Annotated in this window: 35 protein-coding genes and 2 pseudogenes; 17 read left to right on the top strand and 20 right to left on the bottom strand. The window is 62.9% G+C overall.

Annotated features, from left to right (window positions below; all coding sequences use genetic code 11):
* Window positions 1–386: 386 nt before the first annotated feature.
* From VGE08_RS15040 to VGE08_RS15005, 8 genes are all read right to left on the bottom strand, one after another.
* Complete coding sequence (locus VGE08_RS15040; RefSeq protein ID WP_331068725.1) at window positions 387–920, bottom strand: pilin; 534 nt, start codon at window positions 918–920, stop codon at window positions 387–389.
* A gap of 97 nt (window positions 921–1,017) precedes the next feature.
* On the bottom strand, window positions 1,018–1,551 hold the full coding sequence (locus VGE08_RS15035) for a pilin (RefSeq protein ID WP_331068724.1): 534 nt from the start codon (window positions 1,549–1,551) through the stop codon (window positions 1,018–1,020).
* Window positions 1,552–1,748: 197 nt separating this feature from the next.
* Window positions 1,749–3,590, bottom strand: a complete 1,842-nt coding sequence (locus VGE08_RS15030; RefSeq protein WP_331068723.1) for a hypothetical protein — start codon at window positions 3,588–3,590, stop codon at window positions 1,749–1,751.
* 334 nt (window positions 3,591–3,924) lie between these two features.
* Window positions 3,925–4,623 (bottom strand): class I SAM-dependent methyltransferase, encoded by a 699-nt coding sequence (locus tag VGE08_RS15025; RefSeq protein WP_331068722.1) that lies wholly within the window; start codon window positions 4,621–4,623, stop codon window positions 3,925–3,927.
* A complete protein-coding gene (locus tag VGE08_RS15020) occupies window positions 4,620–5,084 on the bottom strand; it encodes a GtrA family protein (protein WP_331068721.1) in 465 nt (154 codons plus the stop codon). Before VGE08_RS15020 ends, VGE08_RS15025 begins: the two co-directional genes overlap by 4 nt.
* Window positions 5,081–6,094, bottom strand: coding sequence for a glycosyltransferase (locus VGE08_RS15015; protein WP_331068720.1), 1,014 nt, complete (start codon window positions 6,092–6,094; stop codon window positions 5,081–5,083). Before VGE08_RS15015 ends, VGE08_RS15020 begins: the two co-directional genes overlap by 4 nt.
* An 18-nt stretch (window positions 6,095–6,112) precedes the next feature.
* Window positions 6,113–7,456, bottom strand: coding sequence for a sigma-54 dependent transcriptional regulator (locus tag VGE08_RS15010; protein ID WP_331068719.1), 1,344 nt, complete (start codon window positions 7,454–7,456; stop codon window positions 6,113–6,115).
* Window positions 7,453–9,177 (bottom strand): HAMP domain-containing sensor histidine kinase, encoded by a 1,725-nt coding sequence (locus VGE08_RS15005; protein ID WP_331068718.1) that lies wholly within the window; start codon window positions 9,175–9,177, stop codon window positions 7,453–7,455. Before VGE08_RS15005 ends, VGE08_RS15010 begins: the two co-directional genes overlap by 4 nt.
* A 118-nt stretch (window positions 9,178–9,295) precedes the next feature.
* On the opposite strand from VGE08_RS15005, the gene sucC reads away from it, so the two are divergent.
* The 3 genes and pseudogenes from sucC (at window position 9,296) to VGE08_RS14990 (ending at window position 13,375) form a co-directional block, all read left to right on the top strand.
* Window positions 9,296–10,459: an ADP-forming succinate--CoA ligase subunit beta gene (gene sucC / locus VGE08_RS15000; RefSeq protein ID WP_331068717.1), complete on the top strand. Its 1,164-nt coding sequence runs from the start codon at window positions 9,296–9,298 to the stop codon at window positions 10,457–10,459.
* A 45-nt stretch (window positions 10,460–10,504) separates the two neighbouring features.
* A pseudogene (gene sucD / locus VGE08_RS14995) lies at window positions 10,505–11,368 on the top strand (succinate--CoA ligase subunit alpha); the annotation flags it as partial.
* 369 nt (window positions 11,369–11,737) lie between these two features.
* A complete protein-coding gene (locus tag VGE08_RS14990) occupies window positions 11,738–13,375 on the top strand; it encodes an NAD+ synthase (protein ID WP_331068716.1) in 1,638 nt (545 codons plus the stop codon).
* A gap of 48 nt (window positions 13,376–13,423) precedes the next feature.
* On the opposite strand, the gene VGE08_RS14985 is transcribed toward VGE08_RS14990, so the two are convergent.
* Window positions 13,424–14,209 carry an outer membrane protein assembly factor BamD gene (locus VGE08_RS14985; protein WP_331068715.1) on the bottom strand — a complete coding sequence of 262 codons (786 nt, stop codon included), beginning with the start codon at window positions 14,207–14,209 and terminating at the stop codon, window positions 13,424–13,426.
* 172 nt (window positions 14,210–14,381) lie between these two features.
* Between VGE08_RS14985 and rluD the strand changes: the two genes are divergently transcribed.
* The 6 genes from rluD (at window position 14,382) to aspS (ending at window position 22,466) form a co-directional block, all read left to right on the top strand.
* Window positions 14,382–15,347 (top strand): 23S rRNA pseudouridine(1911/1915/1917) synthase RluD, encoded by a 966-nt coding sequence (rluD, locus tag VGE08_RS14980; RefSeq protein WP_331068714.1) that lies wholly within the window; start codon window positions 14,382–14,384, stop codon window positions 15,345–15,347.
* Window position 15,348: 1 nt separating this feature from the next.
* Window positions 15,349–16,092 carry a peptidoglycan editing factor PgeF gene (gene pgeF / locus VGE08_RS14975; RefSeq protein ID WP_331068713.1) on the top strand — a complete coding sequence of 248 codons (744 nt, stop codon included), beginning with the start codon at window positions 15,349–15,351 and terminating at the stop codon, window positions 16,090–16,092.
* Between the two features lie 152 nt (window positions 16,093–16,244).
* Window positions 16,245–17,111: a ZIP family metal transporter gene (locus tag VGE08_RS14970; RefSeq protein WP_331068712.1), complete on the top strand. Its 867-nt coding sequence runs from the start codon at window positions 16,245–16,247 to the stop codon at window positions 17,109–17,111.
* Window positions 17,112–17,277: 166 nt separating this feature from the next.
* Entirely contained in the window at window positions 17,278–19,854 is a 2,577-nt protein-coding gene (clpB, locus tag VGE08_RS14965) for an ATP-dependent chaperone ClpB (RefSeq protein WP_349258712.1), read from the top strand.
* A 149-nt stretch (window positions 19,855–20,003) separates the two neighbouring features.
* Window positions 20,004–20,468, top strand: coding sequence for a zinc ribbon domain-containing protein (locus tag VGE08_RS14960; protein ID WP_331068710.1), 465 nt, complete (start codon window positions 20,004–20,006; stop codon window positions 20,466–20,468).
* Between the two features lie 216 nt (window positions 20,469–20,684).
* Window positions 20,685–22,466, top strand: coding sequence for an aspartate--tRNA ligase (aspS, locus tag VGE08_RS14955; RefSeq protein ID WP_331068709.1), 1,782 nt, complete (start codon window positions 20,685–20,687; stop codon window positions 22,464–22,466).
* A gap of 138 nt (window positions 22,467–22,604) precedes the next feature.
* Here aspS and VGE08_RS14950 read toward each other — a convergent pair whose 3' ends face one another.
* Together VGE08_RS14950 and VGE08_RS14945 are read right to left on the bottom strand one after the other, a co-directional pair.
* Complete coding sequence (locus VGE08_RS14950) at window positions 22,605–22,793, bottom strand: hypothetical protein (RefSeq protein ID WP_331068708.1); 189 nt, start codon at window positions 22,791–22,793, stop codon at window positions 22,605–22,607.
* 24 nt (window positions 22,794–22,817) lie between these two features.
* On the bottom strand, window positions 22,818–23,171 hold the full coding sequence (locus tag VGE08_RS14945) for a hypothetical protein (protein WP_331068707.1): 354 nt from the start codon (window positions 23,169–23,171) through the stop codon (window positions 22,818–22,820).
* A gap of 404 nt (window positions 23,172–23,575) precedes the next feature.
* Here VGE08_RS14945 and VGE08_RS14940 point away from each other — a divergent pair, with 404 nt between their 5' ends.
* Both VGE08_RS14940 and VGE08_RS14935 read left to right on the top strand, forming a co-directional pair.
* Window positions 23,576–26,344, top strand: a complete 2,769-nt coding sequence (locus VGE08_RS14940; protein WP_331068706.1) for a serine/threonine-protein kinase — start codon at window positions 23,576–23,578, stop codon at window positions 26,342–26,344.
* Between the two features lie 79 nt (window positions 26,345–26,423).
* Window positions 26,424–27,194 (top strand): hypothetical protein, encoded by a 771-nt coding sequence (locus VGE08_RS14935; RefSeq protein ID WP_331068705.1) that lies wholly within the window; start codon window positions 26,424–26,426, stop codon window positions 27,192–27,194.
* Here VGE08_RS14935 and VGE08_RS14930 read toward each other — a convergent pair.
* From VGE08_RS14930 to VGE08_RS14895, 8 genes are all read right to left on the bottom strand, one after another.
* Window positions 27,142–27,726: a gluconate 2-dehydrogenase subunit 3 family protein gene (locus tag VGE08_RS14930; protein WP_331068704.1), complete on the bottom strand. Its 585-nt coding sequence runs from the start codon at window positions 27,724–27,726 to the stop codon at window positions 27,142–27,144. The genes VGE08_RS14935 and VGE08_RS14930 overlap by 53 nt on opposite strands.
* A gap of 61 nt (window positions 27,727–27,787) precedes the next feature.
* Window positions 27,788–29,569 carry a GMC family oxidoreductase gene (locus VGE08_RS14925; RefSeq protein ID WP_331068703.1) on the bottom strand — a complete coding sequence of 594 codons (1,782 nt, stop codon included), beginning with the start codon at window positions 29,567–29,569 and terminating at the stop codon, window positions 27,788–27,790.
* 45 nt (window positions 29,570–29,614) lie between these two features.
* Window positions 29,615–30,655 carry a LacI family DNA-binding transcriptional regulator gene (locus tag VGE08_RS14920; protein ID WP_331068702.1) on the bottom strand — a complete coding sequence of 347 codons (1,041 nt, stop codon included), beginning with the start codon at window positions 30,653–30,655 and terminating at the stop codon, window positions 29,615–29,617.
* Window positions 30,656–30,750: 95 nt separating this feature from the next.
* Entirely contained in the window at window positions 30,751–31,971 is a 1,221-nt protein-coding gene (locus VGE08_RS14915; protein ID WP_331068701.1) for a nucleoside permease, read from the bottom strand.
* Window positions 31,972–32,204: 233 nt separating this feature from the next.
* On the bottom strand, window positions 32,205–32,906 hold the full coding sequence (locus tag VGE08_RS14910) for a DUF1080 domain-containing protein (protein ID WP_331068700.1): 702 nt from the start codon (window positions 32,904–32,906) through the stop codon (window positions 32,205–32,207).
* A gap of 96 nt (window positions 32,907–33,002) precedes the next feature.
* Window positions 33,003–33,908 (bottom strand): sugar phosphate isomerase/epimerase, encoded by a 906-nt coding sequence (locus tag VGE08_RS14905; protein ID WP_331068699.1) that lies wholly within the window; start codon window positions 33,906–33,908, stop codon window positions 33,003–33,005.
* Between the two features lie 36 nt (window positions 33,909–33,944).
* Entirely contained in the window at window positions 33,945–35,075 is a 1,131-nt protein-coding gene (locus VGE08_RS14900; RefSeq protein ID WP_331068698.1) for a Gfo/Idh/MocA family oxidoreductase, read from the bottom strand.
* A 36-nt stretch (window positions 35,076–35,111) separates the two neighbouring features.
* Window positions 35,112–36,044, bottom strand: a complete 933-nt coding sequence (locus VGE08_RS14895; RefSeq protein ID WP_331068697.1) for a DUF1080 domain-containing protein — start codon at window positions 36,042–36,044, stop codon at window positions 35,112–35,114.
* 95 nt (window positions 36,045–36,139) lie between these two features.
* Between VGE08_RS14895 and VGE08_RS14890 the strand changes: the two genes are divergently transcribed.
* Complete coding sequence (locus VGE08_RS14890) at window positions 36,140–36,814, top strand: alpha/beta hydrolase (RefSeq protein WP_331068696.1); 675 nt, start codon at window positions 36,140–36,142, stop codon at window positions 36,812–36,814.
* Here VGE08_RS14890 and mutS read toward each other — a convergent pair.
* Window positions 36,804–39,335, bottom strand: coding sequence for a DNA mismatch repair protein MutS (gene mutS / locus VGE08_RS14885; RefSeq protein WP_331068695.1), 2,532 nt, complete (start codon window positions 39,333–39,335; stop codon window positions 36,804–36,806). The two genes, VGE08_RS14890 and mutS, sit on opposite strands and share 11 nt — an antisense overlap.
* A gap of 296 nt (window positions 39,336–39,631) precedes the next feature.
* Here mutS and VGE08_RS14880 point away from each other — a divergent pair, with 296 nt between their 5' ends.
* The 5 genes and pseudogenes from VGE08_RS14880 to VGE08_RS14860 form a co-directional block, all read left to right on the top strand.
* On the top strand, window positions 39,632–40,108 hold the full coding sequence (locus VGE08_RS14880; RefSeq protein ID WP_331068694.1) for a hypothetical protein: 477 nt from the start codon (window positions 39,632–39,634) through the stop codon (window positions 40,106–40,108).
* 421 nt (window positions 40,109–40,529) lie between these two features.
* Window positions 40,530–41,036 (top strand): CinA family protein, encoded by a 507-nt coding sequence (locus VGE08_RS14875; protein ID WP_349258711.1) that lies wholly within the window; start codon window positions 40,530–40,532, stop codon window positions 41,034–41,036.
* Window positions 41,036–41,560, top strand: a complete 525-nt coding sequence (gene thpR / locus VGE08_RS14870) for an RNA 2',3'-cyclic phosphodiesterase (RefSeq protein ID WP_331068692.1) — start codon at window positions 41,036–41,038, stop codon at window positions 41,558–41,560. The genes VGE08_RS14875 and thpR overlap by 1 nt, the downstream gene beginning before the upstream one ends.
* A gap of 175 nt (window positions 41,561–41,735) precedes the next feature.
* Complete coding sequence (gene recA, locus VGE08_RS14865; RefSeq protein ID WP_331068691.1) at window positions 41,736–42,812, top strand: recombinase RecA; 1,077 nt, start codon at window positions 41,736–41,738, stop codon at window positions 42,810–42,812.
* A gap of 68 nt (window positions 42,813–42,880) precedes the next feature.
* Window positions 42,881–43,135: pseudogene (locus VGE08_RS14860) on the top strand (hypothetical protein); the annotation flags it as partial.

Below are 43,135 nucleotides of genomic sequence, written 5' to 3'. Positions count from 1 at the left end.
GTTGGTGACCAGGTGCGAAACCAGGTTGCCATCGCCCTCCTTGGCGGCGGTCATCGCCTGCGTCATGGTCTGCTCGTCGACCAGGCCGTCCTGGATCAACCGCTGGGGCAGTCCCTGCAGCACCAGGCGCTGTTGGATTATCGAGACGTTCTCAGCCATTGAATGCGTGCCGATGGTTAACGCGTTCCGCCACGAGGCGGGCATGGAGCCGTCCGCCCGGAGGGGCGGTATTTGTCAAATTGCCCGGATGGTCTCATATCCGGCGTCCGGGACTGCGTGACATATCTCACAGCCGGTGCCTGAACGGACGGGGCCGGTGTTGGCGAAGATACCGGACTCACCTCGGGCAGGGCAGCAGCGCTGCCCTGCTACAGATATAGGCGAACTCAGCGGCACTCCGAGGGCGCCCACTTGGGAGGCAGGGTGCCGACCACGTCGGTGCTGAAGTACAGGCCACGGCCCGAGGCAGTGGCGGTGGTCTGCGAAGTGCACGCCCACTCCAGCGTTCCGTTCATCGCGCTGGTGAGCGGCTGGCCATTCACCGATGGCGTCAGCACCAGGGTCTTGCCCTCCGCTTCGAGCGGCAGGCCATTGGTGCCATCCGCAGCAAACGTCGTGACCACGACACCGCCCTCCTGGATATCAACGCTCTGCACGTACTTGGTCCGCGTGCTGTCGAGGTTCCACGAGGCGATGGCGCTGGTGATGCCGGATTCGAAATTGGCCTGGTACGACTCGCTCACGTGCATTTTCGCCGCAGTGGCGCCGAGCACACCTTCGGAAATCTTGGCGCGGATGGTGTAGTCCTGATACGCCGGCACGGCCAGCGCGGCGAGGATGCCGATGATGGCCACCACGATCATCAGCTCGATCAGGGTAAACCCTTTGGTTTGACGCATGAACCCCTTGTCTTGGCGCATGTGAAATCACCTGTTGTGGGAATTTTACGCCAAAAAAAGGGGGCGACCAGCGCCCCCCTTTTTCCTTGTCAGCGCGAGGCCAACTTTCCTCGAAGGATCAACGGCACTCGGAGGGGGCCCACTTGGCCTTCACGCCCGCGGTCGACAACGCAGTGCCCACCAGGTTGCGGTTGCTGGCGGTCGTGTTGGTCTCCGACACGCAGGCCCAGTCGATCGCACCGACGGAATCGGTGCCCAGCGCCGCGCCATTCACGTTCGGGATGAACTGCAACTGCTTGCCGTCCATGTCGTTGATCGGCAGACCATTGTTGGCGTTGGCTTCGAACGTGACGGTGATGACGCCGTTGGAGTTGTCGATCACGACGTTCTCGACGTACTTGCTGGCGGTCACGCCGTTGGCAACTTCATTGTTCCAGGCATCGGCAGCCGCCGCGACGCCCGCCAGGCTGTCCGTCTGGAAGGCTTCGCTCACCGAGGCTTTGGCCGACGACGCGGCGATGATGCCTTCGGACACCTTCGAGCGGATGGTGTAGTCCTGATAGGCGGGCAGCGCGATCGCCGCCAGGATGCCGATGATCGCCACAACGATCATCAATTCAATCAGGGTGAAACCCTTTTGCGACTTCGACATTTTTGATCTCTCCTCGGTAGAACAAATTCAAGCTGCGACAAAGGCGTCGGCATTGCCGGAACAGCAAGTGGCGTGCCAAGACTTCGGGCACGTGTAAGTTACTGTTTAATCGAGATCTAATCTGAGAATCGGGTCTCGTTATGACAAGCGGCCGAAAGTGGCCATGAGCAGGCGGTGGCAGTAACTGACAATTCGCGTCATTCGCTGACGTCGTTCGCAGACGTAGCTTCCGGGCGAATGACCTTGTAGAGCTTGGCGTACGTTGCCATCCGGACCTGGTCGCTGCCGGGCATGCGCATCGGAAGTTTCACTGTGAAGAGCAGCTGGTACTGCGGCGGTACGGAGCCGGGGGCGGTGAGCAGCAGCGTCTTCGCCAGATCTCCGCCGTAGACACCATAGCGGAAATTGCCGGCCTCCGTGACAGTCAGCTTGACTGGTCGCACCAGCACGTACTTCACGTACGGGGCTTCAGCGGGCAACTGTTCGGCCGGCAGCGATAGCAGGCGCAGCGCTTCATCCGCCTTGTCGAACTGTTGCGCGGTCAGCAGGAAGTTGTTGGCTATCACGGAGCAGTCGCTGAAGTAGCGGATGTAGTGGCCGGCATTCGTGTCGGCCAGTACCACGCCCGGATCCTTCGAGCAGTGTTCCCGCAATGGCTTGAACATTGGATGCAGTGCTGCGAACCACGGATCGCCGCTCTTTGGCGCGGGCGCGACCAGCTGCAGGCGAATGGTCGGCGCGTAAGCCAGTACCAGCGCCAGCGAGGCGAGCAGCAATGTGCGCTTGGCGTGTTCAGGCCAACGCTCGGCCCACTCCTGCACGAGGACCAGCCAGGGCAGGTACAGCGCAAACGTGCCGAAGTAATGCATGCGTATCTGGGTGGCCATGAGTGCCAGTCCGAATACGCACCAGGCCCAGAAGAGCAGCCGTGGGCTGGTGCGCTCCCGCCAGGCCCGCAACACGCAAAAAGCGAACGCCAGTGGTGCAGCGAGGACCAGCACGGTGTAGAACATGCTGAGCATGCGAATGCCGTCCTGGCTCAGCACCTGCAGCGGCGAGCGCATTTCCTGGATCTGGTCAAGCATGCCGAGCGTGCCATTGACGAACGATCGAGCATGGATGATCTGGCCGATCAGCGGAGCCAGCAGCGCCGTGGCGATCAGGATCATCAATCCCATGTTGCGGCGAGTCGGCGCCAGGCGCGACAGCAGCACTGTGACCAGCCCTGCGCAGCTGACGATGTAGAGGTGGAACCAGGAAAGCAGGTAGAACTCGAAGCGCCCTTGCCGGAACGGCTCGGACGGCAACAGCACGGCCAATGTCGTGAGGACCAGCGCGGCGGCGAAAGCGACGCTCGGACGAAGAGGCGATTGCTTGCCCTGCAGCCACAGCAGCAGCGCGGTTCCCAGAAATGGCAGCAACAGAACGAACAGCGCGTTATGCACTGCCAGGGCGACGCCAAAAATGCTGCCAAGTACGGCTCCGGATGCGCTGCTCGGAGATCGGAACCACCTGAGACCTGCGGCAAGCGACGCGAGTACGAAGATGTGCTCCACGTAGTGGTGATCGATCTTGCCGAAGCCATAGGTCAGCTGAGTGCTGGGCCCGAGCGCCATGCACAGCCCGGCGAGCACCGTCGCCCAGGTGCCCAAGCCCGCTGCGCGAGCCACCAGCATCGTCAGGCCGGCGCCGATCAAAGTCGCGGCGACCGGAATCCATAGCAGGATCATCAACGGATCGTCGCCGATGCCGAGATTCGAAGCCGCGCGCACGATCCTGGCCATCGCGTAGTCGTAACCCCAAGGCCAGACCAGCAGGCTGCCTTCGGGCGCGTGGATCTTGGGATCGAACTCGTAGAACGCGGATGGATCCTTCACCGCATCGAGGATGCGGACAGCGTGATAGAAACCATCGTTGCCGAATGGGAAGTACTCCTCGCCGATGTGGGCCGCAGGGCGCGTCAGCGCGCCGGACAGCGCGGCAACACCACCGACCACCAGCCAAAGCAACAACGTAGTCAGGCGAGCTTTTGCGATCATGCGAGTCCTTGAAGCGCGGGTGTCGGCAGACGCGTCTTTGGTGTGATCACCACCCGCGGGCCGCGCGCAGAATAGCCTCACGAGAGCTGTGCAGACAGTGCGTTCTCTCTCACTCGCCCTATGCAGATCGAGCCGAGGAGCTCACGTAGTGGGTTCGCGTTCGATCTTGTTCAGCTTCGCGTATGCAACCCCCGAAACCATGGGCAGAGCAATCTTGCTCAGCACCGAGGCGGGCTGCGCTGAGCGTCAGAGTGCAGACGCAGACCGCGACCAGGCCGACAGCCATCCAGATCGCGATCGGGATCCAGCGAGTAGTTGATTGCATCGCTCGGCGTCAGGGCTTGCGAGCCACCAGCAGCAGGTTCTTGCCGAACCAGTGTCCGGTCAGCAGATCGAGCGCGAGACTCAGCGGCAATACCGCGCGATCGTATAGCTTCAACGCCGTGCGGTTCACGTTGCCGGAGTCGTTGCCCAACAGCTTGAAAGCAAGCGTGGCGGGAAAACCGAGCGAATCGACATACCAGACGCGGTCGACTGCAAAGCCGGCAGCTTCAGCCGCCTTGCGCAGCGCTTGCTTGCGATAGCGTCGAACGTGGCCAACCTTCGCATCCATGCTGGTGTAGAGCACCGGAAAGGCTGGCACGTAGATCAACAGCCTGCCGCCGGATGTGAGCTTCGAGTGCAGCGCGCGCAGTGCGCCTGCGTCGTCCTCGATGTGCTCCAGCACGTTGAGCGAATAAATGTAGTCGAACCCTGCATCGGGCAGATCGTGCGGCGTGCCGGTGACGCGCAGACCTCGGGCCCGCAATGTTTGTTGCAATGACAGGTCGGGTTCGAGAGCGACGATGTCCAAGCCGTGATCGCGCAGCGGGATCGCGAACTGGCCGCTGCCGGCGCCGAAATCCAGCACCCTTGCCTTGGATGGCGCGTATTTGCGCACGGTGTCGAGCAGGAAGCGGTTGTAGTTCACCGCCTCCTGCATCACTTCCAGGTTGTCGACGCCCGTGTACGCCTGCTGTTGCATGTCGATCATCCGGCGCTGCCTGGGCGAAGCCGCGAATACAGCCACTTGCTGCTGAGCAGATAGTTGAACGCGAAACCACCCACCGCACCGATCGCCAGAGGAACCACCGGCACTTGCGAGATCCCTGGCAGGAGCATCAGGCAGACGCCGAAGATGCCGAGGTTGATCAACGCGCCGCCGCCCTGGATGGCGGTATAAAGAAACGCTTCGGTCGATCGGCTGGGCAGGCCACGACTGGCGAACGTGTGCCGGCGATTCAACGCCCAGGTCACGAGCACCGCGGTAAGAAATGACGGAACTCGTGCCTGCCAGGGTGACCACTGAGCGTACAGCGTAAGCCCGGTAAGGATGACGGCCTCGACGACGAAGCCAGCACCGCCTACCACAAGAAAGCTCAACACCTCGTGCAACGTGGGTTGCCGGCGCGCGCTCGGCACCATCGACGATGCAGTGTCGGCTTTGGCGTTCATGAGGATCGACGCCGCTCTCGAAATGTCGGTCCCTGCAGCCCGAGGTAGTGCAGCCGCTTGATCTCGCGGCGGCTGAGCGTCACCGTGTCCAGGATCAGTCCTGCGACGAAACTCACCGCAGCCAGGATCATTGTGCCCACGGCCAGCACCGCCGTCGGCAGGCGCGGCACCAGGCCGGTCTCGATAAAGGTTGCGACCACCGGCCAGCCAAGCAACAAAGACGTGGCGAACAGTACGAACGCCACCAGCGAGAAGAACTGCATCGGCCGCTCTTCCCTCACCAGATAGACGATGGTGCGCAGGATCCGAAAGCCGTCGCGGAAGGTATTGAGCTTGCTCTTGGACCCTGGCGGACGATCCCGATAGAGCGTCTGAATCTCCGCCAACGGCAAACGCAGTTCCAGCGCGTGCACGGTCAACTCCGTTTCCGTTTCGAAGCCGCTGGCAAGCGCAGGGAACGATTTCACGAAGCGGCGCGAGAACACGCGGTAGCCGGACAGCATGTCTCGCAGGCGATTGCCGAAAATCGCCGCGACAGTGCCGGTCAGCAGCTTGTTGCCGAACACGTGACCCGGGCGGAATGCGGCGGACGAGACCGGCACGCGAGCGCCGTTGACCATGTCGAGCGAATTGGAAAGCAGCGTGTCGACCATGACTGCCGCGCTCGCGGCATCGTAAGTGCCATCGCCGTCGACGAGCACGTACGCTTCGGCTTCGATGTCGGCGAACATGCGGCGAACGACATTGCCCTTGCCTTGAAACGTCTCGGTGCGAACGATGGCGCCGGCGCTGGCGGCGCGGGCCTTGGTCTCATCGGTCGAGTTGTTATCGTAGACGTAGATCGTTGCGGTGGGCAATGCCGCCGCGAAATCCTTGACCACGCCTTCGATCGCTTCGGCCTCGTTGTAACAAGGAATCAGCACTGCGATTCGCGGCGCCAACGCGGCGATATTCGCGGCGGCGGTCCGCTGCGTTACATCGGGCGACACTGTTGCGGGCGTGGATGTCATGGCCGCGGAGCGCGCTGTTCACTCGATGCCGAGCTTCTTGATCCGATACCGCAACGACCGGAACGTCATCCCGAGCAGTTGCGCCGCCTTGGTCTTGTTGTAACGCGTCTGTTCCAGAGCGCGCACGATGGCGTCGCGTTCGATGTCTTCCAGCGCATCGCCCAGCCGCTCGCCGGGTGCGACGCTGTTCGGAATCGGGACATCGGTGGCTGCCACTTTGGGCCGCAACTGCAGATCGCCCAGGTCGATCACACCGTTCACGCATAGCGTGGCGGCGCGCTCGAGCACGTTTTCCAGTTCGCGCACATTGCCGGGAAAGTGATATTCGCGCAGCGCCTTCGATGCCGCTTCAGTGATGCGCAACGAGCGGTTGCCGATCTGCCGGCCGAGGCGGCTGATGATGGCATCGACCAGCTCATCGATGTCTTCCAGGCGCTCGCGCAGCGGCGGCACGCGAATCTCGATGACGTTCACGCGATAGAACAAGTCCTCGCGGAATTTGCCTTCAGCGACCAGCGCGGCAAGGTTCTTGTGCGTCGCCGACAGAATGCGCACATCGATCGGCTGCTCACGCGAATCGCCCACGGGCCGCACGCTTTTCTCCTGGATGACGCGCAACAACTTCACCTGCATGTGCAACGGCAGGTCGGCGATTTCGTCCAGGAACAGCGTACCGCCCTCGGCGGATTGAATGAGGCCCTGCTTGTCGGACACCGCGCCGGTGAAACTGCCCTTGCGATGGCCGAACAGCTCGCTTTCCATCAACTCATTGGGAATGGCGCCGCAGTTCACGGGCACGAACGGCCCCTCGCGACGCGGTCCCGCTTCGTGAATCAAGTGCGCGACCAGTTCCTTGCCCGTGCCCGATTCGCCGTAGATGTGCACTGGCGCCTGGCTGCGAGCGACGCGCTCGATCATTTCGCGCAACTGCTCCATGGTTCGCGAGCGGCCGAGCAGTTTTACCTGCGGCAACTGCATCGTGCTCTCGATGGATTCGCCCAGCTTGAGAGTGGCGCCAATCAGCTTGCGCAACGCAGCCACGTCCAGCGGCTTGGAAATGAAATCGAACGCGCCGAGTTTGAGCGCGCGCACCGCCGTCTCGACATTGCCGTGCGCGGTGATGACAGCGACCGGTGTTTGCGGCTTGTGGGTCTGGATCCACTCGACCAGGCCGAGGCCATCGCCATCCGGCAGGCGCATGTCGGTGAGACAAAGATCGAAAGGATTGGCGCGCAGCTCGCGCGTGGCTGCGGCAATCGTGTCGGCCGTGGTCACTTCGAGGTTCATTCTCTCGAGCGTGATACCCAGCAGCTCGCGGATGTCGGGCTCGTCGTCCACGACGAGCGCGCGGGGCTTCTTCACTGTGTTTCCCAACGTTGTGGATCGGCGAACACGAGACGAAAAATACTACCACCCCCCTGACGGGGCTCATAAATCAACACAGCGCGGTTGCACTGGGCCAATTCCCTGGCGATGAACAGTCCGAGTCCGGTGCCGCCTTTGCCGGCCGTGAAAAACGGCTCGAAAATGCGCTCGGCATCGGGCTGCGGAATGCCGGGGCCGCGATCCAGCACCTCCAGCATGGGCCGGTCCGAGGTGGCGATGCGGCCGGTGCGGATCTCGATCGCGTCATTGGAATCGAAGTTGCGGCCGTACTTCAGTGCGTTCTCGCACAAATTCCACATAAGCTGATGCAGGTGGGACGGATCGACCCGCACATCCAGCTCCGGGGCCGAGGTGGTGATGTACAGCTTGGTGGCGTCGATCTGCGCGGTCTGCCGGAATTCGCCCACGAAGTCTTCCAGCCAGCCGTTGAGCTCGATGCGCTCCTGGCGCGTCGAGTCGCGCCGCGACAGCTGTAGGATGTTGTTGATGATGGAGCTGACCCGCTCGCCGTTCTTGGTGACGATGTCGGTCAGGCGCCGCTCCTGCGGCGTGAGGTGCGGAGCCTCGGCCAGGAGCTGCGCGGCATGGCTCATCGCGCCCACCGGATTGCGAATCTCGTGAGCGATGCTGGCGCTCAGGCGCCCGAGTGCGGCGAGCTTCGACTGCTGCACGCGCTCGGCGATGAGCGTGGTGTCTTCGAGGAAGATCAGTGTCGGTCCGCCACCGCCGCCGCTGCGCAAGGACACGAAGTGCGGCTGCACGAGGCTGCTGCCATCCCAAGTCATCAGCGACAGCGAGCTCAGCTGCCAGTCATAAGAGTGACGACGCCAGGTATCCAGCAGATAGAGCAGCCGCGGCGACACATCGCCGAGCGGCGTCCCCGCCGCCACCGGATTCCCATGCAGCATCGATGCGGCCGACTCGTTGATCAGCCGAATCACGTCCTGGTCATCCACGACCAGAATACTCTCACGCAGGTGCTGCACGATGAATTGATTGAGCTCGGCCAGGTTGGCCACATCGACTTCGCGCTGGCGCACGCGCTCTTCGCTTTCACGCAAGTTGCGAGCCAGCGGCGCCACGCCCAAGGTGACGATGAACATCAACGCGCCAACGATGCCGGCGGAGGCGAAATCCCCCGAGCTGGTGCCGGAGGCCAGCGTCGCGAAGGCTTGCTGTAACAAAAGCGCGATGGCCGCGACGGCAGCGAACATCAGCGCGAGTCGTTGCCCCACGACAAAGCTCGCCGCACCGATAGGCAGCACCAGCAGCGCGCCGAGGCCACTGTTCATGCCACCGCTCGAATAGGTGAGCAGCGAGATCGCGAGCACGTCGACGCCGACATTGAACGCCGTCTGCACCAGGCGATCCGGCCAGCGCCGCTTCAAGCTTTGTATCGAGAGCGCCGCGAACAGGAAGTACGCGACGCTGGTGATGATGAACAGTTCCGGCTGCGTCCGCCCGACCAGCCGCGGACTGAGCGTCCAGAACAGCACCATCAACAGCAACGGGACCAGCAAGCGAAACAGATTGACCAGCGCCAGCACGCGCCAGGCGAGCTCGGTCGAGGAACCCCAGGGCGGCGCATGCGCGGATTGCGGCTCCGAGCCCGGCGAGGACGGCTCCGCGGACTGCGTCTGAGACGCAGCATCGCGCGATGATTCCAACGCCGGTTCAGCTGCTTTCAACGAGGGCACTTCGATATTTCCTGCGTTCGCCTTTGCATCGAGGCCGAATTCCTCCAGAATACGCGGCCTTTGACCGTCGTTATTTTAGACTGTCGCTTTTTACCCAGAGCCGGATTCAGCCAGCCCCATGAACCTGCACGAATACCAGTCCAAAGAATTGTTTGCCAGTTACGGTATCCCGGTCCCGAAAGGTCTTGTCGCTGCCACGGGCAGCGAGGCGGCCGAGGCTGCTCGCCAGCTCGGCGGATCGAAATGGGTCGTCAAGGCACAGGTCCACGCCGGTGGCCGCGGCAAGGCCGGCGGCGTCAAGCTGGTTGATTCCCCGGAAGCGGCGGATAAGGCGGCCGAGGCCATGATCGGCCAGCGCCTGGTCACGCACCAGACCGGCCCCGAGGGCCTGCCGATTCGCCAAGTGTACGTCGAACAGGGCTCGAAGATCGCGCGCGAGCTGTACTTGAGCCTGGTGCTCAACCGTGACAAGGGCCACATCGCCTTCATCGCGTCCGCCGCCGGCGGCATGGACATCGAGGAAGTCGCGGAGCACACGCCGGAGAAGATCATTCGCGTGGACATCCATCCGGCGACCGGCCTGCAGCCCTCGCATGCCCGCGCGCTCGCCTATGGCCTGGAGCTCGAAGGCGATCAGATCGCCGAGTTCGGCAAGCTGGCGCAAGCGCTGTACAAGCTGTACCTGGAAAAGGACTGCAGCCTGCTCGAGGTCAATCCGCTGATCGTCACCGGCGAAGGCAAGCTCGTGGCGCTCGATGCCAAGATCAACATCGAGGACAACGCGCTGTTCCGTCAGAAGGAGCTCGCCAGGTGGCGCGATACCAGCCAGGAAGACGCGATGGAGCGTGCCGCCGCCGAGCACGAGCTGAACTACGTGTCGCTCGACGGCGATATCGCGTGCATGGTGAACGGCGCCGGCCTCGCCATGGCGACCATGGACTTGATCCAGTTGCACGGCGGCTCGCCGGCCAACTTCCTCGACGTGGGCGGCGGCGCGACGCGCGAGCGCGTCACCGAAGCGTTCAACCTGATTCTTTCGAACAAGAACGTGCGCGCCATTCTGGTGAACATCTTCGGCGGCATCGTCCGCTGCGACATGATCGCCGAAGGCATCATTCATGCGGTGAAGGACGTGGGCGTGAGCGTGCCGGTAGTGGTGCGCATCGAAGGCACGAACGCGGAGCTGGGCCGTAAGATCCTGGCCGACAGCGGGTTGGCGATCACGCCGGCCAGCGACCTGACGGACGCGGCCAAGAAAGTGGTCGCCGCCGCCAAAGGCTGACCGCCGAGCGCTTACGTACAACCGCCAACAGATATCAGCACTACCATGTCAATCCTCGTCAACAAGAACACGCGCGTGATCTGCCAGGGCTTTACCGGCAAGCAGGGCACGTTTCATTCCGAGCAATGCATTGCTTACGGCACCAAGCTGGTCGGCGGTGTCACGCCGGGCCGCGGCGGCGAAAAACATCTGAACCTGCCGGTGTTCAACACTACGCGCGAAGCGGTGCGTGAAACCGGTGCGACCGTCAGCATGATCTACGTGCCGGCGCCGTTTGCGGCCGATGCGATCATCGAAGCGGCCGACGCCGGCATCGAGCTCATCGTGTGCATCACCGAAGGCATTCCGGTGAACGACATGGTGAAGGTGAAGGCCTCGCTGGCCTCTTACGGCAGCCTGCTGATCGGCCCGAATTGCCCCGGCATCATCACGCCGGGCGAGTGCAAGATCGGCATCATGCCGGGCTTCATCCACAAGCCGGGCAAGGTCGGCATCGTGTCGCGCTCCGGCACGCTGACCTACGAAGCGGTGTTCCAGACCACCAACGCCAAGCTCGGCCAGAGCACCTGCGTCGGCATCGGCGGCGACCCGGTGCGCGGCATGAACTTCATCGACGTGCTGGCGCGCTTCGAGGAAGACCCGAAGACCGAAGGCATCATCATGGTGGGCGAGATCGGCGGTGCCGATGAAGAGGCGGCTGCCGAGTTCATTCGCGAGAATGTTTCCAAGCCGGTGGTCGCATACATCGCCGGCGTGACCGCGCCTCCGGGCAAGCGCATGGGCCACGCTGGCGCCATCGTTTCCGGCGGCAAGGGCACGGCCGCGGACAAGTTCGCGGCGCTGGAACGCGCCGGTGTGCGCACCGTGAAGAGCCCGGCCGATCTCGGCAAGGCGATCACGGAGCAGCTGAGCAAGGCCGGCCGCAAGAGCAAGGTCGTGTCGTTGCCTGCCAAGAAGCCGGCCGCCAAGGCGGCTCCGGCCGCGAAGAAGCCCGTTGGCAAGAAGCCCGTTGGCAAGAAGCCGGTGAAGGCCGCCGCTGCCGCGAAGAAGGGGCCGGCCACCAAGAAGGCCGCGGCCAAGAAGGCGCCCGCAAAGAAGGCACCCGTAAAGAAGGCTGCCGGCAAGCAGGCTCCGGCGAAAAAGGCGCCGGCCAAGAAGGCCCCGGCTCGCAAGAAGTAACCCAAGTCATGCTCACGGCGGCTGCCTGGCCGCCGTGAGCGCCCAATCGTCGATTCCTCCCCGCCGATTGATCTTTTCCGCAAGCGCTATCATCCGGCCATGTCCGCCTCTCTCCGCATCGCGCTCGCCCAGCTCAACCTGTTCGTCGGCGATGTCGCTGGCAACGCGCAGCGAGTGATCGATGTCGCCGCGCAGGCGCGGGACGATATTCGTGCCGACCTGGTCTTGTTTCCCGAGCTGGGCCTGAGCGGGTATCCGCCGGAAGACCTGTTGTTTCACAACGGCCTGCGGCGGCAGGTGAAGACCGCGCTCGACCGGGTCCGCACTGAAACCAGCGGTATTACAGTTGTCGCGGGCTATCCCGAGTATGCCGAGGAAGGCATCTACAACGCTGCGGCAGTGCTGCGAGACGGTGCGATGGTGGCCAACTATCGCAAGCAGGAGCTGCCGAACTACAGCGTCTTCGACGAGAAGCGCTATTTCGAACACGGCCGCGATACCTGCATCTTCGAGCTGAAAGGTATCCGCATCGCGTTGCTGATCTGCGAAGACATCTGGGAGCCGAATCCCGCTCGCGCCGCCAAGGCCAATGGCGCGCAGCTCATCGTCGTCATCAACGGCTCGCCTTATTCGATGCTCTATCAGGAACGGCGCGAAGCTGTGGTGCGTGCGCGCGTGAAAGATACGGGCTTGCCGGTTGTTTATGTGAATCTGCTCGGCGGCCAGGACGAGTTGGTGTTCGACGGCGGATCGTTCGTGATGAACGCCAGCGGCGAAGTGACTCAGCGTGTCACGGCGTTCGTCGAGGGCTTGTTTGCTGTCGACGTGGACCTGGTCGATGGCCGCGCAGTCCCGCGCCCGGGACATATCGAGCCGCCTTTGTCGGAAGAGGCGAGCGTGTACAACGCACTTGTGCTCGGTGTGCGCGACTACGTCAACAAACATCGGTTTCCCGGTATCGTGCTGGGATTGTCTGGTGGCATCGATTCGGCGCTGACGCTGGCGATCGCGGTTGACGCGCTCGGGGCCGAGCGCGTGCATGCCGTGATGATGCCGTCGCGCTATACGTCCCAATGGAGTCTCGATGATGCCGCGGCCGAGGCGAAAATCCTGGGCGTTCGCTACGACGTGATTTCCATCGAGGGCATGTTTGCCGCGGCGCTCGACGCGCTCAAGGATGTTTTCGCGGGTCGCCAGGCGGACACCACGGAGGAAAACATCCAGGCCCGCAGCCGTGGCCTGTTGCTGATGGCGATTTCGAACAAGACCGGCCGGATGGTCCTGACCACGGGCAACAAGAGCGAAATGGCCGTGGGCTACGCCACCTTATACGGCGACATGGCCGGCGGCTTCGCGCCCATCAAAGACTGCAGCAAGATGCTGGTGTACAGGCTGGCGCGGTACCGCAACTCGATCGGGCGCGTGATCCCTGAGCGCGTCATCGAGCGGCCGCCGTCGGCGGAGTTGCGTCACGACCAGAAAGACTCGGATTCACTGCCCGAGTACGAAGTGCTCGACGCCATTCTCGAGCTGTTCATCGAAGACAATCTGTCAGTGGACGAGATCGCCGCGCGCGGCTTCGATCGTGCCACGGTGGGCCGCGTGCTCGAGATGGTGAAGCGCAACGAATACAAGCGCCGCCAGGCTCCGCCGGGCGTGAGGATCAGCGACCGCGCGTTCGGTCGCGACTGGCGCTACCCGATCACGTCGGGCTACAAGGCCAGGGAAAGCGGTTAGCGTTGGCGGTTAGTGGTTGGTTCACCGCTAACCGCCAGCCACTTTCTCTCACCAGAACTTCCACCAGTGATCTTTCTTGTCTTCCGGCTCGGCCTGCGGCTGGTTCAGGCTGGCATAGTTCTCGGCCAGTACTTTCTCGGTGTCCGCGGCGAGGTCGTTCATTCCCAGGCGGCGGTATGACTCGGCCATGATGAGCAGGGCCTGGCGAATCTGCGGCGAGCCGTCGTAGTTCTCGATGGTGTACTTGGCGCGGTTGATGGCGCCCACATAGGCACCGCGCTCCAGGTAATGGCCGGCCACGTAGACCTCGTACGCCGCAAGGCGGTTGCGCAGGAAGATCATGCGCTGGCGAGCATCCTCGGCGTATTCGCTGTTCGGGAAACGCTCCACCAGGGTCTGGAAGGACTGGAACGACTTGCGGGCGTCGATGGGCGGCCGCTGCGACAGGTCGGCCTTGAACCAGCGTTCCAGGAAGTTCGGGTTGCGCTCGAACTGCACCAGGCCCTTGATGTAGTAGGCGTAATCGACGCGCGGATGGGCCGGATTCTCGCGGATGAACTGGTCCGCCTGGTCGATGGCCGCTTCCGGCTCGCGGTTCTTGTAGTAGGCGTACATCAGGTCCAGCTGCCCCTGGCGGGCGGCGTTGGTGAACGGAAAGCGCGCCTCGAGCTGCTCGTAGTACTGCGTGGCGTCGCGATAATTGCCGTTATCCGAGGCCCGCTTGGCCATCTCGTACAGGCGGTCGGCGTTGCCGATCTGCTCGCGTGATTTGTTGCCGCAGCCGGAAAGGTTCAGCGCCAGCAGCGCTGCCGTGGTCAGGAAGAGGATCCGCATGCGAGAATTCAGGCCCTTTGCAAGCGATTCTAGTACTCGTGCCCGGCGGTTGACCGCCGTGGCCGGGGGACAGATCTTAATGTCTTACCGCCGCCGCGGGGGACAGTTTTAGCCACCGTGGCGGGACAGATTTTGAATCTGTCCCCTTTTTCGCTCATTAGTTCCTTCCAGAATGCCCCAAGCCGTCCATCACCAGCTGACCGTTCCGTTCGATCACGCCGGCCAGCGCCTCGACCAGGTGCTGGCGGAGCTGCTCGAGGGCTATTCCCGGACCCGCATCAAGGAGTGGATCGATGCCGGCCAGGTGCTGGTGAACGGGGCGCAGCTACGCCCCAAGGACAAGGTGCTGGGCGGCGAGCACGTCGAGATCCGGGCCACCCTGCCCGATGCCGTGAACGTCGAGCCCGAGCAGATCGCCCTGAACATCGTCTACCAGGACCCGCACGTGCTGGTGATCAACAAGCCCGCCGGGCTGGTCGTTCATCCAGGCGCCGGCAACGCCGCCGGCACGTTGCAGAATGCGCTGCTGCATTTCGACGCCAACCTGGCGCAGGTGCCGCGGGCAGGCATCGTCCACCGGCTGGATAAGGACACCAGCGGCCTGATGGTCGTGGCTCGTACCATCGAAGCGCATACGGCGTTGGTTCGTGCCATCGAGGCGCGAGAAGTCGAACGCGAATACGAGGCCGTTTGCGTTGGCGTCATGACCGGCGGAGGGATGGTCGATGCGCCGATAGGTCGTCATCCGGTGGATCGATTGAAGATGGCGGTCCGGGAAGATGGCCGTGACGCCGTCACGCACTATCGCGTCGTGCAACGCTTTCGCGGTCACACGCATGTGAGGCTCAAGCTCGAATCGGGGCGCACGCACCAGATTCGCGTGCACATGATGCACATCCACTATCCATTGGTGGGCGATCGGGTCTACGGCGGACGCATGTTGCTTCCCAAAGGGGCCGCGCCTGAGTTGATCGAAGCATTGCGCGGCTTCAAACGCCAGGCTTTGCATGCGGCTCGCCTGGCTTTCGAGCATCCGATAACCGGCAAGCCGGTGGAGAACGAAGCAGCGCTGCCTGCCGACATGCAGGAGCTGCTGGCCGTGTTGGCGCGTGATGCGGCGTCGGCCCGAAAGAGCTGACATGCCCGAGTGGCTCACACCTGATTGGCCAGCTCCGCCGCGCGTCAAAGCGGCGGCGACACTGCGCACGGGTGGAGTGAGCAAAGGGCCGTTTGCGAGCCTCAATCTCGGCACTCATGTTGGTGATGATCCCGCCGCGGTGGCCGAGAATCGTCGCTTGCTCGCGGCCGCGCTCGAGCTACCAAGCGAGCCCACGTGGCTGAATCAGGTTCATGGCGTCAATGTCGTTACCGCTGTTGCCGGTCCGCGTTCCGCGGAACCGCCGACGGCCGACGCGTCTTTCGCGACGGGCCCGGGCGCGGTTTGCGTCGTCATGACCGCCGATTGTTTGCCCGTTCTGTTTTGCGATCGACAGGGCACTGGCGTTGCCGCGGCACATGCCGGTTGGCGTGGGCTCGCAGGTGGCGTCCTGGGTGAGACCATTCGAGCGCTGGATGTGCCGCCGGATCAGTTGATGGCTTGGCTCGGGCCCGCCATCGAGCAGGAAGCATTCGAAGTCGGCGAGGAAGTGCGCGAACGATTCCTGAAGCTCGGTGCCGACAATGCCGCGGCGTTCCAGAGCAACGCGCGTGGACGTTGGCAGGCGGATTTGTATCAATTGGCTCGCAATGAGCTGGCGAGGCTGGGTGTCACTGCGGTCTACGGCGGCGGCTACCGGTGCTGTGCCGATAACAAACGTTTCTTTTCGTATCGTCGCGAGAGCCGCACGGGCCGTATGGCAACGCTCGTGTGGCTCGACCGATAGGCGCCGCCACAGATGGCCCGGCTTCATGGACGGCCCATTCGTGACTATTGACACGCATGCTACGCTGACCTGCATACCAACAGAGCCAACCGTTAGCGCCGCCGCGATTGCCTGCTGACCAGGCACTCGAGCGGCGACGAATCCCTGAAGACATGCATCTGCTCAGCTGGATTGTTCTATTCACGGCCCTCGGCGGCATGCTGAGCGCGTTGGCCGCCTCGCTGTTCCTGGCCGTCTCGGACCAGGTCCGGACGCGCGTGCTGCCGCATCTGGTGAGCTTTGCGACCGGCGCGTTGTTGAGCGCGGCGCTGCTCGGCCTGCTGCCGCATGCCATCCAATCGGCTGGCATCTCCCGGACGCACGAGATCGGGCTGACCTTGCTGGCCGGGCTGCTGCTGTTCTTCGTGCTGGAAAAGATGGTGCTATGGCGGCACTGCCATGAGGACGTGTGCGAAGTGCACCTGAACCCGGAGCCGCACGCGCACAGCCATGCTCCTATCCATGCGCATGCGCTGCACGTGCATGCCGGCCACAACCATCATCATGCTCACAAGCACGAGCGCGGCCGCGACCATGCCTCCGCCATGCTGATCCTGATCGGCGATGGCTTCCACAACGTGTTGGACGGCGTGCTGATCGCCGCCGCCTTCATGACCGATGTGCACCTGGGCGTGGTGACGGCCATCGCGGTGTGCGCGCACGAGATCCCGCAGGAGGTCGGCGACCTGGCCATTCTGCTCAACGGCGGCATGGGCCGGCTGAAGGCCCTCACGCTCAACCTGCTCACCAGCATCACCTCGGTGCTGGGCGGCGTGGCGGCCTACTTCGCCATGGCGCAGGTCCAGGGAGTGCTGCCCTACGTCATTGCCATCGCGGCATCGAGCTTTCTCTACATTGCGGTCGCCGACCTGATCCCGGGCTTGCACCGCAAGGTCGATCCGGGCTCGGGGGCCTGGCAGCTGGGGTTCATCGTGCTGGGCGTGGCGGTGATCTCCATCAGCCATAGCCTGGCGCACTAGCCCGGCGGCCGGCCGGAACCGCCCCGGCGAGCGTCGCGTCTATCGCCGGTAGCCCGGATCGCTTTCGGTTCGGAAAAGCGGTTGAATTTTCCTACCTTTCACCCCAGATCGCTGGCAAGTAACGGCGCCTGCCCCAAGTTGCGCCGGGGGAAGAATTCACATGCGAATGGACAAATTCACCAGCAAATTCCAGCAGGCGCTGGCCGATGCCCAGTCCCTGGCCGTGGGCCGTGACAACCAGTACATCGACCCGGCGCACGTGCTCGTAGCGCTGCTCGACCAGCAGGGCGGTACCGTGCGCCACTTGCTCGACAAGGCGGGCGTCAAGGTCAACCTGCTGCGTTCGCAGCTGGGCGAGGCGCTGGATCGGCTGCCCAAGGTCGAAGGCAACGCCGGCGAAGTGCACATATCCAACGATCTTGGCCGCCTGTTGAACGTGATGGACAAGCTCGCGCAGAAGCGCGACGACCAGTTCATCGCCAGCGAGCTGTTCGTGCTGGCCGCGCTCGAGGACAAAGGCCAGATCGGCACGCTGCTGCGAAATGCCGGCGCCGTGAAAGGCTCCATCGAGCAGGCGATCGACGACATGCGCGGCGGCGAGAAAGTGAACGACGCCAACGCCGAAGAGAGCCGCCAGGCGCTGGAGAAGTACACGGTCGATCTGACCGAGCGCGCCGAGCAGGGCAAGCTCGATCCGGTGATCGGCCGCGACGACGAGATCCGCCGCACCGTGCAGGTGCTGCAGCGGCGAACCAAGAACAATCCGGTGCTGATCGGCGAGCCCGGTGTCGGCAAGACCGCCATCGTCGAGGGCCTGGCGCAGCGTATCGTCAATGGCGAAGTGCCCGAAGGGTTGCGCGGCAAGCGCATCCTCGCGCTCGACATGGGCGCGTTGATCGCGGGTGCGAAATTCCGTGGTGAGTTCGAGGAGCGGCTGAAGGCCGTGCTCAACGATCTCGCCAAGCAGGAAGGCCGCGTCATCCTGTTTATCGATGAGTTGCACACCATGGTTGGCGCCGGCAAAGCCGAAGGCGCCATGGATGCAGGCAACATGCTCAAGCCCGCGCTGGCGCGCGGCGAGCTGCATTGCGTGGGCGCCACCACGCTGGATGAATATCGCAAGTACATCGAGAAGGACGCCGCGTTGGAGCGCCGTTTCCAGAAGGTGCTCGTGAACGAACCTTCGGTGGAGGACACCATCGCCATTCTGCGTGGCTTGAAGGAGCGTTACGAAGTTCACCACGGCGTGGAGATCACCGATCCGGCCATCGTCGCCGCCGCCACGCTGTCCCATCGTTACATCACCGATCGTCAGCTGCCGGACAAGGCCATCGACCTGATCGACGAGGCCGGTTCGCGCATCCGCATGGAGATCGATTCCAAGCCCGAGGTCATGGACCGCCTCGAGCGTCGCATCATCCAGCTGAAGATCGAGCGCGAGGCGCTGAAGAAAGAAACCGACGAGGCTTCCAAGAAGCGCCTGAGCGCGCTGGAGGAGCAGCTCGCCACGTTGGAAAAGGAATATTCCGATCTGGAGGAAGTGTGGAAGGCCGAGAAAGCCTCGGTGCAAAGCGCTGCCGGTATCAAGGAAGAGCTGGAACGCACCAAGACCGAGCTCGAGACGGCGCGCCGCGCGCAGGACCTGGCGCGCATGTCCGAGCTTGCCTATGGCCGCATTCCCGAGCTGGAGCGCCGGCTCGCGCAGGCCACGGCCGCCGAGCAGCAGCAGGAGCAGAACAAGCTGCTGCGAAACAAGGTGACCGACGAGGAGATCGCCGATGTCGTGTCCAAGTGGACCGGCATTCCCGTCTCCAAGATGCTCGAAGGCGAGAAAGAAAAGCTGCTGCGTATGGAAGAACAGCTGGGCAAGCGGGTCGTCGGCCAGGCCGAGGCGGTGTCCGCGGTATCCGATGCGATCCGCCGCTCGCGTGCCGGGCTGTCCGACCCCAACCGGCCCAACGGCTCGTTCCTGTTCCTCGGCCCGACCGGCGTCGGCAAGACCGAGTTGAGCAAGGCGCTGGCCGAGTTCCTGTTCGACACCGAAGAGGCCATGGTCCGCATCGACATGTCGGAGTTCATGGAGAAACACTCCGTGGCCCGGCTCATCGGCGCCCCTCCGGGCTATGTCGGCTACGAGGAGGGTGGCTATCTCACCGAAGCGGTGCGCCGCCGGCCGTATTCGGTGTTGCTGCTGGACGAAGTGGAGAAGGCGCATCCGGACGTGTTCAACGTCCTGTTGCAGGTCCTGGACGATGGCCGCCTCACCGACGGCCAGGGGCGCACGGTCGATTTCCGTAACACCGTCATCATCATGACGTCGAACCTAGGCTCGCACGTCATCCAGGAGCTCAGCGGCGAGGCCAACTACGCCAAGATGAAGAGCGCCGTGCTGGAGATCGTGCAGCAGCACTTCCGGCCCGAGTTCATCAACCGTGTCGACGACCTGGTGGTGTTCCATCCGCTCGGCCGCAATCAGCTGCGCGCCATCGTGGACATTCAGCTGGGCTATCTGCGGCGCCGGCTCCGCGATCGGGATATCGAGCTGGTGCTGGATGAAGCGGCCACCGATCGGCTGGCCGAAGCCGGCTTCGATCCCGTGTATGGCGCTCGTCCGTTGAAGCGCGCCATTCAGCAGCAGCTGGAGAACCCGCTGGCTCAGCGGATTCTGCGCGGCGAGTTCGGTCCTGGCTCGCGGGTGCTCGTCACCGTCGAGGATGGTGAGCTGGCGTTCAAGAAGGGATGAGCGGCGCAGCGGCCCCGAACAAAGGTTGACTGTTCAGCGGCCCGCTGCCGTTCATCGCCCACAGGCAGGTGGGCAACTTGAAGAATCGGCGTTCGCCACTATGATGCGGCGACGCCGGCGCCGCCGAAGATTTCTGGACGAGAATAACCATGCCGTTTTACGAATACGAATGCAGTAACTGCAAGTTCTACGTCGAGGCCCTGCAAAAGATTTCCGATGAGCCGCTGCGCGAGTGCCCCAGCTGCAAGAAGAAGACGCTGAAGAAGCTGGTGTCCGCGCCGGTGTTCCGCCTGAAGGGTTCGGGCTGGTACGAGACCGACTTCAAGTCCGAGGGTGAGGACAAGCGCAATCTCGCCGACCGCGAGGAGCCGGCCGAGAAGTCCGAGGACAAGTCGAGCGACACCAAGAGCGACAGCGCCGCCGACAAGGGCAAGGAAAAGAAAGTCGAATCCAAGCCGGTGGTGAAGACCGGCACGGGCAAGCAGGCGCCGGGCAAGACCGCCCCGACCAAGGCCGCTGCGGCCAGGGGCAAGAAGCCGACCGCCAAAGCGCCGGCCAAGCGTCCGCCCGCTCGCAAACCCGCCCCGGCCAAGAAAAAGGCCAAGCGGCGGTAATCCAAGACAATCCTCCCGCTGCCAGGCCTGCCTCAGGACGACCCTGAAGCAGGTATTGGTCCTATGCGGCGCCAGAGGACGAGCCCCGTCACTCGTCCCCCCGCTGCCATGAAAATCCCTGCCATCCGCGGCCACTCCAATGGCGGCGGGCGCTTGCTTGCGCCGCCTCGGGGGGCTCCGTAACATCGCGCGCTCCCTACGTTCCGAGCCTTTTCCATGCGCTCCCATTATTGCGGCCACGTCAACGAATCCCTCATCGGCAAGGAAGTCAGCGTTGCTGGCTGGGTGCATCGCCGTCGCGACCATGGCGGCGTGATCTTCGTCGATCTGCGCGACCGCGAAGGCCTGCTGCAGATCGTGTTCGATCCGGATGCCAGGGATGTGTTCGCCGATGCCGAGCGGCTGCGCAGCGAGTTCTGCATTCGTATCAAGGGCCTGGTCCGGGCGCGCCCGGCGGGCACGGCCAACGCAACCCTGGCGTCTGGCCAGGTGGAGCTGCTGGCGCGCGAGCTGGAGATCCTGAGCCGCTCGGAGACTCCGCCGTTCCATCACGACGAGCCGGTCAACGAAGAGTTGCGATTGAAGTATCGCTATCTCGATCTGCGTCGCGACGTGATGCAGAAGCGCATCCGCCTGCGTCACCAGGTGACGCGCGCCATGCGCCAGTATCTCGACGACAACGGCTTCATCGACATCGAAACGCCGATGCTCACCAAGGCCACGCCGGAGGGCGCTCGCGACTATCTGGTGCCGAGCCGCACCCATCCCGGCCAGTTCTTCGCGCTGCCCCAGTCGCCGCAGCTGTTCAAGCAGCTGCTGATGATGGCCGGCTACGATCGTTACTACCAGATCGTGCGTTGCTTCCGCGACGAGGACCTGCGCGCCGAGCGGCAGCCGGAGTTCACGCAGCTCGATATCGAAACGTCGTTCCTGAGCGAAGAGCAGATCATGCAGCTCACGGAAGCGCTGATTCGTCACATCTTCAAGGTGGTGCTGGACGATGAGCTGCCGAACCCGTTCCCGCGCATGACCTACGCCGAAGCCATGCGTCGTTTCGCGTCGGACAAGCCGGACCTGCGAATTCCGCTGGAGCTGGTCGATGTGGCCGACCTGGTGAAAGGCTCGGAGTTCAAGGTGTTCTCCGGTCCGGCGGCGAACCCGGATGGCCGGGTGGTTGCGCTACGCGTGCCGGAAGGCGGCGCCAGGCTGTCACGCAAGGAGATCGACGAATACACAGCCTTCGTCGGCCGCTATGGCGCGAAGGGTCTCGCGTACGTGAAGGTCAACGAGAAGGCCAAGGGCCGCGATGGCCTGCAGTCGCCCATTCTGAAGTTCCTCAGCGACGACGCGGTCAACGGCATCATGTCGCGTACGGGCGCCCAGGATGGCGACCTGATTTTCTTCGGCGCGGACACGGCCAAGGTGGTGAACGACGCCATCGGCGCGCTGCGCATCAAGGTGGGTCACGACCTGAAGCTGACCAAGACCGGCTGGCACCCGCTGTGGGTGGTCGACTTCCCCATGTTCGAGTGGGACCCGGACACCAAGCGCTGGTCGGCGCTGCATCACCCTTTCACCGCGCCTCGCATGGAGGATGCGGCGGCATTGCGGGCCGATCCGAAGAATGCCCTGTCGAAGGGCTATGACATGGTGCTCAACGGTTCGGAAATCGGCGGCGGTTCGGTGCGTATCCACCGCCAGGAAATGCAGTCCACCGTGTTCGACCTGCTCGGCATCTCGCCGGAGGAAGCTCAGATCAAGTTCGGCTTCCTGCTCGAAGCGCTCAAGTTCGGCCCGCCGCCGCACGGCGGCATCGCGTTCGGACTGGACCGCATCGTGATGTTCATGGCGGGCACTGACAGCATCCGCGACGTGATTGCGTTCCCCAAGACACAGACCGCAGCGGACTTGATGACCAGTGCTCCGACGGCAGTCAGCGAAGAGCAGCTCAAGGAGCTGCACATTCGCGTGAAGCTGCCGGTGAAGGCCGAGGGCTGATCGACTGGATTTTCTTGCGTCGAGTCGATGCCGAGGGGCGGCTGCCTGACGCGGTCGCCGAGGCGTGAGACGCCCGGCTTGGAGGAGGGATGCGGCGCGCTCAGGATGTGAGCGCGCCGGCTACCGGTTCAATTGTCGTTAGAGCGGACGCCGCCAGGTCATGTTGCTGGTGTCCGATTGAGCCTTCAACAGCTCCAGGGACTCGGACTGCACAGTCACCGTTTCAGACCGGACTTCGCTGCCGGTTCCGGCGGCCACCAGGCCAGTGCCCACCACGGTGGAAATCACGCCAGCGGCGACGATCGAGAGAAGGTAATAGGCTTTCATGTCAGTACCGTCCGGTGTCTACGGTTAAGCCAGAGTGAGCAGGGGGCGACGACCGCCGACCGTACCGTCCGCCAGGAGCGGGCGACGACCTCCGACCGTGCCGTCCGCCAGGAGCGGGCGACGACCACCGACCGTGCCATCCGCCAGGAGTGGGCGCCGACCACCGACCGTGCCGTCCGCCAGAAGCGGGCGACGGCCACCGACCGTGCCATCCGCCAGGAGCGGACGCCGACCACCTACCGTGCCGTCCACCAGCAGCGAATTCGTGCTGTCCGTCAGGAGGGGCCGCCGGCCACCGACCGTGCCATCCGCCAATGCGACATTACCCAGGAGACCACAGGACACTGCTGCGAACGCCGCGATTACTTTGCTACGCATATCAACGTTTCCCTAGGAAAGATGTGTTAGGCAAGTCGGTCAACGCTTCAATAATAGACATAAGCGACAGTCGATTGTGACCCCCATCACACCCCAATACTCGCCTTATGTTAGATGGATTGCAAATTCAGGGTATTGCTTAGGCGGCGGCGGGGTGCGAATTTTACGTAATCATCACGGCAGACTGCGAAAGTGGAAACCGGCACACGCCAGGAAACAAATATCTAAGGAACAATCGCTGCCGTCCGACTGTGGTGGGTGCGCGCGCCGCATTTGCTGTCGCACTTGCACAATCGAGCTACGACGTTGGTAGTTGCCCGTTGCTGGTCGCGCCTGACGGGCCGACGAAGATCGGAAGTGTCCGGATAACGGTCCCAAAGAGGGTCCATGAAACCTGATGGGCTATGACAGCTTCGCGAGCCGTAAATGAGCGGCACCTGCGCATAGGGCGAGCGCTCGAAGAGGCCACGCCGCTGCTGCCGCAGGATCGCGCTGCGTTTCTGCGGAAACGGCTTGACGATCCGGGGGAGCTCGAAGAGGCTCTCGGGCTGCTCTCTGTCTATCCGGATGGCATCGCGACCGGTCCCATCTCGCGCGCGGTCGGCACGGCTTTCTTGCGTTCCACCCAGGCTCGCCGGCAGAGCCTGCTCGGCCAGGTCATCGCCGAGCGCTACAGAATCGTTTCCATTCTCGGCCATGGCGGCTCCGGCACCGTGTATCTCGCCGAGCGCGCCGACAAACAATATTCGGCGCAGGTCGCGGTCAAGATCATCGATGAAGGTGCCGCCGCCTCGTTCGGCCAGCGATTCCGTGCCGAGCGCCAGATCCTCGCGAGCCTGAATCACGCGAACATCGCCCGGCTGCTGGATGCGGGCGAGACCGAAGATCATCAGCCGTACCTGGTCATGGAGTACATCCACGGCGATCCCGTGGATCAGTACTGCGACCAGCAACAGCTGGACCTGCGCGCGCGGCTCGAGTTGTTTTTACAAATCTGCCAGGCGGTGCAGTACGCGCACCAGAACCTGATCGTCCATCGCGACATCAAGCCGGCCAACATCCTGGTCACCGGCGAGGGTCTGCCCAAGCTGCTCGACTTCGGCATCGCCAAGCTGCTGGACGCCAGCGATATCACCAAATCGTCCGAGCTGACGCGCATGAACGATCGCCTGCTCACGCCCGAGTATGCGAGCCCCGAGCAGATTCTGGGCAGGCCAGTCACCACGGCCAGCGACGTTTATTCGCTAGGCGTCGTGCTCTACCAGTTGCTCACCGGTCTACGTCCCTACACGTTGTCGTCCTCGGCCGCGAGCCAACTGGAGCTGGAGCGCTCGATCTGCGTCACCGATCCATTGCGTCCCAGTGCGGCCGTGCATGCGGCACGAAATTCGGAGCCGGCGAACGACGATCCTTCCATTGGCGTGCTGGCCACTGCTCGCGACACCACGCCCGAGAAGCTGGAGCGCAGTCTCGCCGGCGATCTCGATGCCATCATCATGCGCGCGCTTCGCAAGGAGCCGCAGCATCGTTACAGCTCGATCGACCAGTTCATTGGCGACATTCGTCATTTCCTCGCCAACGAGCCGGTGCAGGCGCGGCAGGGCAATTGGGCGTACTACACCTCGCGCTTCATCCGGCGCAATCGCTTGGCCGTTGCGGCCGGCACCACGGTGGCGGCGCTGATCGTGGCGTCATTGATCACCGTGTCCATCCAACGCGCTGCGGTCGAGGACGCGCTGGCGCTGGCGATGGAAAAACAAAAAACATCCGAACGCGTATCCGCATACCTTCGTGACATCTTCGCGGCTGCCAACCCCTATGTGAATTTTGGCCGGGAGCTTACGGCGCGGGAGTTGTTGGATCAGGCGAGTCGCGTGATCGAGACCGACGAAGACCTGCAGAAAGAACCCAATGTGAAAGCGGCGATCTACGAAAGCATGGGCATTTCGTATCGCCGCCTCGGCGTGCCGAATGAAGCCGTCGTGAAGCTCGAGGCTGCGCTGCGGATACGCCGCGAGCTCAGTCCGGAAGCGCACCCCGCAGTCGTATCCAACCTCATCGAGCTGGCCGTCGCCCAGCGCGATGCCGGTCAGGCTCAACAATCCGACCGTCACTTCACCGAGGCGCAGGAAATGATGGCGAGCCTCGGCGATGTCGATCCCGAGGCCAAAGCGAAAGTGCTGGTCGAGATCGGCCGGCTCGAAACCAGCCGTAGCCGCCCCGCGGAAGCGCTGCGTGCGTTCACTGCCGCATTGGAGCTCATGCGCAGTGTGAAAGGCCCGCGCGATCCCGAAGTGGGCAGCATCCTCAGCGAGCTTGCAAACATCTATACCTGGATGGATCACGACATCGCTCGCGCCGAAGCAGTCGCTCGGCAGGCGGTCGATATCTATCAATCGGTGGATGTGCTGCATCCCGATCGCGTGAAAGGCGATTTCATCCTGGCGGAAACATTGCTCTATCAGGGCAAGCTCGCGGAGGCGGCTCCCATCTACGAGCGGACGCTGACGGCGCAGCGAATCCTGTTCAAGGAGAACGCTGCGGTTGCGGAAACCATGTCGTCGCTGGCGCAAGTGCGCATGGCCCAAGGCGATGCCACGGCAGCGGAGCGTCTCGTGCGTGAAGCTCTGATGATTCACCACAATGCTCACAGCACGGCCTACGCGAAGATCGGCTTTCTGCAAACGCTGCTTGGCACACTGCTCTTGCAGCAGTCCAGGTTTGCCGAAGCCGAACCTGTCCTGCGCGAGGCGCTGGATCTGTTCTCAAAGAGCTTGCCGCCCGACCACCAATACGTAGCGTCGGCGGAGCATTACCTGGGTGAGTCGCTCGCGGGCACCGGCAACTACGCGGACGCCGAAGCGCACTTCACCGCCGCCGCGGGCCGCTGGACGCGTACCAAAGCTCCCGAATGGCGTGCGGCGAGATCCGCAAGCGCTCTTGGCGAAGTGCTGTACAAGGAAGGCAGAGTTCAGGAAGCCGAGAGCAAACTCGTCGACAGCTATCGCATTCTCGCCACCGCCGAAGGCGTCGACCCCGCTACCCGCGAGGCCGCTCGCGAACGCGTCGTTCGTTTCTATAAAGAGACCCGCCAAAAAGAAAAACTCGAAGCGCTCATGCGGGAATTCCATCCCGCCGTGACCGGAAACGCGACCGCCGATCGATTGCTCTGAGCGGGCGGGAAGCCCTGCCTATTTGGCCCGGCGCCGGGTTGGCGCTATAAATATACAAAACAAGAACCAAGGGGGCGTCATGAACCATCCGCTGGCGGTGTACACCGTGATCTACGTGGCGATTCTGTTCGTCACGGTGTCCATCTGGGGAGGGAAGATCGGCGAGGCGACCGGAGACTACCGGGTGCTGCTGCTGGCCCTGGGCATATTCGCGCTCAAGCTGGCGATCGACGACTATCTGCACTTCCAGAACGTCAAGAAGAAAAGCGGCGAGAGCCAGCTGCATTTCGATCTGAATCTCAGTTTGCTGGTCTATCTGCTGCTTGCCGTCAGCATCGCAATGGCGGCCACCGAGCGCGGTGAGGCGGCAGCTATCTCGTTTGCCCTGGTGTTCGCTACGGGCATGCTGTGGCTGTGTATGTCGGGGTTCGAGGGCGAGGAAAAGGGGCGTCGGATAGGTTGGCTCATCGTGAATGGCGTTTCGATGGGGATTCTATTGGCCGTAGCCTTCGGATGGCCCCCGCAAAGCGATGCCTACTCGGTTTCGTCGCGTTGGCTCGCTGCTCTGGTCGGGGTGTTCGTCGCTGATTTCTTCTACTTTGGGACGTTGAGACGCCTGGCCGAGCTTCATGGGCGAGAAGACCAGGCGCCGCCCGCCACTATCGGCCGCACGCCAGCGACGACAACGGGAGTGCCGCCAGTAGAGCCGGCGGTGGCCGTACCAGCAAAAGCGGGGGTGAAGGAGGCGTCTGCGCCGCCGCCGCCAAAAAAGGCAGAGGCGGCAGATCCGCCAGCGGCTACGCCAGCCCCAGCTTCTTCAGCACCTCTAGCGGCGGTCCCTCAAAAGTAGTCAATGCCACGTTGCCGACATATCCAATGTCCTTCATGCCGACGGGAGTTGTGTAGTAACCGCCGGCGGTGAGCGCGCGATAGCGCGAGAAGAAGGCTGCGGCCTGCGTGAATTGGTCAGCGGGCTTGGCGGCGCTGATGTCGTCGCAGATGGCCGTGCGCTCTTTTTCGGAGAGCGCGGAGAAATTGTTCTTGAAGCGGCGTTGCGATTCCGTGTCGAGCCAGGCGAGGCCCTCGAGGATCACGGGCTTGTCGCGCTGGTTATCCGGATAGGGCCCGCTGATCCATTCGTCGATGAAGTCGACGACACCGACTTTGGACGCGGCGGGGCCACGCTCGTCGGCGGGAATGATGAGATCGCACAAAACCGTTGCAGTCGCGCGCTGCGCTTCGGTGAGCGTAAGAGGCCAGAGATCGCCGGCTTGATAGATCTTTAGCAGGTTCGGATCCGTTCCGTATCCGGCGATGCTCTGCGCTGTATCGTTCGCCAAAGCCGGGTTCGGCAGCTGCAAGGCCGCGCTGGCGGCCAGCACCCATTTGATCGCCGTGCGTCGATCGACGCTCACTGAGTCGCGCTCGTTGAACGTTTCCATGTCACAGCTCCCGCCGCTTCATGGCGGCCAGCATGTAGTCGGCGGCGCGCCAGGCCAGCGCCATGATGGTCAAGGTCGGGTTCTTGTCGGCGTTCGACGGGAACGGCGCACCGTCGGTGAGAAACAGATTCTTCACGTCCCAGCTCTGGCCCCACTGGTTCACCACGGACGTCTTCGGATCGCTGCCCATGATGGCGCCGCCGACTTCATGGATGATGAACCCGCCGGGCAGGATGTCCTGCTTGCGCGTCACGCGGCCACCCATGCTCTGGATGATCTCGGTGAACGCTTTATGCGAGTGCAGCGCCTGGCGCTTCTCGTGCTCCGACCATTGCCAGTGGAAGCGCAGCGTCGGAATGCCGTACCGGTCCGTCTTCTCCGGATCGATCTCGCAGTAGGAATCTTCGTTGGGAATCATCTCGCCGCGGCAGACCAGGCTCACGAACGAGCCGTAGTAACGACGCATGTCCTCTTTCAGTTTCCTACCGTAGCCGCCGACGAAGTTGGCCAGACCCGCGGCCGCGCCGAAGCTGGGCATGTCGCGTCCCGCGCCGATCTCGATGTGATAACCGCGAGCGAAGTCCAGTTTGCCGGCGTGTTGTTCCTTGTACAGCCACCAAGGCACATACACGTGCATGCCGCCGGCGCCGTCTTCGTTGTGCGGCGGCAGGTTTTCCAGCGCCGGGATCTGGCCGGTGACGCTGGCGCCGACCGTGTCCATCAAATACTTGCCGACCTTGCCGCTGGAGTTTGCCAGGCCCTGCGGAAACTGCGCCGACTTCGAGTTGAGCAGGATGCGCACTGTTTCGCACGCGCTCGCAGCGAGCACGACGATTCGGCCTTTGGCGCGCTGTTCCTTACCAGTCGTCTTGTCGATGAAGACCACACCCGAGGCGAGGCCGTTCTTGTTCATCTCGACTTCGCGAACCATCGCATTGGGAAGGATGTCGAGATTGCCTGTGGCCAACGCCGGCGGCAGGTGCACCGTGGTCGATTGATAGTTGGCCTTGATCGAGCAGCCGCGACCACACGGAGTTGCCCAGAAGCACGGCGCGCGGCTGCGCATGCTGTCCGCGACGATCTCCTGCGCGCGAGTGTTGCCAGGATGGAGCAAAGCAGGCGCGCGTTTGAAGTCCAACTGCTGTGTCAGGACCGCGCGATGCGCCGGAATTACGGGAACGCCAAGGGCTCTGCCGTGCTTCTGAATCAGTGCTTCACCGGCGCGAGGCTTGGGCGGCGGCTGCAAACATCCGGCCGGCGAGTCCGGCGTGTTCTCCAGGCCGTTGTTGTCGCCATAGATGCCTACGAGCATCTCGACCTTATCGTAGTAAGGCGCGACGTCTTCATAGGAAATTGGCCAGTCGAATCCCAGCCCATCTCGCGACTTGGGTTTGAAATCATACGGGCCGTTGCGCAGAGAAATGCGGCCCCAGTGATTGGTGCGTCCGCCGAGCATGCGGGCGCGCCACCACCAGAATGTTTTCTCTGCGTCAGTCGACGCACTCGAGTAAGGTTCGCCGGGAATCTGCCAGCCGCCGTCGACAGTGGCGTCGTAGAACCCGAACTCCTTGTCGGGGGTCGAAGTGCCGCGCAACGGCGCCTGGTCGGGCGTGTTGAACATGGGGGTCTCGATCTCGGGCACGTAATTGCGGCCTGCTTCGAGCATCAGCACCTTGGCACCCTCCAGCGTCAGCGTGTAAGCCGTTTGGCCGCCGGCGGCGCCGGAGCCGACGACGATCACGTCGTACTCCTTTTGTAGTCCTGCAATATCGATCAGCGGCACGGCTTACCTCCCTTGGTGAGCCCTGGGTGGGTTGGGCGGATCCTGTCAGCGCCGCGGCGGTGGCGCGGCGCTGTCCCGAACGATCAACTTGGTCGGCAACGTGTGCATGCTCGGCTCGGCCTTGGCACCATTGAGCAGCTCGAACAGCAGCGACATGGCCTTGTGGCCGATCTCGCGGGTCGGCTGCTCGATGGTGGTGAGCGGCGGGTCGCAGAAGCTGGCGAACTCGATGTCGTCGAAGCCGACCACGGAAACATCCTGCGGCACCGATCGGCCGGTGCTCTTCAGGAAACGAATCACGCCGAGCGCCATTTCATCGTTGAAGCAGAAAATGGCGCTCGGCGGCTGCTTGGCGGAGAACAATCGCTCGGCGGCGGCACGGCCCGAGCTCATCGTGAAATCGCCCTGCGCGATCAAGGCAACGTCCGGTGCAATCTTCGCGGCGCGCAACGCCAGCTTGTAACCTCGCAATCGCTCGCTCGTCAGCGGACTCGAATTGGGTCCCAGAACGACGCCGATGCGCCGGTGGCCCAGCTGCAGCAGATATTGAGTCATCTCGCGGGCCGCGGCGGCGTTGTCGATGCCGACGCGCGGGCAGGGCGCGTCCTCGATGTATTCGCAAGCGTTGACCAGCGGAATATCCAGCGTGCCATTCACGCCGCGCGCCGCCTTGGGCAGTCGGGGGTGCAGTTGGATCAGCCCGTCGGCTTGTCGCGTTTCGACCAGGCCCACGTAGTAGGCTTCGCGGTCCTCACGGCCTTCGGTGTCTCCGAGCAGCACGGCATAGCCGTGTTGTTGGGCGACCTGCTCGATGCCGCGAATGATTTCGGCGAAGAAGGGGTTGGCGATGTTGGGCACCAGCACCACCACGGAATAGGCGCGTTTACTGCGAAAGTTGCGCGCCAGCAGGTTGGGCTTGTAACGGCTGCGCTCGACCTGGGCGAGCACTCTTTTGAGCGTCTTGTCCGAAACCTTCTCGGGCGTGGTCAAGGCGCGGGAAACGGTTGCGATCGACACGCCGGCCTGACGGGCAACCTGGCGAATCGAAGTGGCGCGGCTGGAGGACACGTGTTTGCTCTTGCTCAAGGCGGCTATCGCGGAACGGCTCGGGTCAGCCAATTATGGCCCCAATTACGACTTTGCGGCGCGCCCGCGCACGATGCGTTCAACAAACTCCTCGATCATCCACCGCTGCGCTGAATCGGTTCCGGTTTGAAGGCCAGCGCGAACAGCACGAACACGCCGGCGGCCAATGCCGCCGGGACCAGCCAGATCGCCTTCCAGTCGTGGCCGCTCATCACTGCGTACTGGTCATAGATGATGCCGGCCACCTTGAAGCCCACCAGCATTCCCAAGCCATAGGTTGCCAGCGTGATCAGGCCCTGCGCGGAGCTCTTGTACTGCTCGCCGGCCTTGGAGTCGGTGTAGATCTGCCCGGAGACGAAGAAGAAGTCGTAACAGACGCCGTGCAGGGCAATGCCGCTGATCAGCAGCACCAGCACGGAATCTTCCGCGCCGAAGGCGAACAGCACATAGCGCAGTACCCACGCGGCCATGCCGATGAGCAACGTCTTCTTGATGCCGTAGCGATGCAGGAACACCGGCAGCAACAGCATGAACAACACTTCGGACATCTGGCCGATGGTCATCTTGCCGGTGGGGTTGGTCACGCCGATGTCGGCGAGGAACAGGTTGGTGTTCTGGTAATAGAACGCCAGGGGAATGCAGATCAGGATCGACGATACGAAGAACACGGCGAAATTCCGGTCCTTCAGCAGGCGCAAGGCATCCAACCCCAGTGCCTGCGAAATTACGTTCTGGGACTCGGTCTGCACTGGCGGCGTCGACGGCAGGGTGAAGCTATACAGGCCCAGGATGAGCGAGGTGATGCTGCACAGGAGGAAGGTATTGCGTAGCGCGCCCGCTGCAACCGCTTGCTGCGCGTCCCAGCCCAACGTGCTGATGAACAGTCCGGCGACGATCCAGCCGATCGTGCCCCAGACGCGAATCTTGCCGAACTGGGCGGCCGGATCGGAGAGCTGACGGAACGACACGGAATTCACCAACGCCAGCGTCGGCATGTAGATGATCATGTAGCCGAGCACGTAAGGATAGAACGCTGCGAAGCTGTCGGAGCTGTACATCAAGTACATGAGCACGGTGCCGAACAGATGCAGCACGCCGAGGATGCGCTCGGCATTGAAGTAACGGTCGGCGACCAATCCGACGATGAACGGGGCAATGATCGCGCCCCAGCTCTGGGTGGAAAAGGCTTGTCCGATCTCGCCGCCGTTGGCCGAGAAGGCCGCTCCCAGGAAGGTCCCCAGCGTGACGAACCAGCCTCCCCAGATGAAGAACTGGAGAAACATCATGACGCTGAGCCGAATGGTGATCGGATTCAAATGCCCCCCCTGTCACCCGCTCGCCGCGGGTCTCATGACGGCGTCAGGTCTGGCGCTGTGACTGCTTCGAGTTGGATTCTGTAACGGGTTACATCGCGAAGGTTGCAGAAACTCGCGCGGCCTGTCAAACAGCGCTGCCCATCGGTTCGCAATCAAGTCATCTTCGGCGCGACACCGCCGGCTGGCGTACAGCGGCGTCGCTTGCGTGATCCAGTTCTATTAAGGCCGCAACGTTATTTGTCCAGCTTCGCCACGCTCACTTCCTTGAAGTACACCGTGTCCTTGTCGCCGTGGTTCTGCAGACCGATGTAGCCGCTGGCCGCGCGCTTGCCGCGATCTGGCTCGTATTTGGCTTTCTTTTCCGGCACCGGCGAGCCTTCGACATAGTCGGTGACCTTGACGCCGTTCACCAGCACCGTGGTGCGCTCGTCCTGCAGGAAGATCTCCATGGTGTTCCATTCGCCGGTCTTGGGCTGCGCCAGCGTCTTGGTGAAGGAATACAGCACGCCGGTGCGATGCCAGTCGTCGTCGCTGTCGTCGATCTGCACCTCGTAGCCCTTGTTCACGGGCATCCACGGTTCGGTGGGCTGCTCGGGAATGCGGATGAACACGCCGGAGTTGCCGCCGCCGTCCTGGTCCGGCGCCTTGTAGACGACGCGAATCACGGCGTTACTGAATTTCTCGCCCGTGTACCACAGCAGGCCCATGCCGCCGACGGTCTTGAGCACACCGTTCTCGACCACGAATTCGCCCGGGCCGACGTGTTTCCAGCCATCGAGATTGCGGCCGTTGAACAATGGCTCGAACCTGGCGTTGACGCCGATCGTCGGCTCCGCCAGTTGGTTGGCGGGCTCGCCGGCATTGGCATTCAGCACGGCGCCGGACGCCAACACGAAGGTGCAAGCCGCGATCAGAGTGGAAGTTCTGGATGACATGCAGAGGCTCCTTTGAGCGTCTAACGATGATTACAGGCGATGATTACAGGCGATGATTGCAGGTGGTGATTGCAGTACGCGGGATCCGTCGCCGGGTTACGACTCGAGCGTGCTCAAGTACTCGAAGCTGGAGCGCACCGCTTCGATGGTGGAGCCTGTGAAGTTTTCCTGTTCGACGAAATAGTGCTTCAGATGCTTCGGGTCACACGCGGCGAACACGCGCTGCCAGTCGATCTGGCCTCGGCCGACTTCGATGGTCTGCTTGTTGATCTCGGTCACCGTGGTCTTGGCACCCTTCCACACATCCTTCACGTGCAGCAACGAGATGCGCTCGGGATATTGCTTCAAGTACTTCACGGGATCGAGGCCGGCGGTCACCACCCAGGCGAGGTCCAGCTCGATGGTGATGAGCTTCGGATCGGTCTGCTGCAACAGCTCATCGAACGCGACCACGCCGTCATAGGAACGGAACTCCATGTTGTGATTGTGATAGCCGGCCTGCAGGCCGGCCTGCCTGGCCAGTTCGCCCAGCTTGTTCAGCTGCTCGGCGTTCCATTTCCAATCGTCCAGCGTGATTTCCCTGGCTATATCCGCATATGCAGGCTTGTTGGGCGGCTGCGAAGGGAAGGCACAGACCAGGTATTTCGCACCGACTTCAGCGGCGGCGTCGACGATCTTCTGCATGCCTTTCTGCAGCTCGCTCATGCTCGAATGAGCCGAGGGCGCCGTCATGCCGTGGTCGGCCAGGATCTTGCGCAATTCCTTACCGGACTTGCCGTAGAAGCCGGCCGTTTCGACTTCGCGATAGCCGATGGTTTGCAGCTGTTGCAGCGTGCCGAGCAGGTCGCGGCCCGCTGCTTCGCGCACCGTGTATAGCTGCAGGCCGATGGGCCGCCCCAGAGGGCCGATGCCTGTGCTGCCGGCGAAACTTCTGGCTCCTGTCATGGCTGCCAATACCGCGAGCGAGCTGCCTTCGAGAAAACTGCGACGTGTGATGGACATGATCCCTCCTGCTTCCTGAATATCTTTGTTGAATGCCTACTCGTCGATGGCAGTCCATTGATTGCTGGCGGACGAGCGCAGCACGGCTTCGACGATGCTCATGGAACGCGCGCCGTCCGCGAAGGTCGGCAGTCCGATGTGAGATTCGCCGCGCATGGCGGCATACGAATCGCGCACGAACGCTTCGAAACAATCCCCCCAGCCTTGCGCGTGGCCGGCCGGGAGCCAGGCGAGGCGCTTCTGTTCGGGCGAGCCTTGCGACGGATCGCGCACCAGCAACGTGGTGCCTTCGCGCCGCCCGATCCATAGTTGCTCGGGACTTTCGAGATCGAACATTACGCTTTGCCGCGCGCCGTCCAGCTCGAACCACAGGCGATTCTTGCGGCCTGCAGAAACCTGGCTGATGGTCAGCGATGCCAGCGTGCCGCAATCGGTGCGCAAAATCAGGCAGGCGACGTCTTCGGTATCGACGGCTTTTGTTTCTTTCACCTCACCGCTCGCCTGGAACGCTACGCGACTGGCCGCCGCGGAGCGCTGAGCGATCGGCGTGCCCAGTGTGGCGATCAAAGAGCTGAAGCGCTCGCCGGTGATCCATTCGATCAGATCGCACAGATGCGAGCCGATGTCGGCGAAGGCACGAGACCTGCCGCCGGCGCCGGCGTCGACGCGCCAGTTCGTGTCGCCAGCCTGCATGAGCCAGTCTTGCAGATAGGAGCCCTGGATCAGATACAGCTTGCCGGTTTCGTCGCTCTGAACGCGTGCCCGGGCCTCGCGTGTCATCGGGTGATAACGATTGATGAAAGGGACGGTGCCGACCAGGCCCTTGCGCTGGGCGAGATCGGTCAATGCACGAGCATCTTCCAGCGACGTGGCGAGCGGCTTTTCGCAGACCACGTGCTTGCCCGACTCCAAGGCCGCCTTGGCGACTTCCATGTGCAGGGAGTTGGGGGTGCAGATATGGACGACATCTATATCTTTGTCGCGTGCGGCTTCGATGCCCGAGGCATAACCGCGAGGCACGCCAAGCGCCTTGGCTGCCTGTGCCGATCGCTCCGGCGTGGAGGCGGCGACACCGACGACTTCGGCGCCCGCCAGTCGGGCAGAACGTACATGAACGCTGCCGATGAAACCGGTTCCAACAACTGCCGCGCGAAGAGGGTGGGACATGGCGATTTCCGGAAACTCAGGGGTTCGAGAGGGCCTTCAGGGAGTACGGCCGGAAGCGGCATATTGACACGTTGCCGGCTCCGATTTCACGTAGTAGCTGCGATAGCTGTGGGCCTGGGGGTCCATGCAGCCGGCCAGGTTCAGCAGCGACACCCTGCGAAAATCGACGGGGTGCGACTCGCTCTGCAAGGCGATGTAGCCGCCTTCGATCAGCTTGCCGGTGGGCTGGGCCGCCGGATCATGCCGATGCACCGCGCCGCCGCCGAACTGCGGCAGGGCATATTCCATCACTTCTTGGCCATCGATGAGGTGCGTGATCTGACCCGCGCCGAGCACCAGGATTTCGGCCCGCACCCACTGATCGCCATCGTAGGTCCGTGACGATGAGTCCAGGCAATGCTCGGGATACAGCTTGCCATCGACGACAACTTCCGTTCCGGGAGAGCACATGTTCAGCGTGGGGCGTGGTTCGCCGTCGCTCTTGCCGCCCAGTAACTGCGCTTCGATGGAGATGGGAAAGTCCTGATCGCGCGTCATGGTGCGCGGGTCCTGCGAGTGGACCATCACGCCGCTGTTGCGAAACGCCCAGGTGCCGGGATGGCCTCTGGCCTGCTCGCCGACGAAACGATATTCGATGATCAGCCGGTAATAGCTATACGGCGACTTGTAAAAGAGATGACCGAACTGCGTGCCGAAATTCTGATACTTGTCGTAGCGAACCTGCAGCACACCGTTCTCCACCCGAAAGGTATCGGCAAAATTCTCGCCGGGGGCGTGCTGTGAGATTTTCGGTGTCCAGCCGGTGAGATCGCGGCCATTGAACAGCTCGATCCATTCCTCCCGGTCGGCTTCCGGACCGACTTTGGAATCGGCGTCGGGCTCGGTCGACGACGCAGACGTCGCGAACAGTACGCAAGCCGTCGCCAGCAAGGCGCAGCTGTTGCCTGAGCGAATGGTCCCTGTCCGCATCGTGTCCCCCGCGAAGTCTTCTCGCCGGTCTCTATTGCGCCTGGTCGGCGCACGCTGCGACCATAGCTGTCACCGCTGATGAGGGCAATGGCGATTTGAGCAACGAATCGAAACGGCACGACACCGAGCCCGCCACGATCGTGCTGGTCCACGGGCTATGGATGTCGGGCCTGCAGCTGAAGATACTGCAGCATCGGTTGGAAGCCGATGGTGACTTTCGCGCTGTTCCGTTCTCCTATCCCACCCTCAGCGGCTCGATGAGCGATCACGTGCGCGATCTGTTGGAGTTCGCGCGCGCCCAGAATGTTCCCAAGTTGCATTTTGTCGGTCACAGCCTGGGCGGTCTGGTGATCTTGCGTGCACTGGAGCTCACGGACGATCTGCCGCCAGGCCGCGCGGTGCTACTGGGCTCTCCGCTGCAAGGATCGAGAGCGGCACAAGGTGTCGCGCGCGTCCTGCCTTTCGGCAAGGCCATTCTCGGTGCCGCGATCAATGCCGAATGTATCGATTGCCAGCCGCGTGAATGGCGCGGTCATCGGGATATCGGCATCATCGCCGGTTCGGTCGGCTTCGGGCTCGGCCGTTTGTTCGCCGATCTGGACGCGGACCACGACGGCACGGTGCTCGTCGAAGAAACCCGGCTGCCCGGCGCCAGGGATCACATCGTCCTGCGCACCACCCACACCGGAATGCTCGTGTCGGCGGAAGTCGCGGAGCAGACTCGGTGGTTTCTTCGCGAGGGAAGATTCAAACGATCCTCTACTCCGTGACCAGCTTCTTCAGCCTGTAAAGCGCGTCCAGCGCTTCGCGAGGCGTCATCGAGTCCGGGTCGACGCCGCGGAGGACGGCGAGGGCCTGGTGTTCCTCAGGTTCTTCCTCTTCAGGAAACTCAAGCAACAGTTCCTGCTGAGGCTTTACTTGCTGTGCGGCGGCGGATCGGCGTTCCAACTCGTGTAGATATTTGCGCGCAGCACTGATGACTTTCGGCGGAACGCCAGCGAGCGCCGCCACTTGCAGGCCGTAACTCTGATTGGCCGGGCCCTCCTTCACGGTGTGCAGGAAGATGAGCTTCTCGCCGTGCTCGGTCGCATCGAGGTGGACGTTGGCGCAATTGTCCAACTCCTGGGCCAGCGACGTGAGCTCGAAGTAATGTGTGGCGAACAACGTGAAGGCACGCACCGTGCGAGCGATGTGATTCGCGCACGCCCAGGCAAGAGACAGGCCGTCGTAGGTGCTCGTGCCGCGACCGATTTCATCCATCAACACCAGGCTGTTGTTGGTCGCGTTGTTGAGGATGTTCGCGGCCTCGGTCATCTCCACCATGAACGTCGAGCGTCCGCCGGCCAGATCGTCCGAGGCACCGATGCGGGTGAACACGCGATCGATCGGGCCGATGCGCGCCGACTTCGCGGGCACGTAGCTGCCGATGCGCGCCAGAATCACGATCAGCGCGGTCTGCCGCATGAACGTCGATTTACCGCCCATGTTCGGGCCGGTGATGACCAGCATGCGTCGCTCGTCGTGAAGCTGCAGATCGTTGGGAACGAACGGCTGGTCGATGAAACGCTCGACCACGGGATGTCGGCCTTCCGTGATCTGCAGCACCGGCTCATCTACGAGCTCCGGCTGCGCGTAACGCAAGTTGACCGCACGTTCTGCGAGATTCGACAGCACGTCGAGCGCCGCGAGGGCCGCTGCAGTGGCCTGCAGTTCGGCGAGTCGGGCGATCAGCTGATCGAGCAGCTCATCGTAGAGTTGTTTCTCTCGCGCCAGTGCCCGGTCGCGTGCGCCCAGCACCTTGTCTTCGAATTCCTTCAGCTCGGGCGTGATGTAACGCTCGGCGTTCTTCACGGTCTGCCGACGGTGATAGTCCGTCGGCACCTTGTCCGCCAAGCTGCGGTTGATTTCGATGTAGTAGCCCTGCACGCGGTTATAGCCAAGTCGCAGGTTCGCGATGCCGGTGCGCTCACGTTCGCGCGCTTCCAGCTCCACCAGATATTGATCGCTGTGCTCACTGATCCGCTTCAGTTCATCGAGCTCCGCGTCATAACCCGCTGCAATGACACCGCCTTCTCGCAAGATCGGCGGAGGCGTTTCGACAATCGCGCGCGTCAGCACGTCGTGGAGGTCGGGATACGTGCTGGCCTGCGAAGCAAGCTCGCGCAGCAGCGGAGAATCGATGTCCGCGAGCAGTTGCTGAAGATCCGGCAAGCGCCCGAGCGCATCGCGCAGTTGGGCCAGATCGCGAGGGCGGGCGCTCTTCAGGGCGACACGCGCCAGTCCGCGCTCGATATCGCCGACATGATTGAGAACATCGTGAACCGGCGTGTACAGCGCGCGCTCTATCAGCGTCCCGATCGCTTGCAACCGCAATTCAATTGCGCCGCGGTCTCGCAACGGTCGATGCAACCACCGTCGCAACTCGCGACCACCCATGGCGGTCGCTGTTTCATCGAGCACAGCGGCGACGGTGCACTCCGGCCGGTTGGTGAGGCTGATGTCCAATTCCAGATTGCGTCGAGTCGCCGCGTCGAGTAGCACGGCTTCGCTGCGCTCTTCCGTGCGCAAGCCGCGCAGGTGAGGGATCGCTGCCTTCTGCGTGTCACGAACGTACTGAAGCAATGTGCCAGCCGCCCGAATGGCGAGGGGATAGTCCGCACAACCAAAGCCGGAGAGATCGCGCGTCGCGAACTGCTCACATAGCAGTCGCGTGCATGTTTCTAAATCAAAGTGCCACTGCGGGCGCTCGCGAACAAACGTGGTGATGCCGGCCGGTGCCGCGGATTCAGGCACCAACAACTCCGCAGGCCGCAGTCGCTCGATCTCCGCGCCAAGGGCCTCGTCACCCGCAGCTTCCATCACGCTAAAGCGACCGCTCGACAATTCCAGCCACGCAAGACCAAACCGTGAACCCTCGCGATACAAAGCGGCGAGTAACGTGTCGCGCCGCGCGTCGAGGAACGCGTCGTCGGTCACCGTACCCGGCGTGACCACGCGCACGACCGCGCGCTCCACGGGGCCTTTGGACTTCGCGGGGTCGCCGATCTGTTCACAAATGGCAACGGACTCGCCGCGCCGGACCAGCCGCGCCAGGTAGGCCTCGACGCTGTGGAATGGCACGCCTGCCATGGGTATGGGCTGTCCGGCCGATTGCCCGCGCGCGGTGAGGGTGATATCCAGCAGGCGCGCAGCCCGCTTGGCATCATCGAAGAACAACTCGTAGAAGTCGCCCATGCGGTAGAACAGCAGCTCGTTCGGGTATTGCGCCTTGAGGCGCAGGTACTGCTGCATGGAGGGTGTATGCGCGGTCTGCGCACTGGCGTTTAAATTTTCCAATTTAAATCAAATAGTTAAGTTGATACTGAACGGCGCGTGCGGGTATTTCCAGCCATTTCAATCTATCGCCGGAAACCAAGGCTACGAATCTTATTAAATTCGCTGAACAGCGAATTAGGAGATGGCGGAGCACCTGCGTCAAGAGAAGATAGGTTTCTGATGGCCAAGCCCGCCACATTCGATGGCTACAGCGATCAATACACGCACGACTGCGAACGTTTGCTCGTGACTTTGCTGCGCGGACTCGGCCCTTGGAAGCACTCAACATCCCGCATTCCTCCATCGTCTTCGACCTGCATCAGGTCATCGAGATCGAAGCGGAACTGTTGGGAGGCAATGGCATCGCAGTCGAGAGGATCAAGCATGCAAACCTGGTCAGCTTCACCTGCCTGAAGGCGTTTGCGTTTGACCAGCGCTTCGAGCGCAAAGATGCTCACGATCTGATCTACTGCCTCGAAAACGCGCCAGAAGGTGCCGATGCGGTAGCGCAGGTATTTCGACAGGAGCGTGACGGAAAGCACGGCGATGTCGTGAAGAACGCGCTCGCCATACTCCGCACCCGCTTCGCGCAGGGAACTGAGTCCGAGGGATACCGCAAGGATGGACCGGTCGCGGTAGCAAAGTTCGAGCTGGGCGAAGGCGACGAACCAGAGCGGCGCGAAGCGAGAGCGCTGCGCCAGCGGCAGGTCAGCGACGTGGCCGAACGACTTCTCGCGCGAATAGGGTAGCTTTCGTTCGCAGCGCATCTGTTCGTGGTCGCCGACGTCGACGAGATTGTGCGACTCGTGCATTTCCCCGGATGGCGGCGGCCGGCGAGCGAGAAGTGAAGATGGCACTTCGCACGGGCTGTTGAAGCACCACGCTCATCAGGATGTGGATCTGTTCGATCAAGCCTACGGATATATATTCTTGTCGTATGGCCTCGTACATGCTCGCGGAGCATTTCTGATCGTTTCGCCCGGTAGTGCTCCGGACTGATCCGGCCGGCCCGTCCCACCCGTTACCTCATTGCCAGCAAAGCTGGCCGAAAGAGCCATTGTGTATCGGTGCAGGCTGGGTACCGTGCCATCCGAGCGCAGGCGCCCCCGCCTTTGCATCCGGATATGCCCAGCTTGACGTTGATCCCCAGGACCGAGAAGCATGCGAGGCATGAACAGCGACGAGGAGTTGTTGCGGCTGGCGACCCATGTGGGCGCGGATCTGCTGGACGCCGAGCGGCGCCTGGTCACGGCGGAGTCGTGCACGGGTGGGTGGGTGGCCAAGTTGTTGACCGATATCGCCGGCAGCTCGGCTTGGTACGACGGCGGCGTGGTGGTTTACAGCAACGCGCTCAAGCAATCCTTGCTCGGCGTGCGCCCCTCGACGCTGGCGTCGCACGGCGCGGTCAGCGAGGCGACGGCGCGCGAGATGGCCATCGGCGCGTTGGAGGTGCTCGGCGGCCATGTTTCTCTCGCGGTTACCGGTATTGCGGGTCCGGCGGGCGCGCAACCGGGCAAGCCCGTCGGCACGGTCTGGTTTGCGTGGGCTTGGAAGGAGGGCGGCGAGATCGAGACCCGCGTGGCGCTGGAGACATTCCCGGGAGATCGGGAGGCGATTCGCCGTCAATCGGTGGCGCGCGCGCTTCGCGAGCTGAGTCAGTTGCAACGGAAGCCGTAATGGGAGCTGGCCGGCGGCTGTTCCTTGCGCTTTGGCCCACCGATGAATTTCGCGCGCAAATCCAAGCGAGCACACTCGCGATCGCCCGAGCTAGCGGTGGCCGGCTGATACCTCCACAGAATTACCACGTCACATTGTTATTTCTTGGCGAGGTTCCCGCCGAGAGCGTCGGGGCTATTCAGGAAGCTAGTGCCCGGCTCGCCGGCAGCCCGGCGTTCGAGCTGCGCTTCGATTGCATCGAGGCGTGGGGGCGGAAACTGCTGTGTCTCACCTCGTCCACGCCGCCCGCTGCCGCGAGCGATCTGGCGGCGGGCTTGCGCTCGAGCCTGAGCAGCTATGTGCAGCGGCCGGAGGCGCACGAATTTCGCCCGCACATCACGCTTGCCCGGGATCTGGCGCGCGGCCGGCGATCGGAAAAAATCGACGTCTTGTGCCAGAAAGTGGCTGATTTTGCCTTGGTGGAATCGGTGCGCGACGCGTCCGGCTCGCAGTATTCGCTGCTGGCGCGCTGGCCCCTGTCCTGAACGGTACAATTGCCGCCAGCGCATACACCAAATGCGACAGTGGCGGACTGCGAATAACTGTGCAAATATACAGATATTCAGCAGTTTCGGACGTCCGGTTCATAGCATACTGCCGTCCAGCACTCATCAACCCACGCTTCAGACAACCCACTCTTCAGACAATATGGGTCAACCGATGGAAGAAAATCGCAAGAAGGCGCTCGTCGCCGCGCTCGGCCAGATCGAAAAGCAGTTCGGCAAGGGCTCGGTCATGCGCCTGGGCGATGCCAGTGCCACTTACGACGTGGAGGCCATTTCCACCGGCTCGCTGGGCCTGGATATTGCGCTCGGCGTGGGCGGTCTGCCGCGCGGCCGGGTGATCGAGATCTATGGCCCGGAATCCTCGGGTAAAACCACGCTGACCTTGCAGGTCATCGCCGAAGCGCAACGCGCCGGCGGCACGGCGGCCTTCGTCGACGCGGAGCACGCGCTCGATCCGGTGTACGCTGCCAAGCTCGGTGTGAATGTCCAGGAGTTGCTGGTGTCGCAGCCGGACACCGGTGAGCAGGCCCTGGAAATCACGGACATGCTGGTCCGCTCCAGCGCGGTCGACGTGGTCGTGGTCGACTCGGTGGCGGCGCTGACGCCCAAGGCGGAAATCGAAGGCGAGATGGGCGACGCGCACGTCGGCTTGCAGGCCCGCCTGATGTCGCAGGCGCTGCGCAAGCTCACCGGCAACATCAAGCGCTCCAACACCATCGTCATCTTCATCAACCAGATCCGCATGAAGATCGGCGTGATGTTCGGCTCGCCCGAAACCACCACCGGCGGCAATGCGCTCAAGTTCTACGCCTCGGTGCGACTCGACATTCGCCGCATCGGCAGCATCAAGAAAGGCGAAGAGGTCATCGGCAACGAAACCAAGGTCAAGGTCGTCAAGAACAAGGTCTCGCCGCCGTTCAAGACCGCCGAGTTCGACATCCTCTACGGCGAAGGCATCAGCCGCGAAGGCGAGATCATCGACATGGGCGTCGAAGCGAAGGTGCTCGAAAAGAGCGGCGCCTGGTACGCCTACCAGGGCGAAAAGATCGGCCAGGGCAAGGACAACGCACGCGAGTTCCTGCGCGAGAACGTCGACCTGGCGGTCGAGATCGAGAACAAGGTGCGCGAGGCGCTGGGCATCCCGTTGCGTCCGAACGAAGCCGGCGCGGTCGATGAGTCCGCCGCCGCCAAGCCGGCGCGCGGCAAGGCCGCCAAGGAATCGAAGGAATAACAGCGCTGGGCGGGCCGAAGCGAAGTGCCTCGGTCCGGCACGAAGGCGCGCAGATCGTCGGCGTCCCGATGGCCACCAGCAAGCAGCCGCTGTCGCTCAAGGGCCGGGCGCTCGCCCTCCTGGCGCAACGTGAGCACAGCGAGGTCGAGCTGCGGCGCAAGCTGCTGCGCCATGCACGTTCCGAGGCGGCGGCCAAGGCCGTGCAGGCCGGTGCGGGCGCCTCGGATGAGCAAGACGGGGCAGCCGAGGACGAGATGGCCCGCGTCGACGCAGTCATCGACTGGCTGCGCACGCACAACTACTTGAGCGAACAGCGATTCGTC

Origin of the sequence: Steroidobacter sp., assembly GCF_036406195.1 — a bacterium.
Lineage (GTDB): Bacteria > Pseudomonadota > Gammaproteobacteria > Steroidobacterales > Steroidobacteraceae > Steroidobacter.
Note: the sequence above shows the minus strand (reverse complement) of the source record. Positions and strands in the feature narration are given on the sequence as shown.

Bases quoted from the DNA above. Each gene is read 5' to 3' on its own strand.
- VGE08_RS14940 (WP_331068706.1), top strand. From the start codon at position 23,576: ATGACAGCTTCGCGAGCCGTAAATGAGCGGCACCTGCGCATAGGGCGA.
- rluD (WP_331068714.1), top strand. From the start codon at position 14,382: ATGCCCCAAGCCGTCCATCACCAGCTGACCGTTCCGTTCGATCACGCC.
- mutS (WP_331068695.1), bottom strand. From the start codon at position 39,335: ATGCAGCAGTACCTGCGCCTCAAGGCGCAATACCCGAACGAGCTGCTG.
- clpB (WP_349258712.1), top strand. From the start codon at position 17,278: ATGGACAAATTCACCAGCAAATTCCAGCAGGCGCTGGCCGATGCCCAG.
- VGE08_RS14875 (WP_349258711.1), top strand. From the start codon at position 40,530: ATGAACAGCGACGAGGAGTTGTTGCGGCTGGCGACCCATGTGGGCGCG.
- VGE08_RS15015 (WP_331068720.1), bottom strand. From the start codon at position 6,094: ATGACATCCACGCCCGCAACAGTGTCGCCCGATGTAACGCAGCGGACC.
- VGE08_RS15040 (WP_331068725.1), bottom strand. From the start codon at position 920: ATGCGCCAAGACAAGGGGTTCATGCGTCAAACCAAAGGGTTTACCCTG.
- VGE08_RS14970 (WP_331068712.1), top strand. From the start codon at position 16,245: ATGCATCTGCTCAGCTGGATTGTTCTATTCACGGCCCTCGGCGGCATG.
- aspS (WP_331068709.1), top strand. From the start codon at position 20,685: ATGCGCTCCCATTATTGCGGCCACGTCAACGAATCCCTCATCGGCAAG.
- VGE08_RS14935 (WP_331068705.1), top strand. From the start codon at position 26,424: ATGAACCATCCGCTGGCGGTGTACACCGTGATCTACGTGGCGATTCTG.
- VGE08_RS14910 (WP_331068700.1), bottom strand. From the start codon at position 32,906: ATGTCATCCAGAACTTCCACTCTGATCGCGGCTTGCACCTTCGTGTTG.
- VGE08_RS15025 (WP_331068722.1), bottom strand. From the start codon at position 4,623: ATGATCGACATGCAACAGCAGGCGTACACGGGCGTCGACAACCTGGAA.
- thpR (WP_331068692.1), top strand. From the start codon at position 41,036: ATGGGAGCTGGCCGGCGGCTGTTCCTTGCGCTTTGGCCCACCGATGAA.
- recA (WP_331068691.1), top strand. From the start codon at position 41,736: ATGGAAGAAAATCGCAAGAAGGCGCTCGTCGCCGCGCTCGGCCAGATC.
- sucC (WP_331068717.1), top strand. From the start codon at position 9,296: ATGAACCTGCACGAATACCAGTCCAAAGAATTGTTTGCCAGTTACGGT.
- pgeF (WP_331068713.1), top strand. From the start codon at position 15,349: ATGCCCGAGTGGCTCACACCTGATTGGCCAGCTCCGCCGCGCGTCAAA.
- VGE08_RS15035 (WP_331068724.1), bottom strand. From the start codon at position 1,551: ATGTCGAAGTCGCAAAAGGGTTTCACCCTGATTGAATTGATGATCGTT.
- VGE08_RS14990 (WP_331068716.1), top strand. From the start codon at position 11,738: ATGTCCGCCTCTCTCCGCATCGCGCTCGCCCAGCTCAACCTGTTCGTC.
- VGE08_RS14960 (WP_331068710.1), top strand. From the start codon at position 20,004: ATGCCGTTTTACGAATACGAATGCAGTAACTGCAAGTTCTACGTCGAG.
- VGE08_RS14895 (WP_331068697.1), bottom strand. From the start codon at position 36,044: ATGCGGACAGGGACCATTCGCTCAGGCAACAGCTGCGCCTTGCTGGCG.
- VGE08_RS14905 (WP_331068699.1), bottom strand. From the start codon at position 33,908: ATGTCCATCACACGTCGCAGTTTTCTCGAAGGCAGCTCGCTCGCGGTA.
- VGE08_RS14950 (WP_331068708.1), bottom strand. From the start codon at position 22,793: ATGAAAGCCTATTACCTTCTCTCGATCGTCGCCGCTGGCGTGATTTCC.
- VGE08_RS15030 (WP_331068723.1), bottom strand. From the start codon at position 3,590: ATGATCGCAAAAGCTCGCCTGACTACGTTGTTGCTTTGGCTGGTGGTC.
- VGE08_RS14900 (WP_331068698.1), bottom strand. From the start codon at position 35,075: ATGTCCCACCCTCTTCGCGCGGCAGTTGTTGGAACCGGTTTCATCGGC.
- VGE08_RS14945 (WP_331068707.1), bottom strand. From the start codon at position 23,171: ATGCGTAGCAAAGTAATCGCGGCGTTCGCAGCAGTGTCCTGTGGTCTC.
- VGE08_RS15020 (WP_331068721.1), bottom strand. From the start codon at position 5,084: ATGAACGCCAAAGCCGACACTGCATCGTCGATGGTGCCGAGCGCGCGC.
- VGE08_RS14985 (WP_331068715.1), bottom strand. From the start codon at position 14,209: ATGCGGATCCTCTTCCTGACCACGGCAGCGCTGCTGGCGCTGAACCTT.